Annotated in this window: 51 protein-coding genes and 1 pseudogene; 33 read left to right on the forward strand and 19 right to left on the reverse strand. The window is 64.7% G+C overall.

The features are described 5' to 3' along the window. From CH278_RS09690 to CH278_RS09700, 3 genes are all read right to left on the reverse strand, one after another. On the reverse strand, nt 1-492 hold a 492-nt coding region (locus tag CH278_RS09690; protein ID WP_143536232.1), incomplete at its 3' end, for a DUF222 domain-containing protein. Nucleotides 493-782: 290 nt separating this feature from the next. Then, complete coding sequence (locus CH278_RS09695) at nt 783-1187, reverse strand: hypothetical protein (RefSeq protein WP_027495236.1); 405 nt, start codon at nt 1185-1187, stop codon at nt 783-785. Continuing rightward, nucleotides 1180-1575, reverse strand: a complete 396-nt coding sequence (locus tag CH278_RS09700; RefSeq protein WP_230074147.1) for a hypothetical protein — start codon at nt 1573-1575, stop codon at nt 1180-1182. Before CH278_RS09700 ends, CH278_RS09695 begins: the two co-directional genes overlap by 8 nt. Before the next feature lie 232 nt (nt 1576-1807). Here CH278_RS09700 and CH278_RS09705 point away from each other — a divergent pair, with 232 nt between their 5' ends. Genes CH278_RS09705 through CH278_RS09740 form a run of 8 tightly spaced genes read left to right on the forward strand, consistent with a single transcriptional unit; the run spans nt 1808 to nt 9199 of the window. After that, nucleotides 1808-2332 (forward strand): MSMEG_0572/Sll0783 family nitrogen starvation response protein, encoded by a 525-nt coding sequence (locus CH278_RS09705; protein ID WP_027495238.1) that lies wholly within the window; start codon nt 1808-1810, stop codon nt 2330-2332. A gap of 9 nt (nt 2333-2341) precedes the next feature. After that, nucleotides 2342-3397: an MSMEG_0568 family radical SAM protein gene (locus CH278_RS09710; protein ID WP_032369567.1), complete on the forward strand. Its 1056-nt coding sequence runs from the start codon at nt 2342-2344 to the stop codon at nt 3395-3397. A 1-nt stretch (nt 3398) separates the two neighbouring features. Next, nucleotides 3399-4814: an MSMEG_0567/sll0787 family protein gene (locus CH278_RS09715; protein WP_094621813.1), complete on the forward strand. Its 1416-nt coding sequence runs from the start codon at nt 3399-3401 to the stop codon at nt 4812-4814. Beyond that, nucleotides 4811-5692, forward strand: coding sequence for a carbon-nitrogen hydrolase family protein (locus CH278_RS09720; RefSeq protein ID WP_032406338.1), 882 nt, complete (start codon nt 4811-4813; stop codon nt 5690-5692). Before CH278_RS09715 ends, CH278_RS09720 begins: the two co-directional genes overlap by 4 nt. Further along, nucleotides 5685-5975 carry an MSMEG_0570 family nitrogen starvation response protein gene (locus CH278_RS09725; protein ID WP_027495242.1) on the forward strand — a complete coding sequence of 97 codons (291 nt, stop codon included), beginning with the start codon at nt 5685-5687 and terminating at the stop codon, nt 5973-5975. The genes CH278_RS09720 and CH278_RS09725 overlap by 8 nt, the downstream gene beginning before the upstream one ends. Beyond that, the gene (locus tag CH278_RS09730; protein WP_032392489.1) at nt 5972-7282 is read left to right on the forward strand and encodes an MSMEG_0569 family flavin-dependent oxidoreductase; all 1311 of its coding nucleotides are present in this window, start codon (nt 5972-5974) and stop codon (nt 7280-7282) included. Before CH278_RS09725 ends, CH278_RS09730 begins: the two co-directional genes overlap by 4 nt. A gap of 7 nt (nt 7283-7289) precedes the next feature. After that, nucleotides 7290-8141, forward strand: a complete 852-nt coding sequence (locus tag CH278_RS09735; protein ID WP_032392706.1) for a carbon-nitrogen hydrolase family protein — start codon at nt 7290-7292, stop codon at nt 8139-8141. Then, nucleotides 8138-9199 carry an MSMEG_0565 family glycosyltransferase gene (locus CH278_RS09740; RefSeq protein ID WP_094621794.1) on the forward strand — a complete coding sequence of 354 codons (1062 nt, stop codon included), beginning with the start codon at nt 8138-8140 and terminating at the stop codon, nt 9197-9199. Before CH278_RS09735 ends, CH278_RS09740 begins: the two co-directional genes overlap by 4 nt. Here CH278_RS09740 and CH278_RS09745 read toward each other — a convergent pair. From CH278_RS09745 to CH278_RS09755, 3 genes are read right to left on the reverse strand one after another with little or no spacing between them, the layout of a single operon-like run. Continuing rightward, the gene (locus CH278_RS09745) at nt 9181-10212 is read right to left on the reverse strand and encodes an adenylate/guanylate cyclase domain-containing protein (RefSeq protein ID WP_027495245.1); all 1032 of its coding nucleotides are present in this window, start codon (nt 10210-10212) and stop codon (nt 9181-9183) included. The genes CH278_RS09740 and CH278_RS09745 overlap by 19 nt on opposite strands. After that, nucleotides 10205-11632, reverse strand: coding sequence for an HAD-IB family hydrolase (locus CH278_RS09750; protein WP_057474468.1), 1428 nt, complete (start codon nt 11630-11632; stop codon nt 10205-10207). The genes CH278_RS09745 and CH278_RS09750 overlap by 8 nt, the downstream gene beginning before the upstream one ends. After that, nucleotides 11629-13926 carry a glycerol-3-phosphate 1-O-acyltransferase gene (locus tag CH278_RS09755; RefSeq protein ID WP_032367917.1) on the reverse strand — a complete coding sequence of 766 codons (2298 nt, stop codon included), beginning with the start codon at nt 13924-13926 and terminating at the stop codon, nt 11629-11631. The genes CH278_RS09750 and CH278_RS09755 overlap by 4 nt, the downstream gene beginning before the upstream one ends. Nucleotides 13927-14252: 326 nt before the next feature. Between CH278_RS09755 and CH278_RS09760 the strand changes: the two genes are divergently transcribed. Then, nucleotides 14253-15020 (forward strand): translation initiation factor, encoded by a 768-nt coding sequence (locus CH278_RS09760; protein WP_094621795.1) that lies wholly within the window; start codon nt 14253-14255, stop codon nt 15018-15020. A gap of 66 nt (nt 15021-15086) precedes the next feature. Next, a complete protein-coding gene (locus CH278_RS09765) occupies nt 15087-15743 on the forward strand; it encodes a hypothetical protein (RefSeq protein ID WP_027495249.1) in 657 nt (218 codons plus the stop codon). A gap of 64 nt (nt 15744-15807) precedes the next feature. Here the strand turns inward: CH278_RS09765 and CH278_RS09770 are convergent, their stop codons facing one another. Further along, complete coding sequence (locus tag CH278_RS09770) at nt 15808-16428, reverse strand: TetR/AcrR family transcriptional regulator (protein ID WP_179274357.1); 621 nt, start codon at nt 16426-16428, stop codon at nt 15808-15810. Nucleotides 16429-16611: 183 nt separating this feature from the next. On the opposite strand from CH278_RS09770, the gene CH278_RS09775 reads away from it, so the two are divergent. After that, a complete protein-coding gene (locus CH278_RS09775) occupies nt 16612-18585 on the forward strand; it encodes an MFS transporter (protein ID WP_094621797.1) in 1974 nt (657 codons plus the stop codon). Nucleotides 18586-18725: 140 nt separating this feature from the next. Here CH278_RS09775 and ilvD read toward each other — a convergent pair whose 3' ends face one another. Then, on the reverse strand, nt 18726-20438 hold the full coding sequence (gene ilvD / locus CH278_RS09780) for a dihydroxy-acid dehydratase (RefSeq protein ID WP_027495252.1): 1713 nt from the start codon (nt 20436-20438) through the stop codon (nt 18726-18728). 220 nt (nt 20439-20658) lie between these two features. On the opposite strand from ilvD, the gene CH278_RS09785 reads away from it, so the two are divergent. From CH278_RS09785 to CH278_RS09810, 6 genes are all read left to right on the forward strand, one after another. Further along, the gene (locus CH278_RS09785) at nt 20659-21660 is read left to right on the forward strand and encodes an Acg family FMN-binding oxidoreductase (protein WP_057474465.1); all 1002 of its coding nucleotides are present in this window, start codon (nt 20659-20661) and stop codon (nt 21658-21660) included. After that, nucleotides 21657-22538 carry a universal stress protein gene (locus CH278_RS09790; protein WP_179274358.1) on the forward strand — a complete coding sequence of 294 codons (882 nt, stop codon included), beginning with the start codon at nt 21657-21659 and terminating at the stop codon, nt 22536-22538. Before CH278_RS09785 ends, CH278_RS09790 begins: the two co-directional genes overlap by 4 nt. Further along, a complete protein-coding gene (locus CH278_RS09795) occupies nt 22535-23002 on the forward strand; it encodes a pyridoxamine 5'-phosphate oxidase family protein (RefSeq protein ID WP_094621799.1) in 468 nt (155 codons plus the stop codon). The genes CH278_RS09790 and CH278_RS09795 overlap by 4 nt, the downstream gene beginning before the upstream one ends. Nucleotides 23003-23014: 12 nt before the next feature. Then, on the forward strand, nt 23015-23380 hold the full coding sequence (locus CH278_RS09800; protein ID WP_094621800.1) for a hypothetical protein: 366 nt from the start codon (nt 23015-23017) through the stop codon (nt 23378-23380). A gap of 149 nt (nt 23381-23529) precedes the next feature. Further along, complete coding sequence (locus CH278_RS09805; protein WP_143536233.1) at nt 23530-23793, forward strand: hypothetical protein; 264 nt, start codon at nt 23530-23532, stop codon at nt 23791-23793. A gap of 96 nt (nt 23794-23889) precedes the next feature. Further along, complete coding sequence (locus tag CH278_RS09810) at nt 23890-24768, forward strand: universal stress protein (RefSeq protein ID WP_179274359.1); 879 nt, start codon at nt 23890-23892, stop codon at nt 24766-24768. Nucleotides 24769-24772: 4 nt separating this feature from the next. On the opposite strand, the gene CH278_RS09815 is transcribed toward CH278_RS09810, so the two are convergent. Further along, nucleotides 24773-26125 (reverse strand): MFS transporter, encoded by a 1353-nt coding sequence (locus CH278_RS09815; RefSeq protein ID WP_231578237.1) that lies wholly within the window; start codon nt 26123-26125, stop codon nt 24773-24775. 98 nt (nt 26126-26223) lie between these two features. Beyond that, nucleotides 26224-26826 (reverse strand): LppU family putative lipoprotein, encoded by a 603-nt coding sequence (lppU, locus tag CH278_RS09820; RefSeq protein ID WP_032367160.1) that lies wholly within the window; start codon nt 26824-26826, stop codon nt 26224-26226. 104 nt (nt 26827-26930) lie between these two features. Between lppU and CH278_RS09825 the strand changes: the two genes are divergently transcribed. Continuing rightward, the gene (locus CH278_RS09825; protein ID WP_027495260.1) at nt 26931-27980 is read left to right on the forward strand and encodes an ATP-dependent DNA ligase; all 1050 of its coding nucleotides are present in this window, start codon (nt 26931-26933) and stop codon (nt 27978-27980) included. Between the two features lie 2 nt (nt 27981-27982). Then, nucleotides 27983-29068: a DNA polymerase domain-containing protein gene (locus CH278_RS09830; protein WP_094621804.1), complete on the forward strand. Its 1086-nt coding sequence runs from the start codon at nt 27983-27985 to the stop codon at nt 29066-29068. 17 nt (nt 29069-29085) lie between these two features. Here the strand turns inward: CH278_RS09830 and nhaA are convergent, their stop codons facing one another. Then, a complete protein-coding gene (gene nhaA / locus CH278_RS09835; RefSeq protein ID WP_032406351.1) occupies nt 29086-30942 on the reverse strand; it encodes a Na+/H+ antiporter NhaA in 1857 nt (618 codons plus the stop codon). Nucleotides 30943-31154: 212 nt separating this feature from the next. Here nhaA and CH278_RS09840 point away from each other — a divergent pair, with 212 nt between their 5' ends. Both CH278_RS09840 and CH278_RS09845 read left to right on the forward strand, forming a co-directional pair. Next, nucleotides 31155-32177 (forward strand): zinc-binding metallopeptidase family protein, encoded by a 1023-nt coding sequence (locus CH278_RS09840; RefSeq protein WP_032375660.1) that lies wholly within the window; start codon nt 31155-31157, stop codon nt 32175-32177. A gap of 133 nt (nt 32178-32310) precedes the next feature. Continuing rightward, a complete protein-coding gene (locus CH278_RS09845; protein ID WP_081371428.1) occupies nt 32311-33051 on the forward strand; it encodes a GAF and ANTAR domain-containing protein in 741 nt (246 codons plus the stop codon). An 18-nt stretch (nt 33052-33069) separates the two neighbouring features. Here CH278_RS09845 and CH278_RS09850 read toward each other — a convergent pair whose 3' ends face one another. Genes CH278_RS09850 through CH278_RS09865 form a run of 4 tightly spaced genes read right to left on the reverse strand, consistent with a single transcriptional unit; the run spans nt 33070 to nt 36170 of the window. Continuing rightward, on the reverse strand, nt 33070-33699 hold the full coding sequence (locus tag CH278_RS09850; RefSeq protein ID WP_094621805.1) for a class I SAM-dependent DNA methyltransferase: 630 nt from the start codon (nt 33697-33699) through the stop codon (nt 33070-33072). Nucleotides 33700-33712: 13 nt separating this feature from the next. After that, nucleotides 33713-34462, reverse strand: a complete 750-nt coding sequence (locus CH278_RS09855) for a PIG-L deacetylase family protein (protein WP_032367155.1) — start codon at nt 34460-34462, stop codon at nt 33713-33715. Continuing rightward, nucleotides 34456-35454, reverse strand: coding sequence for an acyl-CoA dehydrogenase family protein (locus CH278_RS09860; protein ID WP_143536234.1), 999 nt, complete (start codon nt 35452-35454; stop codon nt 34456-34458). Before CH278_RS09860 ends, CH278_RS09855 begins: the two co-directional genes overlap by 7 nt. Beyond that, nucleotides 35451-36170, reverse strand: a complete 720-nt coding sequence (locus CH278_RS09865) for a glycosyltransferase (protein WP_057474632.1) — start codon at nt 36168-36170, stop codon at nt 35451-35453. Before CH278_RS09865 ends, CH278_RS09860 begins: the two co-directional genes overlap by 4 nt. Before the next feature lie 279 nt (nt 36171-36449). On the opposite strand from CH278_RS09865, the gene CH278_RS09870 reads away from it, so the two are divergent. The 5 genes from CH278_RS09870 (at nt 36450) to CH278_RS09890 (ending at nt 41755) form a co-directional block, all read left to right on the forward strand. Continuing rightward, nucleotides 36450-37364 carry a L,D-transpeptidase gene (locus CH278_RS09870; protein WP_094621806.1) on the forward strand — a complete coding sequence of 305 codons (915 nt, stop codon included), beginning with the start codon at nt 36450-36452 and terminating at the stop codon, nt 37362-37364. A 135-nt stretch (nt 37365-37499) separates the two neighbouring features. Beyond that, a complete protein-coding gene (locus tag CH278_RS09875) occupies nt 37500-38432 on the forward strand; it encodes a carbohydrate ABC transporter permease (RefSeq protein ID WP_174557223.1) in 933 nt (310 codons plus the stop codon). Continuing rightward, nucleotides 38429-39319 carry a carbohydrate ABC transporter permease gene (locus CH278_RS09880; protein WP_094621807.1) on the forward strand — a complete coding sequence of 297 codons (891 nt, stop codon included), beginning with the start codon at nt 38429-38431 and terminating at the stop codon, nt 39317-39319. Before CH278_RS09875 ends, CH278_RS09880 begins: the two co-directional genes overlap by 4 nt. Nucleotides 39320-39347: 28 nt before the next feature. Next, a complete protein-coding gene (locus tag CH278_RS09885) occupies nt 39348-40673 on the forward strand; it encodes an ABC transporter substrate-binding protein (protein WP_094621808.1) in 1326 nt (441 codons plus the stop codon). Next, complete coding sequence (locus tag CH278_RS09890) at nt 40673-41755, forward strand: ABC transporter ATP-binding protein (RefSeq protein WP_094621809.1); 1083 nt, start codon at nt 40673-40675, stop codon at nt 41753-41755. Before CH278_RS09885 ends, CH278_RS09890 begins: the two co-directional genes overlap by 1 nt. Here the strand turns inward: CH278_RS09890 and CH278_RS09895 are convergent. After that, nucleotides 41733-43043 (reverse strand): cytochrome P450, encoded by a 1311-nt coding sequence (locus tag CH278_RS09895; protein WP_027495274.1) that lies wholly within the window; start codon nt 43041-43043, stop codon nt 41733-41735. The genes CH278_RS09890 and CH278_RS09895 overlap by 23 nt on opposite strands. A gap of 72 nt (nt 43044-43115) precedes the next feature. Continuing rightward, complete coding sequence (locus tag CH278_RS09900; RefSeq protein WP_094621810.1) at nt 43116-45074, reverse strand: M13 family metallopeptidase; 1959 nt, start codon at nt 45072-45074, stop codon at nt 43116-43118. A 54-nt stretch (nt 45075-45128) separates the two neighbouring features. Between CH278_RS09900 and CH278_RS09905 the strand changes: the two genes are divergently transcribed. Genes CH278_RS09905 through CH278_RS09915 form a run of 3 tightly spaced genes read left to right on the forward strand, consistent with a single transcriptional unit; the run spans nt 45129 to nt 48198 of the window. Beyond that, nucleotides 45129-45743, forward strand: coding sequence for a TetR/AcrR family transcriptional regulator (locus CH278_RS09905; RefSeq protein WP_027495276.1), 615 nt, complete (start codon nt 45129-45131; stop codon nt 45741-45743). Then, the gene (locus tag CH278_RS09910; protein ID WP_094621811.1) at nt 45740-46618 is read left to right on the forward strand and encodes an ABC transporter ATP-binding protein; all 879 of its coding nucleotides are present in this window, start codon (nt 45740-45742) and stop codon (nt 46616-46618) included. The genes CH278_RS09905 and CH278_RS09910 overlap by 4 nt, the downstream gene beginning before the upstream one ends. Further along, the gene (locus CH278_RS09915; protein ID WP_256991775.1) at nt 46615-48198 is read left to right on the forward strand and encodes an ABC transporter permease; all 1584 of its coding nucleotides are present in this window, start codon (nt 46615-46617) and stop codon (nt 48196-48198) included. Before CH278_RS09910 ends, CH278_RS09915 begins: the two co-directional genes overlap by 4 nt. A gap of 16 nt (nt 48199-48214) precedes the next feature. Here CH278_RS09915 and CH278_RS09920 read toward each other — a convergent pair whose 3' ends face one another. Both CH278_RS09920 and CH278_RS09925 read right to left on the reverse strand, forming a co-directional pair. Beyond that, complete coding sequence (locus CH278_RS09920; RefSeq protein WP_228139326.1) at nt 48215-48688, reverse strand: DUF4190 domain-containing protein; 474 nt, start codon at nt 48686-48688, stop codon at nt 48215-48217. A 111-nt stretch (nt 48689-48799) separates the two neighbouring features. Then, nucleotides 48800-49564, reverse strand: coding sequence for a pirin family protein (locus tag CH278_RS09925; RefSeq protein WP_032382365.1), 765 nt, complete (start codon nt 49562-49564; stop codon nt 48800-48802). 156 nt (nt 49565-49720) lie between these two features. On the opposite strand from CH278_RS09925, the gene CH278_RS09930 reads away from it, so the two are divergent. The 4 genes and pseudogenes from CH278_RS09930 (at nt 49721) to CH278_RS09940 (ending at nt 53014) form a co-directional block, all read left to right on the forward strand. Further along, nucleotides 49721-51106 carry a maltokinase N-terminal cap-like domain-containing protein gene (locus tag CH278_RS09930; RefSeq protein WP_094621812.1) on the forward strand — a complete coding sequence of 462 codons (1386 nt, stop codon included), beginning with the start codon at nt 49721-49723 and terminating at the stop codon, nt 51104-51106. 83 nt (nt 51107-51189) lie between these two features. Further along, the gene (locus tag CH278_RS27435; RefSeq protein ID WP_167326956.1) at nt 51190-51357 is read left to right on the forward strand and encodes a hypothetical protein; all 168 of its coding nucleotides are present in this window, start codon (nt 51190-51192) and stop codon (nt 51355-51357) included. Between the two features lie 95 nt (nt 51358-51452). Then, nucleotides 51453-51929, forward strand: a complete 477-nt coding sequence (locus CH278_RS09935) for a GtrA family protein (RefSeq protein WP_027495282.1) — start codon at nt 51453-51455, stop codon at nt 51927-51929. 130 nt (nt 51930-52059) lie between these two features. Beyond that, nucleotides 52060-53014 (forward strand): annotated as a pseudogene (locus CH278_RS09940) (acyl-ACP desaturase). Nucleotides 53015-53142: the final 128 nt, after the last annotated feature.

The following is a 53142-nucleotide window of genomic DNA, read 5'->3' on the forward strand; positions in this document are numbered from 1 at the left end:
GAACAGTTCGTTGCGGTCGGTGTCCTCAGGGGGCGGCTTGTCGCTGCCGTAGGTGTCTTCGAGTTTGGTGATCGCTTCACGGATCTTGTCGGTGCGTGCGCCGGGTCCGGTGGCGGCGGTGATCATCGCGGTGCGGGCGATATCGCGACCCTCTTGGGGGAGGTTCTTCGGGGGTGTTTCGGCGAAGGTGAGGATCAGGGCGGCGTGGTCGACGGACATGACGCCGGTGTTGACGGCGTCGGCGATGTCGGGGAAGTTCTTCAGCCCGCGAGCGAGGGCCACGATCTTGTTCGCTTTGCTCGGGGTGAGGAGGGTGGTGGAGGTCAGCCAGCCTGCGGGTCCGGGGAAGCCGAGCTTCTCTCGGCTCACGCGGGTGTCGATGTCGGCGACGAGGGCGATCCGCCGGGCTTCGAGCAGTTGGATTCGGTGGGAGACATCAGCAGCGTCGGCGAGGAGTTCGCTTTCGCTCAGTTGCCAGATCTCCGTGGTCATGGACCAAGTGTATCGAACGGGTGTTCGATGCGCAATGATGGTGCAATCGAAAACTATTGCTGTGCACAAGGATTCGGGATGCGGAACCTGTCGGTGGCCCGTGATATGGCCGCAACGTCAGTCGAGTGAGGATCGCCCGGGACCGCTGAACTCGAACGGGGCGGCGCGCAGTGGCCTCGATGTAGGGGCCGGCCGGCAGTGCAGGTGAACATCGATTAAGCAGATGCTGCGTCGCCGCCACAGAGGTGCGTCGACACCTGACACAGTTGCGCGAGATGTAGAGCAGACCTCTACTGCTGGCGTGTCTTTCGCAACCACCACAGTCCTGCGATGGGCAGCACGACCGGGATGAAGACGTAACCGGATCCGAAGTGCGACCACACCGTCGGCTCCGGGAAGTCCTGTGGCTGGATGTAGCTGAGGGTGCCGATGCCGAGGACTCCGACGAGTTCGATGATGCAGGAGACCGTCACCACTCGTCGTGATGCCTCGGTTGCTCGTGCCAGGCCGACCGTCGCGATGATGTAGACCACGGCTGCGAATGCCGACAGCAGGTACGCGACTGGGGCGTTGTCGAATCGGGTGGTGAGTTGCACGATCGATCGCGATGTCGCGGCAACGGCGAACACGGCGTAGACGGCGATGAGGAAGCGTCCGAATCCGGTGCGCGTGGCTTGCTGAAGTTTGTCAGGCATATCCGGCCCAAATCTGGCTCAGTCGCAACACCATGGCTGCGAGGGTGAGGACGGCTACAAGGAGCACCGCGGTACCGCCGCGGGAACGGTCGCCCAGAGACCACCACGTTCCGAGTGGGAGCAGGAACAGCAGTCCTACGAGGTACGACCCGAACGTGAGCCGGTGAATGTCGCGATCGGAGGCGAACATCATCACGAACCCGATCACGGCCTGCAGTGCAACGACGCCTTCGGTAGCCGCGATCGTCCAGAACAGCGCGCGGTCGGCCTTGTTCTTCAGAAGAACGGGCCTGTTCGTGGCGAGCTTCACGAGCACCCAGATCCCCACTACCAGGGACAACACGTACAACAAGCCGGTGACGGCGCCGATCATCGAGTTCCTCGTCATGCTGCGGTGGGTGGATGGACTTCCCTTCACAGTAACCGCGTAACACCACGTCAACACTGTGAGGCCCTTGAAACACGACGTTGTTCCGAGCGTGACCAATCGGAAATCGACGAGGCCTGTACTTGTTCCATGGCCGCAGAGGATCTGCCCTCTCGTCGGACATGACGGTTTTCTCGGGTGGACATCGGTGTCCACCGCATCCAGCCCGCTCTGCGAACCTCAGGAGACGCACGTGTCAGATCTCGACCAGTCCATCGCCGAGAACATCAAGAAGTCCCTCGAGGAGATTCCGCATCCCTCACTTCCCAAGGGCAGCAACATCTACGGCTCCACCAAGATCTTCCCCGACTACAAGGCGGAGAACGGCGAAAGCTACTTCACGCTGGTGCACGGCATCGCCCACGAGTCGTCGGTATCGTTCGTCGCGGTGCTGCAGGCCACCCGCGCTCTGCGCAAGGGTTTCGAGTCGGCGATGTACTTCTACGGACCCGGTGCTATCAATTGCCTTGCCACACGCGGTTTCCCGACCACCGGAGACTCGGGCTTCCCGGGTGAACAGAACATCAACGACTCCCTCGCGACGTTCATCGCCGAGGGCGGCACCGTGTTCTGCTGCCGCTTCGGACTGGCCCTGCACGGGGGTCGTGAAGAAGACCTCATCGAGGGCGTCATCCCGGCTCACCCCCTGGACGTGCAGGACGCATTGATCCATTACGCGCGCAAGGGTGCCATCATCAATTCGACCTACATGGTCTAGGGGACGGTTATGTCCATCTCTACACGTGTGGATCTGGCGTTGCTCGGGATTCGAGGAGCAACGCCGGTGTCCAGAACTGCCGGTGCCGGCCCGAGTGACGATGGACATGTCCGCATCGATGGTCTCGGCGCAGCAATCCCGCGCAACCCGCTCAGTCCGTACGTACTCGAAGAAGGGCGAGTTCTGTTCGACGGCAACGACATCGGACTCGATGTTCAGGCCGTCGATCGCCCGAAGTTCTACGACCTCTCCACCGCCGACGGCGTCGCCTACGAGAAGATCGCCAAGCTGCACGGCACCAGTGTTCTGGCCACGACCGTGGTCCAGACGTGCATTCGCTACGACGCCGATCAACGGTGCCGCTTCTGTTCCATCGAAGCGTCTCTGGACGCGGGCGACACCATCGCCGTCAAGACGCCCGCGCAACTTGCGGAGGTGGCGGAGGCCGCTGTCCGACTGGACGGGGTGACGCAGATGGTCATGACGACGGGCACTTCGGCCGCGAAGGATCGCGGTGCCCGTCATCTGGCTCGGTGCGTACGTGCCATCAAGGCCGTGGTCCCGGAACTACCGATCCAGGTGCAGTGCGAACCTCCGGGTGACCTGCAGACCATCCAGGATCTGTACGACGCCGGAGCCGAGTCCATCGGTATCCACGTCGAATCGCTCGACGACGACGTGCGCCGCAGATGGATGCCGGGCAAGGCATCGGTCTCGATGGACGAGTACCGCGCGGCATGGAAAGAAGCGGTCCGGGTTTTCGGGCGTAACCAGGTTTCGACGTACATACTGGTCGGTCTCGGCGAGGATCCCGACGAATTGGTCTCGGGTGCAGCGGAACTGATCGAGATGGGTGTGTATCCCTTCGTCGTTCCGTTCCGGCCGCTCGCAGGCACGTTGGCGGTGGATGTCGACCGGGCGACGGCTCCCGCTGCCGACGTCCTCGAAAGCGTCACCCGACGCGTCGCCAAGGAACTTCAGGCAGCGGCGATGCTCGGGTCCGATCAGAAAGCAGGCTGCGCGGCCTGCGGTGCGTGCAGCGTTCTGCAGAACGCGGGAGGGTGACATGTACGGCGTCGTGGAGGGTAACGATCTCGCCGGATTGTCCGGCGCTGCAATCACTGTCGTGCAACCGGAGTTCATCGTTCAGCCGTGCACCGGTACAGCAGAATTGAATGCGTACCGGGCGCTGCGCAGAGAGACGTTCGTCGCCGAACAGGGCTTGTTCGCCGGCACCGATCACGACGACGTCGACGACGATCCTCGCTGCGTCATTCTCGTGGCCACCGATCGAGACGGCACCGTGCTCGGTGGGGTGCGCCTGGCGCCCTGCACGGCAACGGATCTGGGGTGGTGGGCTGGCAGTCGCCTGGTGGTCACCACCTCTGCGCGCACTTCCGGTGTGGGCCCGGCGCTGGTTCGTGCGGCCTGTGCTCATGCCGAAAGTCGCGGCGTGCTGCGCTTCGACGCGACGGTGCAGAAGCGCAACGAGACACTGTTCACCCGTCTCGGCTGGATCAGGCGTGGCGACGTCGAGGTGGCGAATACTCCACACGTGGCGATGTATTGGCCGATCGACAGGATCGAACGGCTGGTGTCGTCTACCAAGGCGATGCTCGCCGGCGTCCTCGCGCCGCTGAAGGCGCAGCCACTCGGGCTCGGTGCCAAAGGATTTCGAGGTGACGACGGTGTCCCGGTTCCCGGGAGCGACATGATCGCCGCCTGCGATGCGATCATCCCCTCGATGGTCGACCGCGACCCGGAGTGGGCCGGCTGGTGCGCGGCCCTGGTCAACCTCAACGACCTTTCGGCGATGGGTGCCTATGCAGTCGGCATGCTCGACTCCGTCGGAGCACCCACGCAATCTCGATTGACCCGCATCATCCGCGGCCTCGCCAATGCGTCTGCGGCCTGGCAGGTTCCGGTACTCGGTGGCCACACCCAGGCCGGGGTGCCGTCGTCGCTGTCGGTCACCGCTCTGGGGCGCACAGCGAACCCGGTACGGGCCGGCGGGGGAAGCGTCGGCGATCGATTGACGCTGACGGCGGACGTCGAGGGTGGCTGGCGTCGTGGGTATCAGGGCCAGCAATGGGATTCGACGTCACGGCGCAACTCCGCCGAACTGACGACCATGGCATCGTTCGTCGCCCGTACCGCGCCCAAGGCCGCCAAGGACGTCTCGATGGCCGGCCTGGCGGGCACTACCGGGATGCTGGCCGAGGCAAGCGGAACCGGTGCCGTATTGGACATCTCCTCGATTCCGAAGCCCGACTCGGCGTCGATGGGCGAATGGATCACGTGTTTTCCCGGGTTCGCGATGATCACCGCGGACCGTCCCGGTGCACCGACTGCACCGTCCGGACCTGCACTGTCCGCAGAATGCGGAGAGCTCACCGACATTCCGGGCGTCGCCTTGCGATGGCCCGACGGAATCACCACGCGCGCGGTCACTTCGACGGTGACCGGATTGGGAGAAGCATGAACGACATCACGATCTCCGTGGCCGCAGCCGAGTTCGGCCGCGACATGGAACAGGGTTACGCCACCATCGCCGCCCTGCTCGAGGAATCGCGTAATCGCGGTAGCCAACTGCTGGTGCTACCGGAAGCGTGCCTGGGTGGGTACCTGCCCAGCCTCGGTGGCGGCGACGAGACCGAAGAATCGAGACAGCGTCGACTGAAGGCACTACCGCCGGCTCTGGAACTCGAAGGCCCCGAGATCAGGCGGGTCATCGACATGGCGGGCGATACTGTCGTCACGTTCGGATTCTGTGAGAAGGACGGCGATACCCGCTACAACGCCGCGGTGACGGTCGACGGCAGCGGCATCCTCGGTTCGTATCGCAAGGTGCACCAGCCACTCGGCGAAAACCTCTGCTACGCAGCGGGAGAGAGCTACTCCGCCTTCGACACTCCGGTCGGCCGGATGGGCATGCAGATCTGCTACGACAAGGGATTCCCCGAGGCGGCTCGCGAACTCGCGCTCGACGGAGCCGAGATCGTCGCGTCCATCTCCGCGTGGCCGACGGCACGTACCGCGACGACCCCGAACATGGAAGAAGATCGGTGGAAGCAACGCTTCGACATCTATGACCGCGCTCGTGCACTGGAGAATCAGATCATCTGGGTCGCAGCGAATCAGGCCGGCACGTTCGGGTCTCTGAGGTTCGTCTGCAGCGCCAAGATCGTCGGGCCCGGCGGTGAGATCCTCGCGGGCACAGGCGTCGAGCCGGGTTTGGCCACAGCCACCGTCGATGTCGAGGCGCTCATCGGCGCGGCACGTGGCGGTGGCATGTACAACCTGCGCGACCGACGGCCCTCGGTCTATCGCACCATCACCAAGGAGACCGTTCATGCCTGAGATGTCGTTCGTGGTGCGGTGGCCCGACGGACGCGAACAGTCCTGCTACTCGCCCTCTTTGGTGATGCACGACTATCTGAGCCCCGGGCAGGAATACCCGGTGGCCGAGTTCGTTCAGCGAACGTCCGAGGCATTGACCGTGGCGAGCGATCGAGTTCTCGCCAAATTCGGGATGCGGTGCACGTCGGCCGCGCAGCAGATGGAAGAGATTCACGGTGTCAGCGCGTCGTATCAGGCCGGTGCCGTTCGCGTACTGAGTATGTCGGGAGCTGAATTGCTATGACAGAGAGCCACAGTGCAACAGAAAACTACTCGGTGATCGTCATCGGCGGCGGGCAGGCCGGACTGTCCATCAGCTGGCATCTGACGCAGCGAGGCATCGACCACGTCGTCCTCGAACGCGACACCATCGCGCACGAATGGAAGGACTCGCGCTGGGACAACTTCACCCTCGTCACCCCCAACTGGCAGTGCGCGCTCCCCGGATACTCCTACGACGGTGACGATCCCGACGGGTTCATGCAGCGCGACGAGGTCTACGCCTTCGTCCGACGCTACGCCGAGAGCTTCGATGCACCGGTCCGAGAGTATGTTTCGGTGAATCAGGCCTTGCAATCTGCGGCAGGCGGCTTCGATCTACAGACCTCCGCCGGCCCCATGCACGCCGATCAGATCGTCGTTGCCGTCGGCGGCTACCACATCCCGACCATTCCGCGATTCGCCGAGAAGCTGCCCCGCGACATCGTCCAGATTCACTCGTCCGAATACCGCGGCTCGCACCAGTTCCCGAACGGCGAGGTACTGGTCGTCGGCACCGGCCAGTCCGGAGCGCAGATCGCCGAGGATCTACATCTCGACGGCCGCCGGGTTCATCTCGTCGCCGGCACCGCACCTCGCGTCGCACGCTTCTATCGGGGGCGTGACTGTGTCGCCTGGCTGCACGACATGGGCGTCTACGATGTCTCCATCGAAGATCAACCCGGTGGCGTCGGCAAACGCGAGAACACGAACCACTACGTCACCGGCCGTGACGGTGGTCGAGACATCGACCTGCGCGCGTTCGCCACCGAGGGCATGCAGCTGTACGGCCGTCTGGTGGGCGTGGAGGACGGCGTCCTGCAGTTCGCTCCGACCCTCGAAGCGTCCCTCGACGCTGCGGATCGGGTGGCCGAGAGCATCAAGGACAACATCGACGCGTACATCGAGCGCGAGGGCATCACTGCCCCCACGGAGGACCGCTACGTGCCGGTGTGGCGTCCGGAATTCGAGACGACCGAACTCGATCTCGCCACCACCGACATCACCGCGGTCGTCTGGTCGGTCGGCTTCCGTACCGACTACCGCTGGCTGAAGGTCGGGGCGTTCGACGGCGAGGGCCACCCGACGCACAACCGCGGCGTCACATCGGTTTCTGGCCTGTACTTCCTGGGCCTGCCCTGGCAGCACACCTGGGGTTCCGGACGCTTTGCCTCGGTGGCCCGCGACGCCGCATTCCTGGCCGATCAAATCGGCCTCGAAATCAGTGCTGCGCAGTCCCGAAACTCGACGCAGTCCCGAAACCCAGCGCAACCGCAGAGCCAGATGGTCTGATCTCGACGTGGCTCCCATCAAGATCGGTGCATTGGCAGCACATTTCGGTAGAGATGTCGATCGGGCCGTACTGAAGATCACGACGATCATCTCCAGTGCGGCCCGCGAGGGCATCGATCTCTTGGTGCTGCCCGACGCATCCCTCGGGGGTTACATCAACAGCCTGAGCAATCCGGATCCGTCCGAGTTGCCGCCCACTCTCGATCCGGACGGTCCGGAGTTGGCCGCCATCATCGCGGCGGCGGGTGCGATGACGGTGTGTATCGGGTACACCGAGTTGTCGAAGGGGCTGCGGTACAACGCGGCTGCGTGCCTGACGGGCGACGGGATCCTCGGCAGTCACCGTAAGGTGCATCAGCCGCTCGGGGAATCCTTGGCGTACGCCGCCGGAGATCGGTTCGAGGCCTTCGATACTCCGGTCGGACGGATGGGCATGCTGATCGACTACGACAAGACGTTCCCGGAGTCGGCCCGGACGCTTGCATTGGACGGCGCGAGAATCATTGCGGCGCTGTCCGCGTGGCCGGCCAGCGTCACCGATCGAGCGTCGTCGCTACCCAACGATCGACAGTCCCGACTGTTCGATCTGTACGACGCTGCACGCGCCGCCGAGAACCAGGTGGTGCTCGTCTCGTCCAACCAGACCGGGGTGATGGGATCCCTGCGGTTCCTCGGCCAGGCAAAAATTGTCGGGCCCGGCGGAGACGTGTTGGCCAAGACGTGGTCCAAAGGCGGTTTGGCCGTGCACGAGATCGACGTCGATGCCGAGGTGGATCGGGCCCGGAGAGGTCTGCATCACCTGGCCGAGCGACGCGTCGATGCCTATCCGAACTTGTTGCGGGAGAAACCGGATCGATGAAGATCGCGCTGTTGACCTATTCGTCCAAACCGCGCGGAGGCGTGGTGCATACGTTGGCTCTGGCCGAAGCGCTGGCACGCGCCGGCCAGGATGTGTCGGTGTGGTCGCTGGGCCGCGGGGGCGACAGTGAGTTCTTCCGCAAGGTCGACCCGGCTGTCACCGTGCGGATGGTCCCGTTTTCCCACCGCGAGAACGAGAGCGTCGGCGAGCGGATTCTGCGATCGATAGGCGTTCTGCGGCAGGCCTTCACGCCCGACGAGTACGACATCGTCCATGCTCAGGACTGCATCTCGGCCAACGCCGTCGGCCGGTGCATCAGGACCATCCACCATCTCGACGAGTTCACCACTCCCGAGCTCGCGGCATGTCACGAACGAGCGATCACCGCGCCGTACGCGCGAATCTGTGTGTCCAGTGCGGTGGCCGACGACGTCCGACGCGGCTGGGGGTTCGATCCGGTCGTCATTCCCAATGGAGTCGATGCCGGAAGGTTCTCGGCAGCAGCCGAATCGGGCCGATCGCACTGGAGCGGGAAGTTCGGCAGGTACGTGCTCGCCGTCGGCGGCATCGAGCCACGCAAGGGCAGTCTCGATCTACTCGACGCCTTCGCCGGGCTGTCCGATCGCCACGTGCAACTGGTGTTCGCCGGCGGCGAGACCCTGTTCGACTACCGTGACTATCGGTCCGAATTCGACCGTCGAGCAGTAGAACTGGGCATCGAGCCGGTGATACTCGGAACCGTCGACGACGACGAGCTGCCGCATCTCGTGGCGCAGGCTGCGGTGCTGCCGTTCTTCTCCACCAAGGAAGGCTTCGGCCTGGCCGCGATGGAGGCGCTCGCCGCATCGACTCCGGTGGTGGCGCGTGATCTGCCGGTACTGCGAGAGGTGTTCGGAGACAGCGTCACCTACGCATCGTCGGTGGAGGCCATGACCAGCGAATTGGACCGTGCGTTGCACGAGCCGCAGGATCCGTCACCGGGGCTGACGCTGGCGCACAGCCTCACCTGGGACGAGGCTGCGCGTCGACACCTGGAGTTCTACTCCTCGCTACGCTGACCGGTTCGCTTGTTGCGCTTGAGCCGGTGAGGCTTGAGCTTGTGGAACCCTTTGACCCGTAGTGAGCGAACCGATTTGAGGTAGAACTCGGAGTCGTGGCGCAGTTCATCCGTCATGACGGTATCGACCAGGATCGTTCCGGGATTGGCCGAACTGGTCAGGCGCGCAGCGATATTGACCACCGACCCGTACAGGTCGCCGTACCGGGCCAGTACCGGGCCCCACGCCAGCCCGACCCGCAGGTCCGGCATGTCCTCCTGCTCGTCGAAGGCGTCCTGGAGGTCGAGGGCGATGTGGGCGGCATCCTCGGGGGTCTGCGCGCTGAACATCACCTCGTCGCCGACGTTCTTGATCACCGAACCGCGCCCTCGCGCAATGATATTGGTGGCCAATGACTCGAACTCCTCGAGTAGCGTCGTCAACTCGCCGATGTCGAGTCGACGCGTCAGGCTCGTGTAGCCGACCATGTCGGCGAACCCGACGGCCATCGTGGGACTGTCGGCGGCGTCGTCGGGAGCGGCGATGGATCGACCGGCCGCTGCTGCCAGGTGGCGTCGCCAGGTGTATCCCTGGAGCGCTTCGAGGGTGGGGACGGTTTCTGCGGCGATGGCACGGGCGTTCCGGCGAATCGCGTCGATGTCGTTCGTGTCTTCTTGGCTGTCGATGATGCGTTCGAGTATGTGAGAGTTCACAACGCCCACTTGCCATTCCGCGAGCCGGGACATCGACTGCCCGAGGGTGCGGGCTATCGCAACCTCCATCTCGGGCTTGATCACCTTCTGCGCGGTCAGTGCGGTGATCAGCTTCAGAGCTTCGAGATCGGCGTCGGTGTAGACGAGTGCGTCGGTATCGGTGTGGACGGGGAAGCCCATGCCGATCCACAGGGCGATGACCCGCTCGAGCGGAATCCCGGACTTCTCGACGATGTCGGCGCGGTTGTACTTGGGCTCGCCGCCCAACAGATTCCGCTCGATCTCCGTCTGTACTACCGAGTTGATCTGATTCTCAGGCATATCCCAACGTTCTGTCGAAATAGGAACGGACGGCGTCCACGTACTCGTCGATCTTGTCGGGATCCCAATCCGTGGTGGGTATGGGCTCGCCGACGGTGACCTTGACCGTACCGGAGTGAACGGTGAAGTCCTTCTTCCACATCACGTCACCGGCGTTGTGAATGACGATCGGAACGATCGGCACGCCGGCCTGCATCGCCAGGTGAAACCCGCCTTTCTTGAATCGGCCGAGACGGGACGTCGGCATGCGAGTGCCCTCGGGGGCGATGGCGACGGAGATGCCACTGTGCAGCTTCTCGATCGCGGGCCGCATGGCCTCTCGCGCTTGCGCAGGATCTCCGCGATCGACATAGGCGACGTCGAAAATTCTGCCCAGCAATGCGAAGCGCGGATCGCGTTCGAGTTCCCGCTTCGCGACGGCGGTGATGTCGCGTCGCAGGATGGAAGTGACGATGATCGAGTCGGCGGTGCTCTGATGGTTGAACATGAAGACGGCGGGCCGGGCCGACCAGGCATTTTCGGTTCCGGTGACGTCGAGCTTGACTCCGGCGAGGGTCAGCGCGATGTCCGGGGCGATGGTGCTGGTGATATTGGCACCGGTGCGGCGACTGCGGGTGAGCAATCCCAGGCCGAGCCCGATCGACGCACTCGCGAGCACCGATCCGAGCGCCGCCGTGCTGCGTACGGCCGACGTGATGTCCGTGCCACGCTTCGGGCTGTCCAGCGTCAGAGCCGGCCAGTTCTTCTTGGCGGCATAGCGCGCGAGATCAGGATCGGGGTTGAGGGCGATGGGACGGCCCACGGCTTCGAGCAGTGGCACGTCCTCACCGCCGTTCGAGTATGCGAAACAGCCTGCCAGAGCGATGCCTTCACGTTCGGCGTAGTCGATCGCCGCCTGTGCTTTGCGGGGTCCCCAGAGCGAATCGCCGACGAGCTCGCCGGTGAGAATTCCGTCGGTGACCACCGGAGTCGTGCACAGCAACTCCTCGAACATCATGTCCTGTTGCACCGGCAGTGCCTGGTACGGCGTGGCCGAGGTAGCCATCACGAGGCGATGCCCGGCGTGCCGGTGAGCCTCGACGAGGGCCCGGGCCTGCGGGTAGATCATCGGCGCGATCTCGTTGCGGAACAGGGTGTATGCCTGTTCCATCAGGTCCTCTTCGCGACGGCCTTCGAGGCCGCGGACGGCCTTGCCCATCAGATTGTCGACGGGGGAGTTGCGCATCCGCATCTCGACGACGGCACTGGAGATCTCCCATAGTTCCTTGACCGTGACGTCGAGGGTCTTGAGGCGTTCGAGAAACACTGCGCGAGCAGAGAATCCGTTGATGAGGGTGCCGTCGAGATCGAAGAAGGCGATGGTGTCTCGGCCGGGTGGGGCGGCGGCGATCGCTATCAGTCGATCGTCGAACTCGGTCATGGATTGTTCTCCTCGGGGGCAGAGATCGGTTCCACCTCACGGAGCATTCGGTGCGCCATATCCCGGATGGTACGTACCTTGCGGGCCCATTCGTCGATCTCCAGAGCGAAGTCCCTGCGGCGGCGGGCGATGCCGTCCGAGCTGGAATCGATCAGGTCGCGGTTTTCGGCCAGTTGCAGTGCAGTGTCGAACAGTTCGCCCGAGATGGACTCACTGTGATCGAGCTGCTGGCGGAGCCGCCTGGCCTGGGCAGCGCCGAGGCATTCCGAGATGAACTTCGGTTTGTCGAATTCTCCGCTCTGCGGCAGCAGCATCAGCTGGTCGGCCACTACCTGGTAGGCCTCGAAGATCGGCTGCAGTACGCGGTGCGCCAGGTGCAGATCCTGCGATTCAAGCTGTCGCGCAGCATAATCGGGGTCGCTGATGCTGGTGCGCCAGTCCGGGTCGATGAGATCGACCTCGGATTCGAGACGCTCCCCGAAGTCCTTCTTGTCGCCGAAGAAGAACTCGAACTTGAGTAGATCTCGCAATTGCAGGGCCGACGTCCACAACGATTCCTGAGTCAGCGGCGTCGAGTCACCCTCGGTCGGTAGCACCACCAGTTCGCCGATGGCGCGCATCACGAAGAAGTGAATGGCGTTGTTGCGGAAGAACGCTGCCACCAGATGCTTGTCCTGCGCCAGGTAGAACAGCGGTTCGGGGCCGTCGTCGAAACGCTTGACGACGTTGGCGTTGACCTGTGCGATGACGGCCGAGCGGACGACGTCGACGTCGGCGATGTCCACCCCGCCCGCAGTGGGTAGGTTTCTGCGTTTGATGTAGCCGGCCAACGGCGAGATGATGGCCCACATTTCGTTGACGTTGAGTGCGCGATCCTCGATACCCAACAGCGCCATCGTGACCAGTGCTGCCGGGGTCACCGGCGTCGCATCGTTGATCGCATGGGAGACACCGAGCGCGATCTTCTGCACCGCGACGCGCTTGTCGGTGTTCTCGGCGACGATCGCCGCCACCGACATCGGCTCTCCGAAGTTCAGATAGACGTTGCCGCGCAACGTGCCCTGAGCGCGGATGTACCCGATGGCCATGCGAATGCCCTCGGCTTGCTTCTTCGCCCCGTGCGATTCTTCGGCCATCGCGCCGACCTCGTGCAGTCGGTCGTAGGTGATGGACGTCGGGATCAAATAGACGTCCTCCGCGTCGCTCGACTCGAGGGCGTCGACGAGGTAGGTCAGCAGACCGAACCGCGGCGGTCGGAGCTTTCCGGTGCGGCTGCGTCCGCCCTCGATGTACCACTCGAGGTTGAACCGCTTGCTGAGCAGAAAACTCATGTACTGACGCAGCGTCCATTTGTAGATCGCGTCCGAGAATTTGCGCTGAATGAGCACCACGCCACTGCGTTTGGCTATCGGGCCCAACGGCCAGAAGCCGACATTGATGCCGCCCATGACGTGATTGAGCGGCAGTCCCTCGGCGAGAAGCGCGGGACGCAGCACGAGTGGGTCGAGGTAGGAACGGTGATTGGGCAGGAACACCAACGGATAGTTCTTGTTGAGTTCGCGAACCTTCTGCAGCTGATCGCGATCGACGTCGACCTTGTACGCCCGCGAGAAGTACGCGCCGAGGGTGCCCCACATCTCGACGGCGCGCCTGGTTTCGGTCGCCACCATCTCGCCGAGGATGTCCTGAACCCTCTTGTCGACGGTGTCGCGATCCTGGCCGACGTGGTCTGCGAGCTCGGTGATGCCGTCCCTGAACTTCTTCTGCTCCGTCATGTCCTCGACGACGAAGCGCGGAATCTTGTACTCCGAGCCGATGACTCCGCGTTCGGCCTTGTCCAGTGCGAGACTCGCCTGCCGCAGGATGAACGACGACAACGACGTGCCGCCGCCGCGCTCGAACCGATCCTGCAGATCGCTCAGGGTTGCGGGTTCACCGACCAGCACTGCGGAGTGATCGGGATCGTCGTTGGCCACCCACCGCTGCCACACCCGTGTCGGCTTCGAGCGGCCTCTCGGGGCGAAGATGCGGTGCAGAATGCCGGTGCTTCGATCGGTCAACGTGACCCGCAGCGGAATGAGCAGCGGATCGTCGGCGTACCCGCGGACGGTGTCCGACAGTGATGTCCTGGCCTCACCGGACAGAACGACCGATGGGGGCCGACGTTCTCCGTCCGGGGTGGTGGCGTCGATCCACTGATTCAGGGCCTGAACCTCGAGAGTGCTTCTGGCATCGAGCAAGTACACGTGCGGACCGTCGCTGAGCGATTGCTGGTCCGCGTCGAGGTGGTACATCGAAGCTCCTGTTCTGTACCTGCGCAAGAAGGTACGCCGTCAGGCTACGCGGGAGAATCCCGGCGCGAGGGCGGTTCGGCGAGGTGGTCGACGGCACTCGACGGGCGCTCGAACGGCCTGTCGGTTAGAGTCGTGTCATCGGCCTTCTCTGGCCAAGCCTCTCGAGCGCTAATCAGAGTAACTGTTACTTCTGGTTACAGTTACTCTGGGTTACACATACTTGGGATCGACGTCATCCTCACGACCGATACTCGATGCTGTGCTGCCTGCGCACGTGAATCTGTGCGACAGTATTCGCAAACACTTTCGAGAAAGGCCGGTAGTCGATGCCACCCCGTGGGCGCGCCGTGAACGATTCGCTGACTCCCGAGAACCTGACGACGCTGGCAGCAGCGCTCGCCGAGGGGCGTCGCGCCACCGTGTATCTCCGCGAGCCGAATCCGAGCCTCGGCCTGCCCGACGGCACGTCGGCCAAGGTGGTGTCCATCGACGGCAACACCGTCACCATCAGCCCGAAGGGCGTCAACGACGAACTGCCCTACGAGGCCGAGGAGCTGCGCATCACCCGCAACCCGGCGAGCCCACCCGCGCCTGCCAAGCGCATCCCCGCAAAGAAGACGGTATCGGCCGCGCCGCTATCGAAGCCGGCCGCTGCCCCGAAATCGAGCCCTTCTTCTACACCGACCACGGCTTCTGCACCGACCACGGCGTCGACATCGAGCGCTGCTCCGAAGTCGGTACCGGCGACCGACGTGGCCGCCAAGCCCGCCGGTGCGGGGTCTGCGTCGACCGGCTCGGCCCCACGTCGTCCGAAGAAGGCGCCGGGCGGAGTGAGCGTGACCATTCATGCCGGTGCCGACAACGATTGGTCGGTCACCGTCACGCAGGGCGCGAAGAGGCCGACCAAGGCGCAGCCGGTGAGTCCGGAAGCGGTCGGTCGGGCCGTTCGTGAACTGGGCGATGTCACTGCACGCGATGCCGTCGAGGCTGTCATCTCCCATGCACGTGAAGAGGCGGCACGCCGCGTGGCCGAACTGAGTCGTCAACTCGACGAAGCTCGGACGACTCTTGCGGCCCTCGAGCAGGACGTATGAGCGACTAGCTCGTGTTACGACACGTTCTGTTGCTAGGGTTCTGCCGACACCGCTGAGAGGGAGTACATGTTCAAGAAATTCATGCTCGTCGTCGTGGGGGCGGCTGCAATCGTAGCCAGCGTCGGCGTGGGGACCGCATCCGCGGCCGCTCCTGCAGCTCTCGGCGGTGGGTCCGGAATCATCGTCGGAGGCCAGGCGGAGTGCACGCTGACGACGATCGGCAACGACCGCAACGGAAATCTCGTGGGCTTCACCGCCGGTCACTGTGGCCAAGCGGGTGCCTCCATCGTCCCGGAGTACGACACCTCCCTCGGTGAGGTGGGCCGCATCGCATTCTCCAACCCGGAGTACGACTACGCCCTCATCGAATTTCAGCGTGACAAGGTTGCCCCGATCAGCCGCGTGGGCAACGTGACCATCTCTCAGGTCGGCCCGCCGACGGCGTTCCCGAACATTGTGTGCAAGGAAGGCCGCACGACCGGCAACACCTGCGGCCTCGCGTACGGAGACGTTCTGCAGTCGCAGGAGACCTGGGCGCAGCTGTGCGTCGTCGAGGGTGACTCGGGTAGCCCGGTCGTCGTCGGCAACACCCTCGTCGGCATGGTCAACGCCTACCTGGGCGTCGCGTGCTTCGGCCCCGAGGTCGGCACCAACTTCGACGCGATCCTTCGCAACGTCGATCAGGGCAACGGACTCGGCGCAGGATTCGTCCCCGCTCCCTGACCCGCACTCGTAGACCGATGTCCCGTCGGCGCAATCACATTGCGCAGGCGGGGCATTCGTCGTTTCAGGGGTGGGCTTCGGCTGGCGCGTCCGCGGCACGGACACCGCTCACGATGCGTTCGGCTTCGTCCGGTGCGATTCCGAGCAGGACCAGACTCGACGTGGTGGCCGCACCTGTGGGGTCGGTGAGCAGCCCGGCATTGGTGGCCTCGAGGATCGACAGCGCGATGGCTTCGATGTTGAGGATCAGCACCTCGGCCGGCAGATAGGTGGAGAACACACCCTCGCGCTGTCCACGTCGTATGACAGCCGCAGCCGACTCCCGCATCGGTCCCAGTAGGTCGTGAAGACCGTTGTGTCCCAGGTCGGTACGCGCAACCGCAAGTAGGAGCCGGTACTGATCTCCGACGCGTGCCAGTGCCAGCGTCTGTCGCACGAACACGGTGACGGCGGATTCGTCGACGGCCGGATCACGTTCGAGCGCGGCCGCGATGCGTTCTGCGGCTTCGAGTGCGATGCCGTCGATCAGGGCTTCGCGAGAGGCGAAGTGCGAGTACACCGTTCGTCGGACCACCCCGGCCGCGGACGCGACGTCGTTGATGGTCGCGTCCGGATTGTTCGCCAGTACCCCCTGCGCGACATCGAGAATTCGCGCTCTGTTCGAGCGGGCGTCACTTCGCTGCACGGGCGATCGGTCTGTCCGTGCGCTCGGTCTCGACTCCGTCGTCTTCGGCACACGTCCACTTCTAGCACGATCGCGCCGACGCAGTGTGGTTGCCGCCACAAAAGATTGCCGATCCTAGCGCGAATTTCTTAAGCTGCACAGCACTGTGCAAGGTGTGTCGCACTTTGCCAACGGGGGGAACACATGACACTGCTTGCGATGACACCTGTCCAAGAAATGCACAAACCCTATGCCCGACGATGGTCGGCCTTGGTGGTGTTGTGCCTGAGCCTGCTGATCGTGGTCATGGCGAACACGTCCCTGCTCGTCGCAGCGCCGTCGATGACGATGGATCTGGGCTTGACCAGCAGTGATCTTCAATGGGTGATCGACGGATACACCGTCCCGTACGCGTCGTTGATGCTGTTGTGCGGAGTGATCGGCGACCGGTACAGCCGACGCGGCGCGCTGATCATCGGACTGATCATCTTCGTGGCGGGGTCGGTGGCGGGGGCGCTGACCGATGCCACGCTCGGCGTGATCCTGGCTCGAATCGTCATGGGTGTCGCGGCTGCGATCGTCATGCCAGCGACGTTGTCTCTGCTGGTGGCCACGTTCCCCAAGCGTGAGCGGGCCACAGCCGTCACCGTGTGGGCGGCCACGTCCGGCCTCGCCATCGCCGCCGGGCCGTTGCTGGCCGGGTGGCTTCTCGAGAGCTTCACGTGGAGTTCCACATTTCTGATCAACGTCCCGATTGCGCTGGCCGCCATAGCCGGAGCCGTCGTACTCGTCCCGCCGTCGCGAGCCGTCGATGCCGGTGCGATCGATTGGATCGGCGGGTTGCTGTCGGTTCTGGCCGTCTCGACCATCGTCTACTCCATCATCGAGGGCATGCACTTCGGCTGGACCGTCGGGCCGCTGTACTTCGGCCTCGTCGGACTGCTGTCGGTGCTGGGTTTCGTGGGCTGGGAACTACGACACCCCAATCCATTGCTGGACGTGCGGATGTTCTCCTCGCGTGTCCTCGGGGGTGCCACCCTTGCGGTACTGGTGTTCTTCCTGGTGACGTTCGGGGCGATCTACCTCGTGGCGCAGTACCTGCAGTTCGCTCTGGGATACGGCCCGGTGTCCACCGGCGTGCATCTGCTGCCGCTGGCCGGTGCAGTGTTCGTCGGCTCGGGAATCACGATGTGGCTGACCCCCAAGATGGGGCCGCGTGTCACCGTCACCGCGGGCATGATCGTGGGCACGCTGTCGGTCGTCTCCCTCGTCGGAATCGATTCGACGGCAACGTATGTCGATTTCCTGCCCGTACTGACACTGCTCGGACTCGCCATCGGACTGTCCGTCTCGCCCTGTACCGACGCCATCATGGGTGAGTTCCCGGACGACAAGCTCGGTGTCGGCGGCGGACTGAACGACACTGCACTCGAACTGGGCGGGTCTCTCGGCATCGCTGTATTGGGTTCGGTTCTGGCGGCGTCGTATCGACAGGGAATCGAGGGGTTTCTGCAGACCTTCCCCGGTAAGCAACCCAACGGCCAGTACACCGGTCAGGCCGCAGAAGGGCTTGCGGCATCGCAGGATTCGCTGGCCGGTGCGGTAATCGTCTCGGACATCATTCGCGAGCAGAATGCATTTCTGAGCGGCTTCGCAGACAATCTCGAAGCGAATGCCATCTCTGCCTTCGGCAGCGCCGTCGTGCACACCAGTGTCGTTGCGGCCGTGGTGTTCGGAACCGGAACCGTGATCGTGGCGTTCCTCATCCCGGCCAAGAACAAGGCGCTCGCGTCGTCATCGGACATGATCGCGTTCGAGCCGATCGTGCCCTTCGTTGCGCCGCCGGCCACTCGCGCAGCGGCCGTCCGTGAGGTCGCCGAGCTCGAGCAGCTACTCGAACGGCCGTCGGCAGCCAAGCCCGAACCGAGTACGCCGCGTGTACCGCGAACAGCGAAGCCGCACAACGCTGCCGCGCCGGCACTGGTCGACGCCGAACTCGAACGCCCCAGCATCTATCAATTGGCGCTCGAACTCGGCGAACTGCCCGTCGTACCCACACCGCCGGACGTGGAGCCGGCCGAACCGTTGCAGACGTTCTACCAACGAGCCAGCCGACAACACGCGACGTGCACCGAGATGACAGAACGCTCGAGCCCTATCTGGGCCATGCCGCTGTAGACCTCCCCAGCGCGTGAATGGACCACTGCACTGCCGCCGGGTTGGGATCAATGCGCCTTTGTTGCAGTCCAACTGACTGAAACCCACATTGATCCCAACCGGGGGGGCTAGGGCTAGGTCGGCGTCGGGCGGGCGGGCGGCTAGATCAGCACCGCACCGTTCGATGCCGAACCGACCAGCTTCGAGTATTTGGCCAGCACTCCGCGGGTGTAGCGCGGAGGAAGCGGTGCCCAACCCTCCTGGCGTGCTTGCATTTCGGCTGCGTCGACGAGAACGTCGAGGGTGCCCTTGCCGACGTCGAGTCGGATCTGGTCGCCGTCGCGGACGAAGGCGATGGGTCCGCCGTCGACTGCCTCGGGTGCCACGTGTCCGACGCAGAGGCCGGTGGTTCCGCCGGAGAATCGGCCGTCGGTGAGCAGCAGGACGTCCTTGCCCAGGCCCGCGCCCTTGATGGCTCCGGTGATCGCGAGCATTTCGCGCATTCCGGGTCCGCCCTTGGGTCCCTCGTAGCGGATGACGACGACGTCGCCTGCCGCGATGGTGCCGTCTTCGAGAGCATCCATGGCCGCGCGTTCACGCTCGAAAACTCGTGCGGTACCGACGAATACGTCGGAATCGAAACCGGCGGACTTGACGACGGCTCCGCCCGGGGCAAGTGATCCTTCGAGAATGGTGATGCCGCCGGTCGGGTGGATCGGCTTGTCCAGTGCGCGCAGCACTTTGCCGTCGGGGTCCGGGGGAGCGATGTGTGCGAGGTTCTCCGCCACGGTCTTTCCGGTGACGGTCATGCAGTCGCCGTGCATGAGGCCGGCGTCGAGCAGAGCCTTCATGACCACGGGGACACCGCCGATGGCGTCGACGTCGGTCATGACGTGCTTGCCGAAGGGCTTGACGTCGGCGAGGTGTGGAACTTTCGCTCCGACGCGGGTGAAGTCGGCGAGGGTCAGTTCGACCTGGGCTTCGTGCGCGATGGCCAGCAGGTGCAGCACGGCGTTGGTGGATCCACCGAAAGCCATGACGACGGCGATCGCGTTCTCGAAGGCTTCCTTGGTGAGGATGTCGCTGGTGCGGATGCCGCGTCGCAGCAATTCGACGACGGCCTCGCCGCTGGCGTGTGCGAAGCCGTCCCGGCGACGGTCCGGTGCCGGCGGAGAAGCGCTGCCGGGCAACGACATTCCCATGGCCTCGGCGGCGCTGGCCATGGTGTTCGCGGTGTACATGCCGCCGCAGGCACCTTCGCCGGGGCAGATGGCGCGTTCGATGGTGTCGACGTCGGCGCGCGACATCAGTCCACGGGAGCAGGCACCGACGGCCTCGAAGGCGTCGATGATCGTCACCTGGTGCTCGCTGCCGTCGGACAGGGTGGCGAATCCGGGCAGCGTGGATCCGGCGTAGAGGAAGACGCTGGCGAGGTCGAGACGCGCGGCAGCCATCAACATTCCGGGCAGCGACTTGTCGCAGCCGGCGAGCAGCACGGAGCCGTCGAGACGTTCGGCGCTGATGACGGTTTCGACGCTGTCGGCGATGACCTCACGCGAGACCAACGAGAAGTGCATGCCCTCGTGGCCCATCGAGATGCCGTCGGACACCGAGATGGTGCCGAATTCCAACGGATACCCGCCGGCCGCGTGGACGCCCTTCTTGACTTCCTTCGCCAGTCGTTCGAGCGAGAGGTTGCAGGGAGTGATCTCGTTCCACGACGACGCGACGCCGATCTGGGACTTGACCCAGTCGTCGTCGCCCATCCCGACGGCGCGGAGCATGCCGCGGGCGGCAGTCTTCTCCAGCCCGTCGGTGACGTCCCGGCTACGTGGCTTGACGTCGACTTCGGGTGGATTGTGCGGGGTCGTCATGACACTCCTGAACGGTCGGCGATGGTGGCTCCTCGGTCGCGTCCTCAGGTTCCGCCCCGAGTCGCATTCACCGTCAACACTAAACCTGTGGCGCTGCGCTCTTTCGGCATGCACCGGAATGCCCTCCATCGAGTGACGAACGGCCCTGTCGAGCAGCGCGACCTCGGGGCGACAGTGGGGACGGATCCACCGCATCGCGGTGGGATGTCGAGGAGAGACGATGAACGATCAGCCGGATACGGCCGTGGTGGAAATGCTGGTGGAGCTCGCGTGCCGCGCGCCGTCGGTGCACAACAGCCAGCCGTGGAGGTGGACCTACTCCGAACACGGACTCGATCTGTACACCGACACCTCCCGCGTGCTGGGGGTGATCGACCCGACCGAACGGCAGATGGTGATGAGCTGCGGGGCTGCGTTGGACCATCTCGAGAAGGCTGCCGCGGCGTTTCGGTGGAAGACCGAGATCGACCTGTTGCCCACCCCGGGCACGCCGGATCATCTTGCGCGTATCCGCCTCGTGCACGACGCGCATCCTCGGTCGCGTGAGTTCGACATGTTGAGTGCGATCAATCGTCGGCACTCGGATCGGCGAGCGTTCGGCCCGGTGCCGACCGATCGTGTTCTGACGCGGTATCTCGGTCGTCAGCACTACGGCACCGAGATGACCGTCTTGTCGGCAGAGTCGAAACAGACGTTGGCGAGGGCCTCGACGCTGAGCGCGGGCATCCGGAAGTTCGACGCGACGTACCAGGCCGAGATCAGATGGTGGGCCGGGCACTCGTTTCGTTCCGGCGGTATTCCGCCCGAGGCGCTGACGAACCGCGCGGATGCGTCGAGGGTCCAGGTGGGACGAGCATTCCCCGAACCGCACCGCGTCGGCACGGTGGTTCCGCGCGAGCCGGTCGAAGACGAGTCCACGGTGGTGCTGCTCGGCACACCGTCGGACGAGCGACTGGATTGGCTGAACTGTGGCCGTGCCATGTCGACGTTTCTGCTGGCAGCGACCGCGGACGGCTTGGCGACGTGCCCGTTGACTCATATGACGGAACAGGCCGGCAGCAGGCGACTCGTCCAGTCGTTGGCACCGCACATCGGCATGGCACAGGTGCTGATTCGAGTCGGTACACCGATGGTCGGCGCCCCGGCGCCTCGAACGCCACGACATGCGGTGGCCTCGGTGCTGTCTGCTCCCGCACGCGCAACGAACAGGAGACGATCGTGATTCTCGCAGCACATCAGAAAATCGTGGTGGGGGTGGATGGTTCGGCCGGCAGTATCGGCGCTGCGCTCTGGGCGGCGGCTCTGGCAGAAAGGGTGGACTCTCCCCTGCTCATCGCCGCTGCAGTACAGCAGCCTGTGATCTACATGGGCGAGCCCGCATATGTTGTGCCGAGGGAAGTGTGGGACGAGCAGCGCCGAGCTTCCGAACACATGGTGACCGACGTCGCTGCCGCAGTGCTGGCCCGTCATCCCGACCTTGCCGTCTCCATCTCGGTGGAGGAGGCGACGGCGTGCACGATGATGGTCGAACTCTCCTCCACCGCGCGGATGCTCGTCGTCGGCAATTCGGGTTCCGGTCCGATCGTGTCCGCATTGTTCGGCAGTACGGCGCAGGAGACCTCGAATGCGGCCCTGTGCCCGGTGATCGTGTGGCGGGAGGGCGACGCCGGCTTCGACGCGCCGGTCCTCGTCGGTATCGACGGCAGTGCAACGAGTGAGGCGGCCGTCGCGCAGGCCTTCGATCTGGCCTCGTTGTTCGGTGTACCGATGATCGCCGCGCTCGCCTGGAACTCGTGGTCTCACGGCGCGGCACTCTCCCCGACGGGGCCGCATGACAGCATCGAGATCGAGCGTGAGCAGCAGATGCTGCTCTCCGAATGTCTGGCCGGGTGGGCCGAGAAATATCCGGATGTCAGTGTCGAACATGTGGTGCGACAGGGTAACCCGGCGCATCTCCTTGTCGATCTGTCCAAGCGAGCCGGCCTCGTGGTGGTCGGCAGTCACGGGCGAGGAGTGGTTGCCCGAGCACTGTTCGGATCGACCAGTAGCAACCTCACCCGCCACGCCCACTGCCCGGTGATGATCTGCAGAGACCGATGACCAACCGCACCGTACCGAATCGTGTGCGCGGGAGTGATGATCGACGACGAGTTCTGGACTCCAACAACGCTCATCGGCTTGCGCGACGGGCGACCGTCGCACGGCTGATCGGCCACGACCACTTCGGGCCCACCATCGACCCGGTCTCCATCGTGTGGAGCGGTAGTCGGGTGTATTTCTACGCCGAGGGGCGGTCGCGGTTGGGGTGGAGCGCGCTGGATTCCTCGGTCGTCCTGGAAGTGGACGCCGAGGACGACGCTCACCTGACCGTATCGACTGTCGTGATTCACGGAATCGCCCGTGCGGTCGTGGATGCTCGACTCGAAGTCCTCGAACAGCTACTGCCCCGGCCGCATTCGGACGGCCCACCGATGCACCGACTCGTCGAAGTGACCCCGACGTCGGTGTCGGGGGTCGAGCTGATGCGTGGACCGACTGCGGGCGAGACGAATTCACGAGGGTGAAGGCCGGGCCTCATGGCGGCAGGATCGGGACTTTCGACCCTGCCGTCGGCATCGAAGATTCGGCAATGTCGGTTCTACCGATTCGTCGACTTCGAGGAGTTCGAGATGAAGCAGCAAGTACACGACGGACACGACGGGCAGGCCGTGTTGGCCGAGGCCGAAAATGTCCTCGCCGAAGTGCTACTGGTGTGTGCCGTCGCCGCGGTAGGCCTTTTCCTGACGTTGCTCGCGTCCGGTGTGACCGGCTGGGCTGCGGTCTGCGGAGGTGCGGCAGCAGCGATGTTCGTGATGGCCGCAGTGAGCCTTCGTGCAGGGCAGCACGCCGCGCAAAGGTCGCATGCGCCTTCGGGTTCCGATTCTGTCGCGGGGTCGATGTGACGCCGACTTCCGGCGGACGTGAGCCCGCGAGAGCAGGAACGACGAGGATGACCGACAGTGAAAGGCCGTAGGTGTCGGGCTCGATGCGGGTCGATTCCGACTCCGTAGTCGTCGAAATTCCGACGCAATCGGTACCGATGGTGTTTCCGGTGACCACTGCATCGATCGACGGTGTCGTCCATTCGGTGGTGATCGCCGAGTACGGGCCGCTCAGCGGGGTCTCGCCCGACGGACACATCCTCAGAACAGCTGTGCTCGAACGGTGGCCGGACGCACGAGTGTTCAAGCGGCGCATCACGGGTGCGCGAGGTGCAGACCCGCGCGGCTACGAGAGTTTCTACGTCGAACTGGAGCCGAGCGGTTGCCGAACCGACATCGATCTCGACGAGGTGTCCGCGCTCTTCGGACGCTGACCGGACGCGAACACGGACTGCCAATTCGACTGCACTGCACATCATCACGTCATGGCGACTGTGCCGTGGCCGTCGACATCGAGACAGGAAGATCACATGAGTAATTCCACCGCCCGCACACTTCCCATCATCGTGGGTATCGACGGATCGGCCGAGGCCGAGGCTGCAGCCCGATGGGCCGGCACCTACGCGGACAAGGTCCACGCGACCGTACGTCTCGTTCATGCAGTCCCGGTAGGGGATTGGTACGGGTCGGCAGCATTCGTCGACGGTGGCGCGCTGGAGAGGGATCTTCGTGCCATGGGCCGCAAACACCTCGTCCGAGCAGAGGGCGAGGTACACGCCGCCGCACCCGGGGTATCCGTGGACACCGTCAGTGTGGACGGCACCATCGCGTCGTACGTGGCCGACGTGGGAGCAGACATGGTCGTGCTGGGATCCAGGAAGTCGAGCGCGATCCGCGACCTGACCCTCGGTAGCAACACGCTGCGCGTCATGACGCACGCGCAGTGTCCGGTGTTGTTGCTCCGCAACGAAAACGACAAGGCGGACGTGGGCCGCCCGATCGTGGTCGGGATCGACGGCAGCGAACAGTCCGATCGAGCGCTGGGTGCCGCGCTCGAGATGGCCGACAACCTGGGCGCACCCGTGATCGCAGTCAACTACTGGGGGTTCGCGGCTCAGGCCGGCATCGGGATGAGTGCCGGCTACATCGACTGGCAGGCGGTGCAGGAAGACGAGAAGCGTTGGCTGGAAACGCATGTGGAGAAGATGCACGAGAAGTATCCGGCTGTGCAGCTCACGACCGTCAGTGCCCAATCGAGCCCGACACGAGGTTTGCGAGCGCTGTCTGCGTCGGCATCGATGCTCGTGGTCGGGTGCCGAGGTAGAGGTGCCCTCCGCGGTGCGATCCTGGGGTCGGTCAGTCAGAACCTCGTGCACCATGCCGAATGCTCGGTGTTGATCGTGCGGTGAGCAGTCAGTCGACGCTGCGTCTGTCGACCGGTGGGGCACCCAGATCGCAGTGCGGTGGGCAGTCGGAGGTGTCGCCAGTGCTCTTGATCAGCGCCGCCGCGATGACGGCACCGAGTATTAAGAGCCCGGCGCACATCAGCATCGCCGAGTGGAATCCGGCCGAGAACACCTGTGGCGCAGAGTAATCGGACCCGGCAATGCCTGCCAATGCGGGCAGCGCAGCAACGGCGAGCAGTTGACTGGTTCTGGCGACAGCATTGTTGACGCCCGATGCGATTCCGGCGCGGTCGTCCGGTGCCGCGCTCAGGACGGCTCCGGTCAACGGGGCCACCAGAGCGGACAGGCCGAGGCCGAACACGACGACGGCGGGGAGAACATCGGCGACATAGGTGGATCCGGGCCCGATGCGCAGCATCAGCAGCAGCCCCGCCGCCGACAGCAGCGGCCCGACCGTCATCGGAATGCGCGGGCCGATGCGCCCCGCGAGCCGGCCCGCGCGGGCCGACAGTACGAGCATCAGCACGGTGATCGGAATGGTGGCCAATCCGGCTGCGACAGGGGAGAACCCGACTGCGAACTGCAGCTGCAACACCAGGAGGAAGAACACCCCGCCGAGGGCGGCGTACACGGCGAAGGTCACGAGATTGGCTGCCAGGAACACGCGCGAGGCGAACAGTGACGGCGGTACCAGCGGATCGTGGGTGCGGCGCTCGATCACCACGAACATTCCGACCGCGACGATCCCCAACGCGAGCGCAAGAACGTGGGACTCGATCAGGCCGTACGTCAGCAGCCCGAGGGCAGCGGCGACCGTCACCGCGCCGGGGACGTCGAGGCGACCGGCAGCGTGCGGATCACGGCTCTCCGGAACATGTTTCATCGCCACCCACACGACCACCACGGCCAGCGGAACATTGATCAAGAACACCGCGCGCCAGCCGACGGCGTCGACGAGCCAGCCGCCGAGCAGTGGACCGATCGCCGACGCCACTCCGCCCAACCCCGACCACAGCCCGATCGCGGCTCCGCGATCGTCGGATCTGATGGACGCCGAGATCAGCGCGAGCGAACCCGGGGTCAGCAATGCCGCGCCGATGCCTTGGAGCAGGCGCGCCGCGATCAACACCTCGATGCTGGGGGCAAGACCGCACAGAACCGAGGCCGCCGTGAACCAGACGGTGCCCCAGACGAACACCCGCCTGCGGCCGAGCCGGTCACCGAGCGAGCCGCCGAGCAGGATCAGCGACGCCAGCGCCAACGTGTAACCGCTGAGCGTCCACTGCAGCCCGGTGACACCCGATCCCAGATCCCGACCGATCGCCGGCAGCGCGATGTTGACCACGGTTGCGTCGAGCATCGCCAGAGACGACCCGAGCACGGTGGCCGCGACGATCCATCGGCCCCGCGCACTGGACAGGGAAATGGTTACATCGTGCCGCTCTGCAGGCTGCTCGGTCACAACTTCTCGACGCAGACGACGAAGTTGCGGGAGTCCTTCTCGAATCCGTACAACGCGGGGTCGGGGCAGTCGTCGACCGACGTGGTGCCCTGCAGGATGGTCACGACCCGGCGGGTGTCGGCACCCGGGGTGGCGCAGTCGACGCGTTGCGCGAACTCGCCCACCAGGTCCATGCAGCCACCGACGATCCAGTCGATGTCGAGGCACAGGGCCCCTTGCTCGATGTCGAAGTACGTCTCGTAGTAGTACTGATCGGCGTCGGGCGGGCATTCGGCCGAGGTCGGAGTCTTAGCGAACACGACGTAGTTGGACTGTGGGGATCCGCAGGTCGCATTGGCCACGGTGGCGTTCTCGACCGTCCCACCGAGTTCGACGCATTGGCCGATCTCGACGTCGATGTCGACGCTGCCGCCCTCGTCGATGTCGGGGGTCGGGGAACCGGTGGTGGTGCGTGGCGGCGTCGTGGTGGTGGGAATGCTGGCACCGGAGATGGCGACGGCGGTCCCGGATACCTCCGAGGCGCATCCGCTCAGTAGCACCGCCGCGCAGGCGGACAGAGCGACGACGAAAGCGCGGACCGAACGAGTGGGTGACGCCATGGTGAGTCCTGCTCTCGACGAAAGAAGCCTGCTGGGTGCATCGACCGTATGTGTGTAGAAAATATCGGACTCGGTTGTCGGCCGCATGAGGCAGGATGAAGTGCGTGGATCTTCCTCTCGCCGTTCCGGTTGCGCCGATGCTCGCCAAAGCCGCGAAAGTGGTGCCTCCTCAGCCCGAGGACGGGCCGCCGGTGTGGTCGTACGAGCCCAAATGGGACGGTTTTCGCGCCATCGTGTTTCGCGACGGCGACGAGGTGGTGCTGGGATCGCGCGGCGGCAAGGACCTCGCTCGCTACTTTCCCGAGCTCGTCGAGGCCGTCAAGGCCGAACTACCCGAGAAGATCGTGATCGACGGAGAGATCGTGGTGCCGCGCGAGAAGAACGGTTCCACGCGCCTGGACTGGGAGTCGTTGTCCGAGCGCATCCATCCCGCGGCGAGCCGAGTGACGATGCTGGCGGAGAAGACACCGGCGCAGTTCATCGGCTTCGATCTGTTGGCCGTCGGCGACGAGGATCTGACGGGTGAGCCGTTCTCGACGCGGCGGGCGCGATTGCTCGACGCGGTGGGCACGGGCGGGCCGAGTTGCTTCGTCACCTCGGCCACCGACGACGCGGCCGTGGCCGAGGACTGGTTCGAGCGGTTCGAGGGAGCGGGCCTCGACGGCGTCGTAGCGAAGAAGCTCGACGGGCCGTACCTGCCCAACAAGCGCGAGATGATCAAGATCAAGCATGCCCGTACCGCCGACTGCGTGTTGATCGGCTATCGAATTCACAAGTCCGGCAACGGCATCGGATCACTGCTGCTCGGCCTGTACGACGGCGAGGATCTGCGCATGATCGGCGGAGCGTCGGCGTTCACCGACAAGCGGCGGCTGGAGTTGCTCGAAGAACTCGAACCGCTCCGGCTCGGTGACGACGTCACCTACGACGGCGAGGCGACCCGTTGGAATTCGTCCAACGATCGCAATTGGATTCCGGTGCGCATCGAGCGGGTCATCGAAGTGGCCTACGACCAGATGGAAGGCGCGCGGCTGCGGCACGTGGCCAGGTTCCTGCGCTGGCGCCCGGATCGCGACCCCCGCTCGTGCGCCTACGACCAGCTCGAAGTGCCGGTGCGCTACGACGTCGCCGATGTGATTGCTGGAGGGCGATAGACATGGCCGCGAAAACACCACCGGCGTTCGTGCAGGCGGGGGAGCGCGAAGTGCGAGTGTCGAGTCCCGACCGCGTGATCTACGAAACGACCGAACGCACCCCGGAGATCACCAAACTCCAGGTGTGCGAGTACTTCGCCGCGGTGGGCGAACCGCTGATGCGGGCGATCGGCGACCGCCCGACCGCGATGGAGCGGTGGCCCGACGGCTACCGCGAGGGCATGCGATTGGCGCTCGGCCCGCAGGACAAGGAGGGCGACGGTTTCTATCAGAAGCGGTTGCCCAAGGGTGCGCCCGAGTGGATCGAGACCGTGAAGATCGCGTTCCCGAGCAAGCGCACTGCCGAGGAACTGTGTCCCTCCGAAACTGCGTCTCTGGTGTGGGCAGCCCAGATGGGCACGCTGACCTTCCATCCGTGGCCGGTGCGACGACCGGACGTCGACCATCCCGACGAGCTGCGGCTCGATCTCGATCCGCAGCCGGGGACGACGTTCGCGGACGCCCTTCGCGTCGCCGATGTGACGCGAGAGTTGCTGGAGGAGTTGGGCTTACGCGGCTATCCGAAGACCAGTGGCAATCGGGGCATTCACATCTACGTGCGCATCGAGCCCGAGTACACGTTCGAGCAGGTGCGCCATGCGGCCATCGGCCTGGGCCGAGAACTCGAACGTCGCGACGACGGGGTGACCACCAACTGGTGGAAAGAAGAACGCGGAGAACGCATCTTCATCGATTACAACCAGAACAACCGTGACCGCACCATAGCCAGCGCGTGGAGTCTGCGAGCCCGGCCCGGAGCGACGGTGAGTACGCCGATGACGTGGTCGCAGTTGGCAGACGTCACCGATCCGCGTGACTTCAACCTCGTCACCGTGCCGGACCTGGTGCAGGACGGCGACCCGTGGGCCGACATGGACACGAAGGCCTATTCGCTGGAACCGCTTCTGCACCTGTGGGAAACACTGCCGGGTGGTGAGCTGAATTTCCCGCCCGACTACCCCAAGATGCCGGGCGAACCGCCCCGAGTGCAGCCGTCGAAGAAAGTCGCCGAGCACTGGGATGCGGAAGGAAATCGCACCGACAGCTAGATCCGCTCGGCCCACCCTCACATGGATTCGAGTTCCCGGATCAACGTCGCCGCATCATATGGTCCGACGTGGCGGGTGAGGTTCTTGTCGCCGCGACCCAGGTAGAACGTCGGAGTGCCGCCCACATCGGAGGACGTGGCGTCGAGTTCGTCGTCCTCGACGCGCACCACGTAGTCGCCGGTGCGGATGTCGTCCTCGAATCTGTCCATGTCGAGGCCGAGTTCGCGTGCGTACCCGTCGATGTCGTCGGGTTCGAGGGCGTCGCTGTTGCGGAACAACACGTCGGCCATCTCCCAGAACTTGCCCTGCGCCGCGGCAGCCTCGCTGGCATACGCGGCGTAGCGGGCATGGGGGTGGTAGTCGTCCAGCGGCAGGTGTCGGTAGACGTACCGGAGGTCGTCGCCGAAATGCTTGCGTACCTCGGCGACGCTGCCGGTTGCTTTGCTGCAGAACGGGCATTCGAAATCGGCGTATTCGACGATCGTCAGCGGAGCGTCGACGGGCCCGCGGATGTGATCGCGCTTGGCGCTGACCGGACGCAGAATACGCAGCGACGCTTCGGCTTTCGGCGGGTGGATCCTCGCGTCGATGCGGAACAGAATCCAGCCGAGCAGGGCAGCGATGACCGAGGCCGCCAGCACGCCGACGCGGGCCTCGTCGGCCAGCAGCGGATCGTCGAGCGCGAGATCGATGATGAACAGCGAGATCGTGAATCCGATTCCGGACATCACCGCACCGCCCGCGATGTGCGACATGGTCAGCCCCGGAGCCAGAGCCGAGGGTCGCAACTTCGCGAAAATGGCCGAGGCCCCGGTGATTCCGATGAGCTTGCCGAGCACCAGGCCGGCGATGATGCCCCAGGTGAGCGTCGACGTGGAGGCAGCCTTCAGGGTGTCCGAGCTGAGCACCACCCCGGCATTGGCGAGCGCGAAGATCGGCACGATGATGAACGCGGTGTACGGCTGATACAGGCGCATCAGTCTCTCGTTGACCGAGACGGCTTGATCCAGGCCGAGTCTCGCGGCGCGGGCGTATTCGGGATTCGGCGATTGACGGAAGGCGCGGGTGAGGTCCGAGGCTCGTTCCACCTCGGAGCGACGCGGCGGGTACACCGGAAGAATCAGTGCGATCATCACGCCGGCGAGCGTGGGGTGAACTCCCGACTCGTACATCGCGACCCACGTGAACAGTGCGACGACGAAGTACCCGACACCGCGCCACACTTCGAGCCGACGCAACAGGAAGATCAGTCCGAGCCCGATGAACGCCAACACCAACGGAACCACGTCGAGATCGTCGGTGTAGAAGAACGCGATGATCGCCAGCGCGCCCACGTCGTCGGCCACGGCCAGCGTCAACAAGAAGATCCGCAGCCGCGCGGCCTTCTTCGGGCCGAGTACCGCCAGGGCACCGAGCAGGAACGCGGTGTCGGTGGAGATGACCACGCCCCAGGCCTGGGCGGCCGGGCCGGAGGGGTTGAAGGCGAGGAACAGCAGCGCGGGTGCGGCCAGACCGGCGATTGCAGCCACGATGGGAATCGCTGCGCGCGATCTGTCGGTGAGCTCACCCATCGCGAACTCGCGTTTGACCTCGAGGCCGACGACGAAGAAGAACAGCGCCATCAGCCCGTCGTTCACCCAGTGGGCGAGGTCGAGGGAGATGCCGTGTTCACCCACGGTGATGGACAGCTCGGTGTGCCAGAACGACTGATAGGTGTCACCGAGTGGGGAGTTCGCCCAGATCAGGGCGATCAACGTGGCCACCAGCAGGAAGCCCGCGGCCAAGGTTTCACTGTTCTTCTCGCCGCGAGCCCGCGAGATCCGTTCGACGAATCGTGCCATCGGCCGGTCCGTCGGCGTGATCTGATCTGCCATCTGCAGCCCGGGTCCTTCCTCGGAGGTGTTGTGAAGCAGTCTGTACCAACACGGCGGTCGACGCTTTACTTCCACGCAGGTCAGTACCCTGGATGGTTCTCTTGCCGGGAAGCGTTGTCGAAGAGATGTGCACGACATATTCGGCGAACGGCATTAGTCCGCCGAGAATCGGGAATACGAGCCCGACTCACCCCTGCCACTAAGGAACATCCATGCGTGATTTCATCTGCCGCAAGTGCGGACAGAAGCTGTCGTTCGAGAACTCACTGTGTCTGAGCTGCTCGAGCGCACTCGGCTTCCATCTGCCGAGCAGAGCCCTCCTGGTGCTCCCGGACAAGGAAGACGGCATCTCCGAGGCCGAGGTGGACGGTGCCGTCTGGAAGACGTGTGCCAATCTCAACACCGCGCGCTGCAACTGGCTGGTCGACGCATCCGATTCCGACGACCTGTGCCTGTCCTGCCGGCTGACGCGGACTCGCCCGGCCGACGACGACTTGGACGCGATGGCCGCCTACGCGGACGCGGAGACCAACAAGCGTCGCGTCATCCTCGAGCTCACCGAGCTGGGCCTGCCGATCGTCGGCCGGGACGAGGACGCGTCCACGGGTCTGATGTTCGATCTGCTCTCCAGCGCCAACCAGCAGGTGATGACAGGGCACAACAACGGTCTGATCACCCTCGACCTCGCCGAGGGCGACGACGTGCACCGCGAGCAGCTCCGCGTGGAGATGTCGGAGCCCTACCGCACGCTGGTCGGGCACTTCCGTCACGAGATCGGCCATTACTACCAGATGGTGCTGGTCGGAGACGGTGAACACCGCGCGGCGTTCGAGGAACTGTTCGGCGATCCGGATTCGAGCTACCAGGACGCGCTCGATCGCCACTACAGCGAGGGCGCACCGGAGGGCTGGGAGGACACCTACGTCTCGTCCTACGCCACCATGCACCCCGCCGAGGACTGGGCCGAGACCTTCGCCCACTACCTGCACATCCGCGACACCCTCGACACGGCCGCGGCCTTCGGGATGGCACCGGCCGGATCGACACTCGAAAGCCCGCTGCCCGGCGAGGTCGGCTTCGATCAGATCATCGACTGGTGGCTGCCGTTGTCGTGGGCACTCAACCAGATCAACCGATCGATGGGTCACCAGGACCTGTACCCGTTCGTGCTGCCGGCGACCGTCGTGAAGAAGATCGGCTTCGTGCACTCTCTGGTGGCACCCAGCGCTCTGTGAGCCTCGCTCACGGTCGTTGAGCTCAGCGCCCAGGGGCGTATCCTATGTTGTCGGCATCCGCCGATACCGGGTACGCCCCCTGCGCATTAGTGGGCAGAGTGCAGTCGCGGGCAGAGTGCAGCAGTAGGACGAGGTGACCACCATCAGCGAGCAGACACTGAACGCGTCGGGTGCCCTCCCGCGGGTTACCGACTTCCAGCTGAGTCGCCGGCTGGCCGAGGTGGCCGAGAAGCTGCGGCGTCAGCATTCCGATCCCGATCGCGTCCTGGCCATGATCACCGAGGCCGCGGTCGCTCAGGTCCCCAATGCCGAGTACGCATCCATCACGACGGTCATGCAGGGCAAGTTCGTGCACAGCGCAGCCCTTTCAGGAGAAGTTGCCGGGCACTGCGACAAGATTCAGGAGCAGCTGGGCGAGGGGCCCTGCCTCGAGTCGGCGATCGAACAGACGACCATCCGTATCGACGACATGGACAGCGAGACCCGCTGGCCACAGTTCACCGATGCAGCGTCTGCGCTCGGGGTCAAGAGCATGATCTGCTTTCAGCTCTACGTCGAAGGGTTCAACTTCGGCGCACTCAACCTGCATTCGACGCGAACCGGCGCATTCTCGGCCGAGGCCGAATCCATCGGTTCGTTGTTCGCTGCGCACGCGGCCATCGCGTTCTCCAGCGCCAGGGAAGAACAGCAGATCAGGGCCGCGCTGACCAGCCGGGATCTGATCGGGCAGGCCAAGGGCATGCTGATGGAACGCTACAACCTCAATTCGCAGGCGGCATTCGCGTTGCTGGCCAAGCTCTCTCAGGACACCAACGTCAAGCTGGCCGATCTCGCCGTGCAGTTGGTCGACGACGCGGCGAAGTCCACCCAATAGCGACCGGGGCCTCGGGCCTCATCGCACGTCGAGTCCGTCGGTGCTGGCGACCGATACGGCGGGAACATCGGTGGCGATGAACACCTCGATCCGCACGTCCTCGTCCAGATAGCGGCTCAGTGCAGCCAGTCCGGTTGTGGCAGCGATGATCTCGTGAACCCGGTCGCCCGAGATGGGATAGTCGTCCACGTCGTGACGCCAATGCGCGGCCACCAGTGTGCCTCCGGCCTCCAGCCGCCCGACGATGCGGCTCATGGCGGCCGCCAGGTCGTCGTCGTCGAGGTAATAGCCCACCTCGCTGACGACGATCAGATCGAACTTCTCGTGGGGATTCGGCAACGCCGATACGTCGTCGGAGAGGGACCACAGTGCGAAATCGACTGCAGCACTCTCGCCTACGCGCGCGCGAGCCGTATCCAGTGCGCTCTGCACCACGTCTGTCGACACCAGATGCTCGCAGCGGGCAGCGAGCTGTTCGGTGAGCACACCGATGGAGCAACCGGGTTCGAGGCCGCGTCGATAGTGCGGCTTGGGCAGCGATGCCAGGGTGAGGGCATACTTGCGACGCTCGTACCACTTGCTGTCGAGCATGAACGGATCCTCGCGCGCGGCATACACATCGCGGAAGTATTCCGGACTCAAGCTCATGCGGACAGCCTACTCATGCGAAGACGACTTCGAACGGACGTCGGAACCGCGTCAGGATGTGCGGTGGCAACACTGCGCGATCCGCCGGGTGATCGGACAGCGGTCGAATCTGAGATTCGAAACGCTCGATCGACGCACGCTTGGCCTCGACGGCGTGCGCGGGCAGGTCGATGCGGCGACTGCGTGACCACGGCACCGCCCGGTGTTCGGGAGTTGCCCAGTGCCACATCCAGATCGGATATTCCACCACCGGTATCCCCGCGACGGCGGCCGCGGTGAGGCAGGCACGCGCCGTGGCTTCGTGATCGGGGTGGCCGTCCCCGCGCCACGGCGTCAGGCACCAGGTACCCGGAGTGGCGTCGAGCAGCGGTACCAGCGCGCGGGCCAGAGCGTCCTCGTGCTTTTCGACCTCGCCGTCGGTGAACTGCAGCCGTGTCGGCGGCTGAACGATGCCCAGTTCGGCGAGGGCACGCTCGGACTCGACGGGGCGCAGGGCGCGGAGGTCCTCGGCCGTCACCGTCGGAGATCCCGGATGCGAACCGTCGCCGTCGGTGACCGCGACGACCCGCACGTCGACGCCCGCAGCTGCGGCCATCGACAGCAACCCGCCGACGCCCAGTACTTCGTCGTCGGGATGGGGTGCCACGACGACCATGGTGACGACGTCGCTCCAGTGCAGACCGGGAATGGACCAATCTGCGGACAGCCAGTCCGATTCGGCGGTACCGAGGTCGACATCGGCGTCGAATGCGTTCTCTACCAAGGGTTGTCTTCCTGTGCGATGTCGTGTCCGAGGGCTTCGAGGTCGCGTTCGGCGTGGCTCTGTCGCAGATAGACGGTGAGGTCGGCAACGCGTCGAGCATGCTCTGCGTCTGCGCACAGCGGGCCGGCACCGAGCGCTCGCCCAACGCGGTCGATGCACTGCGTGGCGGCATCCTCGACGACGGCGCGCACGATGCGAGCACGGATCCGAGCGCGGCCGGAGCGGTCGAACGGATCTGCGTCGACCTCGGCCGCCGCGGTGGTCAGGGCACTCGACGCGGCTCCGAGAGCCGATGCGATGGCACCGAGGTGAGCGGCGCGATGTGGGTCGGGACGCGAGCGCACGGCCGCATGCAGGGTGTCGGCCACCGCGCAGGCGCTACCGAACCAGACGGCCGACACCCCGATCGCCCCATGCCAGAAGCCCGGCCTGGTCAGGTAGTCCGTCGGTCCACCGACCACGACCGCGGGGACGCGATCGAATTCGACCGAGCCCGAGTCGCTCTCGCGCATTCCGACGGCATGCCACGTGTTCGGCACCGGGGCAGCACCCGGATGCGTCAGATCCACTGCGAACAATCGCGGCTCGCCGTCGACGCGAGCGGTCACGAGTGCGTGGGTGCAGACGGACGCCCCCGAACACCACGGCTTGGTCCCGGACAGGAGCCACCCCGATTCGCCGCGTACCGCTTCGAGAATCGGAGCCGGGGGTTCCGCAGCCCACACGCCCCAGATCTGGCCACGCTCGGGCGTCGGGCCGTCGAGCTCGTGCAGAATCGCGAGCGCATCGGTGTGTGCCTCGGCCCAGCGGCCCAGGACGGTGTCGTGCCGACCCAACGCAGCCAGCGACTGCCACCGGTGGTCTGTGTTTCCCGAGCCGGGGAGAGCCAGATCCAACCGCCCGTCCGCCTCGAACGCGAGAAACTGCGCGCGTAACGCCGACTCGAGATCGGTGGTGCGATCGGGGGTGTCGACGAATCCGGTGTCGGTCATGCAGAAGGCTCCAGAGAACGAAGGAAGCCGGCCATACCGTCGGGTGCTCTGCCGCGCAGGCGGCCCGAAGTATCGACCGGAATGTCACACACCCTGCGGCACACGGTGCCGCCGAGCTCCAGACGACGGACCAGGTCGTGATCCTCGCCGGTGGCGAGCGGCGCGAACCCGCCGACCGCCCAGTAGTCCGTCGCCCGAACACCCAGATTGGCACCGTGCACGTGGGGATGGCCCGCCTCGTTCACGTACTGAGCGTCGTAGGAGGAGCGCAGTGCTTCGTCGTCGACGATGCGGTCCTCGAACCGCACCGACACCGTCCCGACGACAGCCCTGGCACCCTCGGCGGCGTGCCGCAGATGCCCCACCAGCCACTGCTCGCCCACCGTCGAGTCGGCGTCGGTGGTGGCGTACCACGTGTCGGCGCGGCCCAGACCGCCGTTCAGGTCCGCTGCGAATCCGGCCGCCCGCGCGGCTCCCACGTTGCGATGGGCAACCGTCACGACCGAGACGGACGGGTGACGCGCCGCGACACGCGCCGAACCGTCGGTGCACGCGTCGAGAACGACCGTCGTGGATACCGTCACCGGGGCGACGTCGGCGACGCGACGTGCGGCGTTCGTCAGAGCATCCAAGCAGGCGTCGAGCAGATCCTGTTCGTCGTGTGCGGGCACGACGACGACGATGCGACGGACTGGAGTGCTGGTATCGACAGTCACGAGCCACCCTTTCGGACACCGGACCTCGAGCCCGTTGTGGAAACCGCCGGTGGCTGGACGGAGTACGTTGCATGCGACATACCCGTTCGCAGACGATCGACACCTACGGCTCGAAGAAGGGGCTCGGGTGGCGGGAAGCTACTCGTCGTCGTGGATTCCGTCGTCGTTTTCGGCAATATCCGATTAGCAAAAGTCCGGGTGGTATGTGTTAATGGGCGTTGCCCCGCGGCAGCACTGCTACTGGGCATCACGACGCAGTACGAAGGATGGTCGGGTCACATGGCAACTCAGGTTCGCACTCGCAGGTTCGCCCGCATCGGGGCAATTCTCGCAGGTACGGCGCTCGCCGCCTCTGCAGCATTCGGATCTGCCCAGGCGGCTCCGCTGTGGCCGGGCGGCCCCGACGTGTCGATCCCCGGCTTGCCCGGATCCTCGGACCCGGCGGCACCGGCACCCGCCCCGCAGCAGCGGGTGGCCCCGTTGGCACCGGCGAACTTCGCCGACCCCAGCATCAGCCCGTCCGGCGGCGAGGTCGTCGGAGTGGCGCAGCCCATCGCGATCCGCTTCGACGAGGCCATCGGAGATCGCGACGCCGCACTGCGCGCCATCCGCGTCACCACGAACCCGTCCGTGGACGGCCACTTCTACTGGATCAACGACACTCAGGTGCGGTGGCTGCCCAACGAGTTCTACCCGGCGCACACCCAGGTGACCGTCGAAGCAGGCGGCGCGAAAGCCGAGTTCTCCACCGGCGACTCGATCATCACCACGGCCGACGACAACACCAAGCAGATCACCGTCACCCGCAACGGCGAGGTCGTTCGCACGATGCCCACCTCCATGGGCAAGGTCGGCCACAAAACCCCGAACGGCACCTACATCGTCGGCGAGCGCTTCCGCGACATGTACATGGACTCCTCCACCTACGGGGTGCCGGTGGACTCCGAAGAGGGCTACCGCACGTACGTCGAGTACGCCACGCGCATCTCCTACAGCGGCATCTTCGTCCACGCGGCACCGTGGTCCGAGTCGCAGCAGGGCTACTCCAACTCCTCGCACGGCTGCCTCAACGTCAGCACCGAAGACGGCAAGTGGTTCTTCGAGAACGCCCAGAAGGGTGACCCCGTCATCGTCGTCAACACCGACGGCGGCACCCTCAGCGGATCCGACGGCCTCGGAGACTGGAACCGCTAGTGCCTGCGGCAGTGGTGTGGTTATGTGCCCTCCGCGGCACATAACCACACCACTGCGCAGCATTTGGTCTGTGTGACGGCACCAGTTGGGGCCGCGTTCACCATTCGTTAGCCGCGACTGAGCACAGTCCTCGCGGTGAGTGCAACAACCGAACGAGTGCTGCCCACGGCAGGCAAGAAGAGCTTCTTCTCGCGGCCGTGGACCGATTACGCACTGTTCCTGATTCTCGTGGGACCCAACCTGGTTCTGTTGGCGGTCTTCACGTACCGCCCGTTGGTGGAGAACTTCCAGTTCTCGTTCTTCGACTGGAACCTGTCCTCGCCCACGTCCACGTTCGTCGGATTCGAGAACTACCGCGAGTGGGCCGCCCGTGACGACACGTGGCAGATAGTCGGCAACACTGTCGTGTTCACCGTGGCCGCCGTCGTCGGCTCGCTGGTGCTCGGCCTGATACTCGCGCTGCTGCTCGATCGTAAACTGCGGGGCCGCAACTTCGTTCGATCCGCGGTGTTCGCGCCGTACGTGATCTCCGGCGCCGCAATCGGTATCGCATTCCAGTTCGTCTTCGATCCCAACTTCGGGCTCGTGCAGGACCTGATGCGCAGATTCGGCCTCGGTGCGGTCCCGGATTTCTATCAGGATCCGAAATGGGCGATGGTCATGATCACCGTCACCTACCTGTGGAAGAACCTGGGCTACACCTTCGTCATCTACCTCGCGGCGCTGCAGGGTGTACGTAAGGAATTGATGGAAGCGGCCGAGATCGACCAGGCCGGCCGCTGGACCACGTTCCGCAAAGTGCTTCTACCGCAACTGCGTCCGACGACGTTCTTCCTCTCGATCACGGTGTTGCTCAACTCCCTTCAGGTCTTCGACATCATCAATGTCATGACGCGCGGTGGCCCACTGGGCACCGGAACCACCACGATGGTCTACCAGGTCTACGAGGAAACGTTCCGCAACTTCCGGGCCGGCTACGGTGCGACCGTCGCGACGATCCTGTTCCTCGTGCTGTTGATCGTCACTCTCGTACAGGTACGAATCATGGATCGGGACGATCAGCGATGACCTTGGTGAGCAAGCCCGATGCTGCAGTCCCGGAAAAGCCTTCGCTCGGTCGGGACCCGCAGCGCACGCGTCGCAGCGCGAATGTCGTCGGCTACGCGGCCATGGTTGCCGTCCTGCTGATGATCGGCCTACCGCTGTTCTGGATTCTGGTCACCTCGTTCAAGGACCGACCCGACATCTATGTTCAACCGGTCACGTGGTGGCCCAGCAGCTTTCATCCGCAGAACTACAACGAGGCGACGACGGAGGTGCCGTTCTTCACGTACCTGCGCAACTCGATCGTCATCACCACGGCGGTCGCGTCGATCAAGTTCGTCCTCGGTGTGCTCAGTGCGTACGGCCTGGTCTTTCTGCGATTCCCGGGCAAGAACATCGTCTTCCTCGTCATCATTGCCGCACTGATGGTGCCCAACCAGATCACCGTCATCTCCAACTACTCGCTCATCTCCGAGCTCGGTTGGCGAAATTCGTTTCAGGGCATCATCATTCCGCTGGCAGGCGTTGCATTCGGAACCTTCCTGATGCGTAACCACTTCCTGTCGCTGCCACCGGAGATCATCGAGGCCGCGCGCATGGACGGCGCGGGCCCGGTGCGGTTGATGTTCCGCGTCATTCTGCCGCTGTCGGGTCCGACGATGGTGGCGTTCGCCATCATCACCATCGTCACCGAATGGAACGAATACCTCTGGCCGTTCCTGATGTCCGACGACTCGTCGGTTGCTCCGCTCCCGGTCGGCCTGACGTTGCTGCAGAACAGTGAGGGCTACACCAACTGGGGAGCGGTCATGGCCGCGACAGTGCTCACCATTCTGCCGATTCTTCTCGTCTTCCTCGTCCTGCAGCGCCACATGATCAAGGGCCTCACCTCCGGTGCGGTCAAGGGCTGATCCACCTCACTATCAGGAGTCGAACACCATGGCACACATCATCAATCGGCGTGGCTTCCTCACGCTCACCGGTGCGGCTGCGGCCGCCGCAGCCCTCGCGGCGTGCAGCGGTCCCGGATCGGGCTCGTCCGGCGGCGGCGGTGTCGAAGGCGATGCGAACACCATCAACTTCTGGTCGAACCACCCGGGCAAGTCCCAGGAGTTCGAGAAGGAGCTGATTTCGCGGTTCCAGGCGCAGAACCCCGGTCTGACGGTCAATCTCATCGACGGCGGCAAGAACTACGAGGAGGTGTCGCAGAAGTTCAACGCGGCGCTCTCGGGCAACGATGTGCCCGATGTCGTCGTACTCTCGGATGTCTGGTGGTTCAATTACGCACTGACCGGGGCGATCGAGCCCCTCGACAAGCACTTCTCTGCGGCCGGGGTCGACCAGTCCGATTACGTGGATTCGCTTCTTGCCGATTACAACTGGAACGGGAGCCACTGGGCTCTGCCGTACGCTCGCTCCACTCCGCTGTTCTACTACAACAAGGCCGTCTGGTCGGCAGCCGGCCTGCCCGATCGCGGACCGGCCACGTGGCAGGAATTCGACGAGTGGGGCCCGCGCATTCAGGCCGTCGTCGGAAACGGCAAGCTCGCCCACGGCTGGGGCAACGCCGTCGACTATCTCGGGTGGACGTTCGAGGGACCGATCTGGACGTTCGGCGGATCGTACTCCGATCAGTTCCAGCTGAAGTTCGACGACCCCAATACCATTGCGGCAGGCAAGTTCCTGCAGGACATGATCCACACCAAGAAGTACGCGGCGGTCTCCAACGACATCGCCAACGACTTCGCCGCGGGCATCCTCGCATCCACGATCGCCTCCACCGGAGACCTGTCCACCATCACCAAGGGTGCCGCGTTCGAGTTCGGTACGGCCTTCCTGCCGGCAACCGACGGTGCGCCCGGATGCCCCACCGGCGGCGCGGGTCTGGCCATCCCGGCCAAGATCTCCGACGAGCGAAAGGTGAACGCCCTCAAATTCATCGATTTCGTGACCAACGGTGCCAACACTGCGTACTTCTCGCAGAACACCGGGTACATGCCGGTCCGCAAGTCGGCGCAGCAGGACCCGTCGGAAATTGCGTTCCTCGAGGCCAACCCGAACGCGAAGACAGGCGTCGACCAGTTGGCGCGTACCCGATCCCAGGACGCTGCCCGCGTGTTCGTGCCTGGCGGCGACAAGATCATCGGTAGCGGTCTCGAGCAGATCGCTCTGCAGAATGCAGATGTCGCAACGACATTCGCGTCCATCTCGGACCAATTGCAGCAGATCATCGACCGCCAGATCACCCCGAAGCTGCCGAAGTAATGGCGACCGTTCACTATGCGGGTGTCTCGCACAGGTACCCGGGCGCGGACTCTCTCGCAGTCGACACGCTCGAACTCGACATAGCGGACGGCGAGTTCATCGTGCTGGTGGGACCGTCCGGATGTGGAAAGTCGACGAGTCTGCGGATGTTGGCCGGCCTCGAATCCGTCGAGAGCGGCCACATCGACATCGGCGGAGTGGACGTCACCTCGCTCGCCCCACGGGCAAGGGACGTCGCGATGGTGTTCCAGAACTACGCGCTGTACCCCAACATGACCGTCGGCGACAACATGGGCTTCGCACTGCGAAACGCGGGAATGAGCAAGGTCGACACAGCGGCTCGCGTTCTGGATGCCGCGAGGATGCTCGAACTCGAGCCACTGCTGGGTCGCAAGCCCGGCAAGCTCTCCGGTGGGCAGCGGCAGCGAGTGGCCATGGGGCGAGCAATCGTTCGTCAACCCAAGGTGTTCTGCATGGACGAGCCGCTATCCAACCTCGACGCCAAATTGCGAGTGTCGACGAGGGCCCAGATCGCCGGACTGCAGAAGCGATTGGGTACCACGACCGTGTACGTCACCCATGATCAGGTCGAGGCGATGACAATGGGTGACCGGGTTGCGGTGTTGCGGGACGGCAAGTTACAGCAGATCGCCGCACCGCGGGAGCTGTACGACAACCCCGTCAACACCTTCGTCGCCGGGTTCATCGGGTCTCCCGGCATGAACCTCGTCGACGCTCCCGTGCACGAGGGCGCTGCGGTCCTCGGAGACGTTCGGATCCCTGTTCCGTCGTCGGCGGGCAACCGCGTCGTCGTCGGGGTTCGGCCGGAATCGTGGGAGCTCGTCGGCGAACATGCGGGTGGACTCCGGCTCACCGTCGAATTGATCGAGGAATTGGGTGCGGAGTCGTTCGTGTACGCCTCGGCGCCCAACGCCGACGGTCAGTGGACGACGCCCTCGGGACGTATTTCGGTGAGGGTGGATCGCAAGCTGTCGGTCGCCCTCGCCGAGACCGTCCGGTTGAAGCCGGTGCTCGACGAACTGTTCTTCTTCGACTCCGCTACCGGCCTGCGGTTGTCCTGACGGGTTCACCCAGATCCACCGGAAGTGTTGCCCACCCATGCAATACGCGCGTGTCGCGACGGGTTCCCTCGCCTGCCGAACGCAGGTGGGGGAACCTGTCGAACAACGTCTTCAGACCCACCTCCGACTCTGCCTTCGCCAGCGCTGCGCCCAGGCAGTAGTGGCGTCCGCCGGAGAACGACAGGTGCTTACCCGCGTTGTCGCGGGTGACGTCGAACCGGTCGGGGTCCTCGAACACCAGCGGATCGCGGTTGGCACCGGCCAGCACGAGGACGACCAGTGAGTCCTTCGTGATCGGCACACCCTCGACGACGACGTCGTGCTTGGCCGCCCGAGCTGTCAGCTGAACGGGAGATTCCATCCGCAACATCTCGTCGATCGCGGTGGGCCAGTGCGATGGATCCTGTTGCAGCACAGCCAGTTGATCCGGATGATCGAGCAGGAGTTGGATGCCGCTGCCGAGCAGATTGACGGTTGTCTCGAACCCGGCCGCCAATACCAATCCTGCTGTAGCCCTGAGCTCTTCGTCGTTCAGGCCGATGCCCTCGTCCTCGGCGGCGATCAGTTGGCTCATCAGGTCGTCGCCGGGGTTGAGGCGAAGTTCGGCGATGTGCTGCGAGAGCCACGCGTCGAAACCGATGAGGCCACGCTCCACCTGCTTGAACTGGCTCCACGAGATACCGATGTCGAGGCTGGGTGCCGCCATTTCGCCGAATTCGAGGACGCGCTGATTGTCCTTCTCCGGAACGCCGAGGATGCGGCCGATGACTGCGACGGGAAGGCGAGCGCAGTACCTGTCGACGATGTCGACGACAGGGCTGCCGTCGGACAATTCGTCGAGTAGCGCGTCCGCGGTTTCCTGCACCTGATCTCGCATCTGCGCGACCGCCCGGGCGGTGAAGACCGAGGACACCAGCTTGCGGTAGCGGGTGTGATCGGGCGGCTCGACCGACAGCAGGGACGGCGGGAGGATCGGATGCAGGGCACCGGAGCGGGTGTGGCGTTCCACCCACTTCAGCGGTGCCGGCAACGTGCCGCCCAGCTGGGTGACCCGAAAATCGTCGGACCGCAGCAGCGCGAACGCCACCCGGTGATGCACGGTGATGTTGGAGATCCGAGTCTTCACCAGCGGTGCCGTCGCCCGCAGTTCCTCGTACACCGGCGTCGGATTTGCCCGCGTCGCCGGATCGGCGACCAGCATGGCCTGCCGGTCACCGGCGGCCGCAGCACGCTTGGCCCCGAACCTGATGACCCCGTGCGCCGCGATCCACCGTACGAATTCCCTCATCCGCTGTCCTCCCCTTTGTCCCGCCCTATGTGAGTGGTTTCTCGTAGCAGACTACGAAGTTCCACTCACGTGCTACCAGATCTTGACGCGCTTCCCCGGGTCCAAGTACAGCGCATCACCGGGCTGAACGTCGAACGCTTCGTGAAAACTGTCCAGATTGCGCACGACTCCGTTGCACCGGAACTCCGGCGGCGAGTGCGGATCGACGGCGAGACGACGGATCGCTTCGGCGTCTCGTGCCTTGGTGCGCCACACCTGCGACCAGCCGAAGAACACGCGCTGCAACCCGGTCAGGCCGTCGAGCACCGGTGCGTCCTTGCCCTCGAGCGAGATTTCGTAAGCGGCGACGGCGATGGACAGGCCACCCAGATCGCCGATGTTCTCACCGATGGTGAATTCGCCGTTGACCTTGTGGCCGGGCAGTGCCTTCGGCTCGAATTCGTTGTACTGCTCGATCAGGGCTGTGGTGCGCTTGCTGAATTCGGTGCGGTCGCTGTCGGTCCACCAATCCACCATGTTGCCGTCGCCGTCGTACTTGGCACCCTGGTCGTCGAATCCGTGCCCGATCTCGTGCCCGATGACGGCTCCGATCCCGCCGTAGTTGGCTGCGTCGTCGGCCTCGGCGTCGAAGAACGGCGGCTGCAGAATGGCTGCGGGAAAGACGATTTCGTTCATCCCGGGGTTGTAGTACGCGTTGACGGTCTGCGGCGTCATGAACCATTCGTCGCGATCGACCGGTCCGCCGAGCTTGTCGAGATCACGCTGATAGTCGGCCTCGTAACCGCGGCGGTAGTTGCCGAGCAGATCGTCGGCGGCGATGACGACGCTCGAGTAGTCGCGCCAGCGGTCGGGGTAGCCGATCTTGGGAGTGAACTTGTCCAGCTTGTCCAAGGCCTTGCGGCGCGTCTCCGGGCTCATCCATTCGAGCTCGGAGATGTTGCGGCGGTAGGCCTCGGTGAGGTTGTCGACGAGCACCTGCATACGTGCCTTCGAGTCCGCCGGGAAGTGGCGTTCGACGTAGAGCTTGCCGACGGCCTCGCCGAGGACGTCCTGTACGAGCGAGACGCCGCGCTTCCAGCGCTCGCGGTTCTCCTCGGTTCCGGTCAGCGTCGTTCCGTAGAACGCAAAGTTCTCGTCGACGAGTGCGCTGGTCAGGAACGGGGCCCGGGCATGGACGACGCGCCACGCGAGCCACGCCTTCCACGTCTCGATATCCTCCGACGTCCACAGGGACACGAACGTGTTGACGAACGGTGGCTGGCGCACGACGATCTCGGCGAACTGTTCGGTGGTGCCACCGAGGCCGGAAATCCATGCAGTCCAATTGAATCCGGGCTCGTTCTGCACCAGAGTGTCGAACTGGACGAGGTTGTAGCTCTTCTCGGCGTCGCGCCGGGCGACGACGTCCCAGTGGCCCGCGGCGATCTTTCGCTCGAGATCGAACACCGTCTGTGCGTCGTACTCGACGCCGCTGAGCGCGAACATCTTCGCGATGTGCGCGATGTAGCTCGTGCGGATGTCGGCGTACTCGTCCTGGCGGTAGTACGACTCGTCGGGCAGGCCGATTCCGGACTGGCTGAAGTGCACCAGGTAGCGGTCGGATCGCTTGGCGTCGGTGTCGACGTAGTGAGCGATACCGCCGCCGACTCCGGTGCGTTGCAGAGAGCCGAGAACGCCTGCGAGCGTAACCAAGTCGGTCGCATCGGCAACGGCGGTGAGCTCGTCGGCGATCGGGGTGGTGCCGAGCTGTTCGGCCCGGTCGGCGTCCATGAAGCTCGAGAACAGGTCGCCGATCTTCTGTGCGTCGCTACCGGCGGGCGGATTCGCGGCCGCCGATTCTTCGATGATGGTCTGTACATCGACCTCGGCGCGGTCGTACAACGTCCGGAACGCACCGTCGACGGCGCGGTCGGCGGGAATGCTGTAGTCCTCCAGCCATTTGCCGTTGACGTGCACGAAGAGGTCGTCCTGCGCGCGTGTGTTCTCGTCCTGGTAGCTGAGATCGATGCCCGAGTTCACTACTGAAGTCATGTATCCATCTTTACACTCTTGCGCTCGATTGAACGGGTGTTTAATGTGCTGTACATGCGTTCAGCATCGGAGGATCTGACCACTCGCGCGCGGATCCGCGACACCGCGATCGACGTCTTCGGCGTGCAGGGTTTCACCGCCGGTGTGCGGTCCATCGCCAGCGCCGCCGGCGTTTCACCCGGGCTGCTCAACCACCACTTCGGGTCCAAGGACGGACTTCGGGCAGCGTGCGACGAGTACGTCCTGCGTACGATCCGCGAATCGAAGGCCGCCTCGGCCGGTCCTACCGGGGTGATGGAACAGCTTGCTCGCATCGACGAGTACGCACCGCTCGTCGCCTACATCGTGCGGAGCTTCTCCTCGGGCGGAGCTCTGGCCCGAGAGTTATTCGAGCACATGGTCGACGACGCGGTCCGGTACCTCGACGACGGAGTACGCGACGGCCGATTCACACCCAGCCGCGACCCCGCGGCGCGCGCCCGGTTCCTGACGCGCCAGAACGTGGGCGGTCTGCTGTTGTACGTGCAGATGGCCGGCCCGGACGTCGATTTCCGTGCGGCTCTGAGCGCGCTCGGCGACGAGGTCATGCTGCCGGCACTCGAGCTGTACACCGATGGATTGTTCACCGATTCCCGAATCTTGGACACCTATCTGGAGGCCGAGCAATGACCGACGCCATCGCAGTCGCCGATCTGGTGAAGACGTTCGGTTCGGTCCGGGCCCTCGACGGCCTGAACCTGCACGTCGAGACCGGTGATGTGCACGGCTTTCTCGGCCCCAACGGGTCGGGTAAATCCACCACGATCCGCGTACTGCTCGGTCTCGTGCGCGCGACGTCGGGGACGGTCCGGTTGCTCGGCGGTGATCCATGGGCAGACGGCGTCGCGCTGCATCGACGGCTGGCCTACGTTCCCGGAGATGTGACGCTGTGGCCGTCGTTGACCGGCGGAGAGGTGATCGATCTGCTCGCCAGGATGCGCGGCGGTATCGACTCCGACCGCCGGGCGGAGCTGATCGAACGGTTCTCCCTCGACCCAGGAAAGCGGAGTCGCACCTATTCGAAAGGCAATCGCCAGAAGGTCGCTCTGATCTCGGCCCTGGCATCGAACGTGGAGCTGCTACTCCTCGACGAGCCCACTTCCGGTCTCGATCCCCTGATGGAGCAGCAGTTCGCCGAATGCGTGAAAGATGCTGCGCGACGCGGAGTCACGGTGCTGCTGTCCTCGCACATCCTGTCCGAGGTGGATGCGTTGTGCAGTTCGGTCACCATCGTCCGGGACGGGCGCACGGTGGACACCGGGACCCTGGCGTCGATGCGGCACCTCACCCGCACGACGATGACCATCACTGTGGATCGAGTACCCGGCGATCTCGACAGGCTCTCCGGGGTCAGTGGGGTGACCGTGGACGGGTCCACGATTACCTGCACGGTGGAGAACGAGGCGCTCGCTGCGGTGATGCACGTCCTGGCCGACGCAGGCGTGCAGAGCATGATCAGCTCCGCGCCGACTCTCGAAGAGCTGTTCCTGAGGTACTACGCATGAACAGCCTGAGCGGCACAGCGGCATTGCTGCGGTTGTATCTACGCCGCGACCGACTCGTGTTGCCGATCTGGGTCGTTCTGCTCGGAGCGCTCCCGCTGCTGTACGCGATCAGCTTCGAGGGGCTGTATCCGACGGCGGCAGACCGTCGAACGTTCTATCTCGGCACCGAGGCAGTGCCGGCGCAAGCGGCTCTCGTAGGGCCGATCTTCGGTAGCGACCTCGGTGCCCTGGTGTCGTGGCGCGCCGGACTGATGCTGACCCTCGTTCCGTTGGCGGCGATCCTCACCGTCGTTCGGCATACCCGCGGTGAGGAGGACGCGGGCCGTGTCGAGCTGGTCGGGTCGACTGCAGTGGGCAGATTCGCAGGACTGACGGCGGCCGTGCTGCTGGCGGGCGGCGGCGTGGTGGCGACGGGATTGCTGTCGTTCGTTTCGCTGTGGGCATTCGGTCTGCCGGTGGCCGGGAGCGTCGCGTTCGGTGCCTCGATCGTCGTCGTCGGTGCGGTGTTCGTCGGCTGCGCGGGGCTGGCGGCACAGGTGGCGTCCGGGGCTCGCGCGGCTCGCGGATATGCCCTCGGCGTGTTGGCTGCAGCGTTCGTTCTCAGAGCGATCGGCGACATCGGTTCGGGAACCCTGTCGTGGTTCTCGCCGATCGGGTGGTCGGCACAGGTGCGACCGTTCGCCGACGAACGGTGGTGGCCGCTGTTGCTGTCGCTGGCGACCGCGACGGCGTTCGTCGCCGCAGCGTTCGTGGCAGCGAATCGACGCGATCTCGGCAGTGGTCTGCGGGCCGAACGCCGCGGCCGGGTGGCTGCCGTTCCGTCACTGTCCGGTCCCGTCGCGCTCGCGTGGCGACTGTCCCGCGGAACCACCGTCGTCTGGACCGTCGGCCTCGCCCTGTTCGGTATCGCGATCGGGTCGTCCACGGACGGCATCGGCGATCAACTCGGCAGCAGCGCCGCCATCAGCGACGCACTGGGCAAGTTCGGCGGCACCACGATCGAACAGTCGTTCATCGCCGTCGTGCTGAGCATGGTCGGCATCATGGTGGCGGCCTATTCCGCGTCGGCCGTGCTACGTCTGCACAGCGAGGAAGAGTCGGGTCTGGCCGAGATCGTGCTGGCCACCGGTATATCGCGCCGTCGGTGGGCGGCGGGGTATCTGCTCTTCGCCGTCCTCGGCCCGGTGTGGCTACTGCTGGTCGTCGGCCTCACCATCGGGCTGACGTACGGGTCGGCGACCGGCGATGTATCGGGCGAATTGCCGTCCGTCGTGGGCGGTGCACTGAGTCAGCTCCCGGCCGTGTGGGTGGTGACGGCCATCGGCGTGGCATTGTTCGGCGCTGTCCCTCGATTCGCGACCGTCCTGTGGGCGGTCCTCGGCGGCTTCGTTGCCCTGGGGCAGATCGGGGCGGTGGTCGGGCTGCCCCAGTGGTCACAGGACATCTCGCCGTTCACCCACCTGCCCAAGCTGCCGGGTGGAGAATTCTCGGTAATGCCCTCGCTGTGGCTCGTCGCTGTCGCCGCCGCCGCAGGCGGTGCCGGAAGCATCGCGCTGCGCCGACGGGACGTCCGCGGCTGAGTGAATCGGCCGCGACTCAGTTCGGTGTCGAGTCGCCGTACTGGTTCTCGACGTTCTGCTGGAATTCGTCGGCGCATTGCTGTTGCGCTGCAGTATCGCTGCCTGCGTTGGTCATGCAGTCGGTGAAGTCCTGTCCACCGACTGCATTGAACAGGCCGACGCCGACGACGACGAGAACGATCGACAAAGCCGCCGCCACGAAACCGAGAATGATCGCGATGAGAGACACGGTGCCGTTGGTGGCGACGCGCTTCTTGTACCTCGACCGACCGATGAAGCCGAGGACGATCGCGATCAGGCCGAGAACAATGCCGCCGACGATGGTCCAGGAGAACAGCACACCGAGAATCGCGAGAACCAGAGCCACTGTGCCGATGGTGTTCTTCGGCGCTACCGGCTGTTGCTCGTATCCACCCTGCTGATATCCGCCCTGCTGGGGGTACTCGCCGGGTGAAGGGTAGTTTCCGGGCGGGGGATAGTCATTCGACACGTCTGATACCTCCGAGATCGGCGATCGTGAACGCTCGGAGTGTATGCAGATCTCAGTCGTGCGCGCAGACGCCACGTGCCCCCGTGATCAACTTGTCATCGAGCGTTCCTGTCAGCCGCCCAGTCGCGAGTGCATCTCCCAGATCAGGATCTCGGCTGGTTCCGAGGCTGTAATTCGCTGTCCGCCAGTGGAACTCATGCGTACCGCGTCACCCTCGTACAGTTCTCCGACACCCTCCATCGAGACGGTGCCGCGGACCACGAACACGTGCACGAACGGTGCGTCGGGAACGGTCACGGTCGAATCCGGTGTCAGTCGCGCAGCGTGCAACGCGGCCGATTTCTGGCCGATGCCGATGGCCGCCTGACCACGGTGTCGGTTCATTCCCGACGCGACGGTGACGAGTCCGCCGCGCAGCAGTTCGTCGTCGATCTCGAGTTGCTCGTAGCCCGGTGCGGTGCCGGGGCTGTCGGGCATCACCCACATCTGTACGAAGCGGACGGGTTCGGTGTGCCGATTGCCGTCGATACTCCAGGAGTCGTTCTTCTCCGAGTGCATGATGCCTTTGCCCGCACTCATCCGTTGCGCCAGTCCGGGATAGATGATGCCGGAGTGCCCGATCGAATCCTGATGCACCAGAGAGCCCTGCACCACCCACGTGATGATCTCCGTGTCGCGGTGCGGATGCGTTTCGAATCCCTGCCCGGCGGTGACGATGTCGTCGTTGTTCACCAACAACAGGCCGTGGTGGGTGTTCTCGGGGTCGTAGTGCTGACCGAAAGAGAACGAGTGCTTCGAGTCGAGCCAGGACACACGGGTTTTCAGTCGATCACCGGCACGATGCACGTCGATGTGGGCGGTCAGTGGAGCGGACATGTCCCCACTGTACGAGCATGTCGATGCACCGGCGTACGACCTGCATAACGTTCGGGTGTCTTTGCCGCCGGGGTGTGACGGCGGCCCCGAGTGGGTAGGTTCGGACACGGTACGGTCACACGCTCTGCAACTCCCCGAAGGCGGCGAGAGATACTCATGGTCGGTTCCAGCTCGAGCGCGGCACACGCTGTTCGACACCTGCTCGAGGACGCACTGGTGTCGTGGTTGCCAGGTCAACGATGGTTCGGCGCAAAGGGTTCGACGGTGGGTGCCGTACGGATCGTCGCTCGCGACGTACTGCACGACGAGCCGCATTTCGCCGCCGAGCACCTGCTCGTCGAGGTGGACCTCGTCCAAGACGGCACGTCGGTGACCCAGACCTATCAGGTGCCCCTCGGTTTCCGCACCGAGGTGCCCGAGGAACTACGCCCGTGGTTGTTGCCGGTGCCCGGTGAGGTGGCAGTGTTCGACGGGTTACGTGATCCGGAGATCATCGCCCTGTACGGTGACGCGTTCTCCGATGAGAACCCCACGGGCAGTATCGAATTCAAGGTCGTCGACGGTTCGAGCGTGCCGCAGGGCATGCGCGGTCGGGTTCTGGGTGCAGAGCAGTCCAACACGTCGGTGATCCTCGGTGATCTGCTGCTGCTCAAGCTGTTTCGTCAGGTACCGCCCGGAATCAGTCCGGACGTCGAGTTGCACCGTGCGCTGGCCGAGGCCGGCAGCGTCAACGTGGCACCGCTGCGAGGGTGGCTCGAAGCGCAGGTCGGCGGTGAGACGACCACACTGGGGATGATCCAGGACTTCGCCGCGAATTCTGCCGAGGGATGGACCACTGCGCTGGCCAGCGTGCGCGAGGTGTTCGATTCCCCCGCCACACCGATCGAGGATTTGTCCGCCGATTTCGCTCCCCACGCGTATCGACTCGGCGCTGCCGTCGCGCAGGTACACCACGACCTCGCTTCGGTTTTGGGTACCGCCGAACGTTCCGTGGAATCGACGGCCGTCGAAGAGATCCTCGAGCGCATCTCCGGAGTAGCGCGAGTGGTTCCGGAGATCGCCCAGTACATCCCCGCCGCGACGGCCCTGATCTCACGGGCAGAGACGTCGACCAGTACCACCGTCCAACGCATTCACGGCGATCTGCATCTGGGGCAGGTATTGGGGACCCCCGAACGGTGGCTGCTCATCGATTTCGAGGGAGAGCCGGCCAAGACGCTGGACGAGCGCAGACAAATGGACAGTGCTTTGCGCGACGTCGCGGGAATGCTGCGGTCGTTCGACTATGCCGCCAACCACCTCCTCGTCGACCTGCCGGAGGACCCGGCTCTACGGGAACGCGCCGAGCAGTGGGCTGCGCGGAGCATCACGGCCTTCTTCGACGGGTACGCGTCGGTGGCCGGCCACGATCCACGCGACGAAGCCGATCTGCTGCGCGCGTACGAATTGGACAAAGCGGTCTACGAGGTTCTGTACGAAGCGCGCAATCGACCGACCTGGCTGTCTCTGCCGATGCGCGCGGTCGAACGGTTGGTCAGCTGACTGCCGGGAAACGGGCTGTAGGGGCGGGCGTGGACCGGCCCGTCTACGACAAGTACCGTATTGCCTGACACGGGAGGCAGGACATGAACGGTATTTTGGCAATTTTCGGCATCGCGGTGGTAGTCATCACCATCGTCGTGGTGGTCGTGCTCGTCGCGGTGTTGTTCGTCGCGTCGATCAAGCCCGACAAGCTGAACATCGACCTCGGTCGCAAGAAGCGTGAACGGGAAGAAAGTTCCTCGAAGGTCTGAGACCTCGGTCACCTCTGGCACCGATTCGCGCAGACGCGGAGTTGTATCGATTCGAAGCGTCGGTCGACGCTTCCGGTTCTACAACTGGAGACCTCGTGAGCACAGCACTGTCAGCGCCTACGGAGCCCGACTGCAGGGCGCGCCTGTTCGGTGAGACTGTGCCGGCCCAGTTCGCTCGTTTCGTGATCGTCGGGGTATCGAGCAACGGCGTCTATGCACTGCTGTTCGTCGCTCTCGCGTCGTTCGGGCCTTTCCCCGCCAATCTGGCGGGAGCGTCGGCGAGCACCGTTCTCGCCAACGAGTTGCACCGTCGCCACACCTTCCACGCCGCCGACCGCGTCGGCTGGTTCCAGACCCAGTGGGAAGCGGGAGGACTCGCCCTGATCGGGCTGGGTCTGAGTACCGCCGCGCTGGCCGCAGTCCACCTCCTTGTTCCCGCCGCCGCCACGTACGTTCAAGTCCTGGCTGTGATCGCCGTCAGCGGTCTGGTCGGTGCCGCTCGATTCCTCGCCCTTCGTGGATGGGTGTTCCGCTCGCCGAGCCTCCCCGGGATGGAAGCGGCTCACTCGTGATGCTGTGACAGAGCACGACCGGTCTCGAAGATCGGTTGCTACCTGTAACAGAGTTTCGGCGAGGCTTCGTGATAGTCGCCCGTATCGACCTAGGCTCGTGAGCTGACGTCAATGCGAGGAGGCATGTCGAATGGCCAGGGATCTGACACAGCTCGAGCTTCTGCAGGAGCTGGTGCCCACTGCCGAGGACAATGTGAACCGTCATATTTCGATGGCGCGCGAATGGCATCCCCACGACTACGTGCCGTGGGACGAGGGCCGTAACTTCGCCGCCCTCGGCGGCACGGACTACGACCCGGAGCAGTCCAAGCTCTCCGACGTCGCGCAGGCCGCGATGATCACCAACCTGCTCACCGAGGACAATCTGCCGTCCTACCACCGTGAGATCGCCGAGAATTTCTCCCAGGACGGTGCCTGGGGAACGTGGGTCGGCCGGTGGACCGCCGAAGAGAACCGTCACGGCATCGTCATGCGCGACTACCTCGTCGTCACCCGCGGCGTCGATCCCGTCGCCCTCGAAGAAGCCCGCATGATCCACATGACCAACGGGTACGCGTCGCCCGCCGGCGCAGGTCGGTCTGTTGCACTCGGTCGCGTACGTGACGTTCCAGGAACTGGCGACCCGCGTCTCGCACCGCAACACCGGCAAGGTCTGTGACGACCCGATCGCCGACCGCATGCTCCAGCGCATCGCCGCCGACGAGAACCTGCACATGATCTTCTACCGCAACATCACCGGCGCAGCGATGGACATCTCGCCGGATCAGACGTTGCAGGCTGTCTCGGACATCGTGACGAACTTCGTCATGCCCGGTGCAGGCATGCCGAACTTCCGCCGCAACGGTGTGTTGATGGCCAAGCACGGCATCTACGACCTGCGCCAGCACCTCGAAGACGTCGTCTGGCCCGTGCTGCGCAAGTGGCAAGTGTTCGAGCGCAACGACTTCACCGCCCGCGGTGAGAACAAGCGTGAAGAACTCGCCGCGTTCCTCGAAGACCTCGAACGCCAGGCCACCAAGTTCGAGGAGATGCGAGATCGCTCGCTGGCCCGCGAACGCGCCAGGGCCGAGGCGCGCGCGTCCTGAGGTGACCCATGTGAGCGGAACTTCGTAGTCTGCTACGGGCGGATTCGAGCGGTGGTTGCAACGTGCCTGATCATTAGGGATGTTTGCGATGGTTCACCCGGGTTTCTCACATCAGGTTCGGATGACGT

It is taken from the genome of Rhodococcus sp. 05-2254-5, from assembly GCF_002258575.1.
Taxonomy (GTDB): domain Bacteria; phylum Actinomycetota; class Actinomycetes; order Mycobacteriales; family Mycobacteriaceae; genus Rhodococcoides; species Rhodococcoides fascians.

What these genes read in the sequence shown, in the direction of transcription:
- CH278_RS27435 (WP_167326956.1), top strand. Translation starts at nt 51,190, where the DNA reads ATGAACGGTATTTTGGCAATTTTCGGCATCGCGGTGGTAGTCATCACC.
- CH278_RS09915 (WP_256991775.1), top strand. Translation starts at nt 46,615, where the DNA reads ATGAACAGCCTGAGCGGCACAGCGGCATTGCTGCGGTTGTATCTACGC.
- CH278_RS09930 (WP_094621812.1), top strand. Translation starts at nt 49,721, where the DNA reads ATGGTCGGTTCCAGCTCGAGCGCGGCACACGCTGTTCGACACCTGCTC.
- CH278_RS09765 (WP_027495249.1), top strand. Translation starts at nt 15,087, where the DNA reads ATGTTCAAGAAATTCATGCTCGTCGTCGTGGGGGCGGCTGCAATCGTA.
- CH278_RS09910 (WP_094621811.1), top strand. Translation starts at nt 45,740, where the DNA reads ATGACCGACGCCATCGCAGTCGCCGATCTGGTGAAGACGTTCGGTTCG.
- CH278_RS09755 (WP_032367917.1), bottom strand. Translation starts at nt 13,926, where the DNA reads ATGTACCACCTCGACGCGGACCAGCAATCGCTCAGCGACGGTCCGCAC.
- CH278_RS09695 (WP_027495236.1), bottom strand. Translation starts at nt 1,187, where the DNA reads ATGCCTGACAAACTTCAGCAAGCCACGCGCACCGGATTCGGACGCTTC.
- CH278_RS09800 (WP_094621800.1), top strand. Translation starts at nt 23,015, where the DNA reads ATGGCGGCAGGATCGGGACTTTCGACCCTGCCGTCGGCATCGAAGATT.
- CH278_RS09785 (WP_057474465.1), top strand. Translation starts at nt 20,659, where the DNA reads ATGAACGATCAGCCGGATACGGCCGTGGTGGAAATGCTGGTGGAGCTC.
- CH278_RS09880 (WP_094621807.1), top strand. Translation starts at nt 38,429, where the DNA reads ATGACCTTGGTGAGCAAGCCCGATGCTGCAGTCCCGGAAAAGCCTTCG.
- CH278_RS09725 (WP_027495242.1), top strand. Translation starts at nt 5,685, where the DNA reads ATGCCTGAGATGTCGTTCGTGGTGCGGTGGCCCGACGGACGCGAACAG.
- CH278_RS09900 (WP_094621810.1), bottom strand. Translation starts at nt 45,074, where the DNA reads ATGACTTCAGTAGTGAACTCGGGCATCGATCTCAGCTACCAGGACGAG.
- CH278_RS09830 (WP_094621804.1), top strand. Translation starts at nt 27,983, where the DNA reads ATGGCCGCGAAAACACCACCGGCGTTCGTGCAGGCGGGGGAGCGCGAA.
- CH278_RS09795 (WP_094621799.1), top strand. Translation starts at nt 22,535, where the DNA reads ATGACCAACCGCACCGTACCGAATCGTGTGCGCGGGAGTGATGATCGA.
- CH278_RS09870 (WP_094621806.1), top strand. Translation starts at nt 36,450, where the DNA reads ATGGCAACTCAGGTTCGCACTCGCAGGTTCGCCCGCATCGGGGCAATT.
- CH278_RS09720 (WP_032406338.1), top strand. Translation starts at nt 4,811, where the DNA reads ATGAACGACATCACGATCTCCGTGGCCGCAGCCGAGTTCGGCCGCGAC.
- CH278_RS09710 (WP_032369567.1), top strand. Translation starts at nt 2,342, where the DNA reads ATGTCCATCTCTACACGTGTGGATCTGGCGTTGCTCGGGATTCGAGGA.
- CH278_RS09715 (WP_094621813.1), top strand. Translation starts at nt 3,399, where the DNA reads ATGTACGGCGTCGTGGAGGGTAACGATCTCGCCGGATTGTCCGGCGCT.
- CH278_RS09815 (WP_231578237.1), bottom strand. Translation starts at nt 26,125, where the DNA reads ATGCTCGACGCAACCGTGGTCAACATCGCGCTGCCGGCGATCGGTCGG.
- lppU (WP_032367160.1), bottom strand. Translation starts at nt 26,826, where the DNA reads ATGGCGTCACCCACTCGTTCGGTCCGCGCTTTCGTCGTCGCTCTGTCC.
- CH278_RS09890 (WP_094621809.1), top strand. Translation starts at nt 40,673, where the DNA reads ATGGCGACCGTTCACTATGCGGGTGTCTCGCACAGGTACCCGGGCGCG.
- CH278_RS09745 (WP_027495245.1), bottom strand. Translation starts at nt 10,212, where the DNA reads ATGCCTGAGAATCAGATCAACTCGGTAGTACAGACGGAGATCGAGCGG.
- CH278_RS09750 (WP_057474468.1), bottom strand. Translation starts at nt 11,632, where the DNA reads ATGACCGAGTTCGACGATCGACTGATAGCGATCGCCGCCGCCCCACCC.
- CH278_RS09885 (WP_094621808.1), top strand. Translation starts at nt 39,348, where the DNA reads ATGGCACACATCATCAATCGGCGTGGCTTCCTCACGCTCACCGGTGCG.
- nhaA (WP_032406351.1), bottom strand. Translation starts at nt 30,942, where the DNA reads ATGGCAGATCAGATCACGCCGACGGACCGGCCGATGGCACGATTCGTC.
- CH278_RS09840 (WP_032375660.1), top strand. Translation starts at nt 31,155, where the DNA reads ATGCGTGATTTCATCTGCCGCAAGTGCGGACAGAAGCTGTCGTTCGAG.
- CH278_RS09700 (WP_230074147.1), bottom strand. Translation starts at nt 1,575, where the DNA reads ATGACGAGGAACTCGATGATCGGCGCCGTCACCGGCTTGTTGTACGTG.
- CH278_RS09730 (WP_032392489.1), top strand. Translation starts at nt 5,972, where the DNA reads ATGACAGAGAGCCACAGTGCAACAGAAAACTACTCGGTGATCGTCATC.
- CH278_RS09740 (WP_094621794.1), top strand. Translation starts at nt 8,138, where the DNA reads ATGAAGATCGCGCTGTTGACCTATTCGTCCAAACCGCGCGGAGGCGTG.
- CH278_RS09860 (WP_143536234.1), bottom strand. Translation starts at nt 35,454, where the DNA reads ATGACCGACACCGGATTCGTCGACACCCCCGATCGCACCACCGATCTC.
- CH278_RS09895 (WP_027495274.1), bottom strand. Translation starts at nt 43,043, where the DNA reads ATGAGGGAATTCGTACGGTGGATCGCGGCGCACGGGGTCATCAGGTTC.
- CH278_RS09850 (WP_094621805.1), bottom strand. Translation starts at nt 33,699, where the DNA reads ATGAGCTTGAGTCCGGAATACTTCCGCGATGTGTATGCCGCGCGCGAG.
- CH278_RS09775 (WP_094621797.1), top strand. Translation starts at nt 16,612, where the DNA reads ATGACACTGCTTGCGATGACACCTGTCCAAGAAATGCACAAACCCTAT.
- CH278_RS09905 (WP_027495276.1), top strand. Translation starts at nt 45,129, where the DNA reads ATGCGTTCAGCATCGGAGGATCTGACCACTCGCGCGCGGATCCGCGAC.
- ilvD (WP_027495252.1), bottom strand. Translation starts at nt 20,438, where the DNA reads ATGACGACCCCGCACAATCCACCCGAAGTCGACGTCAAGCCACGTAGC.
- CH278_RS09925 (WP_032382365.1), bottom strand. Translation starts at nt 49,564, where the DNA reads ATGTCCGCTCCACTGACCGCCCACATCGACGTGCATCGTGCCGGTGAT.
- CH278_RS09760 (WP_094621795.1), top strand. Translation starts at nt 14,253, where the DNA reads ATGCCACCCCGTGGGCGCGCCGTGAACGATTCGCTGACTCCCGAGAAC.
- CH278_RS09810 (WP_179274359.1), top strand. Translation starts at nt 23,890, where the DNA reads ATGAGTAATTCCACCGCCCGCACACTTCCCATCATCGTGGGTATCGAC.